Consider the following 56,603-nt stretch of genomic DNA (forward strand, 5'->3'; position numbering starts at 1 on the left):
AAGCACCCTGTTGAGTTCTCAAAGAACAACCACACACCATTCGGTCACCGCTTATCGCGGCGAACCGTCCGGGGCAACTCGCTTAACTTACTAGGGCTGAATTTCGCTGTCAAATTCGCTTTCGCGATCAGCCAGCTCGACTCAAACCATTTCCACGCCGACGCACGCCGTTTCCGGCGGTCGTTGCTGTCGTGGGAATCGGCAGACCGGCTGGCATCCGCTTTCGCGGCGCCCGCCCGGCTCCCTGCCGGCTTCAGCACTCTACCCGGTCAGCTTCGCGTTCGCAACCCCAACCTGCGGGGCCTCTCGCACTGCCCGATCCTCAGCATCGCTCGGCGTCTCCGCCACGATCCTGGTGCTTGCTTTCAGCCGGTTTGTCCGGCCTGCCGCGTGCAGAGAGAAAGTTACGCGGCTGTCCACCGGAAGGCAAATCAATGATCGTCACTTTTCGTGCTCGGCGGTCGTACCATCCGAGCGGCCGGCACCCGGTCGACCGGCTGACCCCCCTCCCGGCGGCAGCCGGCCCGCTGCGGGGCGGTACGACGTGCCGGGCGCGCTGGGATGCGCCGAGTTCGCTGCGGCACCGCGCACCGGAACCGACGACGGGATGGCCGATCCGTGCCAGAGTGGCTGCCATGGATGAGGCGTCCCGATCCCCCACGGTCACCCTCGCCGACGACGCGCTGCTCGGGCTTCTCCTGCCCTTCTGGCAGCTGGTGATCGCGGCGGTCGTTCTCGTCGTCGTCGTACTGTCGGTCGTTCGACTCGCCCAGCGGGGACCGTCCAGGATGGGAACGGCGTTGCTGGTGACGGCCGCCGCGATCATCGGCCTGGCCATCGCCGGGGTACTGCTGAGCTGACCCGACACGCACCCCGCCCCGGACCCGGCGGATCGTGAACCGGCAGCCGCACCGCAGCGAGGCACCGCCGGACCAACAGGGCCAGAACAGGCCGGTGCTCGGCGACCAGGTCGGTCGGCGACCGGTCCAGATGCCAGCAGGCGCAGGGCGGCATCGCCGGGGCGTCGAGGTCGGTCAGAGACGACGGTTCGCCAGGCTGGGCAGCTCGGCCCGGATCGTGCGCAGCCGATCGAGGTCCAGGTCGACGACGGTCAGGCCCGGCCCGTCCGGCACCTGGCCGAGGACCGTGCCCCACGGGTCGATCACCATGCTGCGCCCGAAACAGGTCCGACCCGGCTCGTGGTCGCCGGTCTGCCCGGCCGCGGCCACGAAACACTGGTTCTCGATCGCCCGGGCCCGCAGCAGGACCTCCCAGTGGTCCCGCCCGGTGTGCATCATGAACGCCGCCGGAACGACCAGCAGATGCGCGCCCCCCTCGACGGCGAGCCGCCGGTAGAGCTCCGGGAAACGCAGGTCATAACAGATGGACAGGCCCACCCGCAGCCCTTCCACGTCGACCACCACCGGCTCGTGTCCCGGCGCCACCGTGGCGGATTCCCGGTAGGACACCCGGCCGGGGATCTCCACGTCGTACAGATGGATCTTTCGGTAGCTGGCGGCCAGCCTGCCGGACCGGTCGAAGACCAGCGAGGTGTTCCAGGTGTGCGCCGGGTCCGGCCCGACCTCGTGGAAGGAACCGGCGACCAGCCAGATCCCCAGCCGGCCGGCTACCTCGGCGAAGAAGGTCCCCACCGCGCCGTCGGCCCCCTCCGCCGCCGGCATCCCGTCGGACCGGCCGAGATAGTCGACGTACTCGGGAAGGACCGCCAGGTCGGCACCGGCCGCCGCGGCCCTGACCAGCAGGGCCTCGGCGGCGGCCAGGTTGGCCGCCCGGTCGTCGCGGGCGTTGAGCTGGCAGACGGCGACGCGCATGATGCCAGGGTACGGGCGGACGGCGACCCGGGACAGCGGACAGCCTGCGGCGGACAGCGGACGCGCACGGCAGACCCGGACAGCGGGCCGGCGCTGCGACCCACCACACCGGCGAAGACCGCTCCCGGTCCCCCGTGAACGCCCACAGCACGGCGGTGGGCGGACGGCACACGCCGTGGCTCCCCCGGGCACCACGTGGGGCGTCCCCGGCCGGTGGTGACCGGCTACAGCCCGTCAGCGACGCCGCTCAGCAGTTCGGCGGCTGTTGCCCCGCCGTTGCCCGGCGGGGCAACAGCGGCGACATGCCCGTGCCGGCGACGATAGCCAGCAGGCCGGGGCGGGTGGCGAAAACCGGGGGCAGACCCGGACCCGTCACGCGCAGAAGCACGGCCCGGGACAGCGGCCGTGCTTCCGACGGTGTTCGGGGAGGGGTCGGTCAGGCCGACTTCTCCTCGCGGTCGCGGCGGGCCCGGCGGCCGGTGAACTCGCGCGGGACGATGGTCGGGTTGACGTTCTCCAGGACGGCCTCGCGGGTGATCAGCACCCGGGCGGCGTCGGGGTTGCTCGGCACCTCGTACATCACGGAGAGGAGGACCTCTTCCATGATGGCGCGCAGACCCCGGGCACCGGTGCCCCGGAGCATGGCCTGGTCGGCGATCGCTTCCAACGCCGGCGGCTCGAACTCCAGCTCGACGCCGTCCAGCTCGAAGAGCCGCTGGTATTGCCGCACGAGGGCGTTACGCGGCTCGGTGAGGATGCGCACCAGGGCGGAGCGGTCCAGGCTGCGGACGTTGGTGATCACCGGCAGTCGGCCGATGAACTCGGGGATCAGCCCGAACTTGAGCATGTCCTCCGGCATCACCTGGCTGAAGATGTCGTCGGTGGAGCGCTCCGAGACCGACCGGAGCCGGGCGCCGAAGCCGGTGCCGCCGGAACCGGTGCGGGACTCGATGATCTGGTCGAGGCCGGCGAAGGCACCACCGCAGATGAACAACACGTTGGTGGTGTCGATCTGGATGAACTCCTGGTGGGGGTGCTTGCGTCCGCCCTGCGGCGGCACGTTGGACACCGTGCCCTCAAGCATCTTGAGCAGCGCCTGCTGCACCCCTTCGCCGGAGACGTCCCGGGTGATCGACGGGTTCTCCGACTTACGGGCGATCTTGTCGACCTCGTCGATGTAGATGATGCCGGTCTCGGCGCGCTTGATGTCGTAGTCGGCGGCCTGGATCAGCTTGAGCAGGATGTTCTCCACGTCCTCGCCGACGTAGCCCGCCTCGGTCAGCGCCGTGGCGTCCGCGATCGCGAAGGGGACGTTCAGCATCCGGGCCAGGGTCTGCGCGAGGTGTGTCTTACCGCAGCCGGTGGGGCCGAGCAGCAGGATGTTGGACTTGGCCAGCTCGACCGCGTCGTTGCCGGAGCCCGGCGCGTTGGCCGCCTCGGCCTGGATCCGCTTGTAGTGGTTGTAGACCGCGACCGCGAGCGCCTTCTTGGCCTGGTCCTGGCCGACGACGTAGTTGTCGAGGAACTGGCAGATCTCCATCGGCTTGGGAAGCTCTTCCCACTTCACCTCGCCGGACTCGGCCAGCTCCTCTTCGATGATCTCGTTGCAGAGGTCGATGCACTCGTCGCAGATGTAGACACCTGGCCCCGCGATGAGCTTCTTGACCTGCTTCTGCGACTTGCCGCAGAACGAGCACTTCAGTAGGTCGCCGCCGTCACCGATCCGTGCCACCTACGTTCTCCCTGCACTCGTCGACCGGAACCCGGCCCTGAACCGCGGGCGCCGGGGCACCCGTCCGTGGTGAAATCCGTTCCGCCGGTCCGACCCGGCCACGCCGTACGGACCCGACGTTACCCGCTGGCGGTGGTTTCTCCGACCCCCAAAACGGGTGTGTCAGAGGCCGGTCGGGAACTCCTCGCCCCGACCGACCTCCGATCGGCAGTGCTCAGCGGGCCGCGTTGGAGGCCAGCAGACCCTTCTTGCGGCTGGTCAGGATCGTGTCGACCAGCCCGTACTCCTTGGACTCCTCGGCCGTCATGATCTTGTCACGGTCGATGTCCTTGCGAACCTGCTCGATCGGCCGGTTGCAGTGCCGGGAGAGCATGTCCTCCAGCTGGGTACGCATCCGCAGGATCTCCCGGGCCTGGATCTCGATGTCCGAGCCCTGCCCGTAGCCGCCCTCGGTGGCCGGCTGGTGGATGATGATCCGCGAGTTGGGCAGCGCCATCCGCTTACCGGGGGTGCCCGCCGACAACAGCACCGCCGCCGCGCTGGCCGCCTGACCCAGGCAGACCGTGGAGATGTCCGGCCGGACGTACTGCATGGTGTCGTAGATCGCCGTCATGGCGGTGAACGAACCACCGGGCGAGTTGATGTACATGATGATGTCGCGGTCCGGGTCGGTGCCCTCGAGCGTCAGCAGCTGCGCCATCACGTCGTTGGCCGACGCGTCGTCGACCTGGACGCCGAGGAAGATGATCCGGTCCTCGAAGAGCTTGTTGTACGGGTTGGACTCCTTGACCCCGTACGAGGTGCGCTCGACGAACGACGGCAGGACGTAACGGTTGTGCACGGCCGCGAACTGGGGCGGCAGGCTCAGATCGGTCATCGTCAGCTCCTCAGCTCAGGGTCCCGGCGCCATCCGGAACCTGCGTGGCCCCGATGATCACCTTGTCGATGAAGCCGTAGTCCATGGCCTCCTGGGCGGTGAACCAGCGGTCCCGGTCCGAGTCGGCCTCGATCTGCGCCTGGCTCTGGCCGGTGTGGTGCGCGACCCGCTCCTGGAACATCCGCTTGGTGTAGAGCATCTGCTCGGCCTGGATCGCGATGTCCGACGCGGTGCCGCCGAGGCCACCGGACGGCTGGTGCATCATGATCCGCGCGTGCGGCAGGGCGTACCGCTTGCCCTTGGTGCCCGCGCAGAGCAGCAGCTGACCCATCGAGGCGGCCATACCCATCGCCACGGTCGACACGTCGTTGTCGATGTACTGCATGGTGTCGTAGATCGCCATGCCGGAGTAGACCGAGCCACCCGGCGAGTTGATCCAGAGGAAGATGTCGCGGTCCGGGTCCTCCGCCGCGAGCAGCAGCAGCTGGGCGCAGATGCGGTTGGCGACCTGGTCGTTCACCTCACTGCCGAGGAAGATGATGCGCTCCTTGAGCAACCGGTTGTAGACCGAGTCGTCGAGGTTGCCAATGGTGTCGCCACCTCGGGCTTCGATCGCCCGGAGCGGCTTCGCTGGGATGTGCATGTCGGTCATGGCAGCCCTTCGCTCTCCGTACCGTCGTACCCGACATTAACCGCTCCACCGGGTGATCGACTCCCGGTCGCGGCACTGTTCGCTCTCAGCGCAGCTGGCTCGGGACGTACCCGCAGAAGTGGTTCGGCCGCCGTTCGCCGCAACGGGCGGACGGCGGCCGACCGGGTCGGATCAGTGCTCGTGGTCGTGGTCGTGCGCCTGCTCGCTCTCGGCCCGCAGCGCATCGAGGGTGACCTCGTTGCCGGCGGTGTCCTTGATCTTGATCTTCTCCATCACGGAGGCGAGCGCCTTGCCGCGCCGCACGTCACCGAAGACGGCGGCGGCAGCGCCGGAGCGGACCAGCTGGTCGTAGTACTGCTGCGGGGCCATCCCGGCGCGCTGCGCCCGGTGGACGATCTCGTGGCCGAACTCGTCGTCGGAGACCTGGGTGTCCTCGGCGTCGGCCAGGGTGTCCAGCAGCAGCTGGATCTTGACACCCTCGGTCGCCGCCTCGGCCAGCTCGGCGTCGATCTGCTCCTCGGTCTTCTCCTCGGCGGCGAGGTACTCCTCCATCGAGGCGCCGATCCGCTCCAGCTGGTCGACCATCGCCTGCTTGCGGCTCTCGACCTCCTCGCGGACGATGCCCTCCGGCGCCGGCACCTCGGCGGCGGCGACCAGCTGCTCCAGGGCCTTGTCCCGGGCGGCGTAGATCTGCTCGACCCGCTTGCCCCGGCTGACCTTCTCCCGCAGGTCGGCACGCAGCTCGTCGATGGTGTCGAACTCGCTGGCCATCTGGGCGAAGTCGTCGTCCAGCTCCGGCAGCTCCTTCTCCTTGACCGTACGGACGGTCACCGCCACCTCGGCGTCGCGGCCGGCGAAGTCGCCGCCCACCAGCTGGGTGGTGAAGGTGGTGTCGTCGCCGGCGGCGAGACCGACCAGGGCCTCGTCCAGCCCCGGCAGGAGCTGCTTGCTGCCGACCTCGTGCGAGATGTTGCTCGCCGAACCGCCGGGCACGTCCTCGCCGTCGACCGTCGCGTTCAGGTCGATCTGCACGTAGTCGCCCTCGGCGGCGGCCCGCTCGACGGTCTTGAGCGTGGCGAACCGCTCGCGCAGGTTCTTGACCTGCTCGTCGATCTCGCTCTCGTCGATCTGCAGCTCGTCGACGGTCACCTCGACGGTGGCCGGGTCCGGCAGGGTCAACTCGGGCCGCACGTCGACCTCGGCGGTGAAGTTGAGCGAATCGCCGTCGTTGAACTCGGTGATCTCCACCTCGGGACGACCGAGCGTCTTGAGGTCGTGCTCGCGGACCGCGGCGAGGATGTTCTGCGGGATGGCCTCCTGCACCGCCTCGTTGAGCACGGTGCCCCGGCCCACCCGCTGGTCGATCACGGCGGCGGGGATCTTGCCCCGACGGAAGCCGGGAACCTGGACCTGCTGGCCGATCTCCCGGTACGCCTTCTTGAGGCTCGGCTCGAGCTCGACGAACGGCACCTCGATGGCGAGCCGCACGCGCGTCGGGCTCAGAGTCTCGACGGTGCTCTTCACAGGCGTACTCCTTGACGGATCTCAGTGGTGGGTCTGGGCGTGATTGCGCGCATCGAGTGTAGGCGAGCCGGGACGCTGCTCCGGCAGCGCCCGGCATACCGCACGGAATCGGCGTCGCCCCCGGGAGGTGCCCCGGATGCGCACGCAGTCGGGGTGGCGGGATTTGAACCCACGGCCCCTCGCTCCCAAAGCGAGTGCGCTACCAAGCTGCGCCACACCCCGTGGCAAAAGAAGTGTAAGCCGTCCCGCCCCGCCGGGAATGCCGGGGCGTCCCCACCACCCCCTCCCCCACCCCACCTCCGGCGCACCCCCGAAAGGCCACCCGCCCCGGTGATCAAGAGGTTTGCGCCAAGTTGATCGCCGCAGGTGACGCAAACCTCTTGATCACCGGGGTCGAGGCGGGGAGGGAATGCCGGTGCGCGGGGGGTGGAGGGAGCGGGTAAGGTGTGGGCGCGTCCTGGTGTACGGGGCGCGATGCGGGCGTAGCTCAATGGTAGAGCTTCAGTCTTCCAAACTGACGGTGCGGGTTCGATTCCCGTCGCCCGCTCCACCCAAAGGACCAGGTGAACCGCCTGATCGCGGCACCTGGGTCGGCTACTTCTCCCTAGTAGGTGACTAGCATCGGCTCCCGGGGTCACGAGCCAGTTCGGGCGGGGTCGCCGGGATTGCGGCCGAGACCTCGGTGATCAGGTCGCGGACCTCGTCACCCCGACCGGTCACCTCACGCTACGACTCATCCGCCTGCGGCTCCGTCGTACCGCCATCAAGGTGCCGCGCCAGCGCGGCGCAGGTCCGCCACGCTCGGTGGATCCGGGTTCGACAGTCAGTCGTCCGCGCCGCCATCGTCTTCGTCGCGCAGCAGGCGATCGAGGTCTTCCGGTTTCATCCGCTTGATCTCAGCTTCGAACTTGTGGCTGTAATTGCGGTCATTGGGATCGCTGCAGTTGCTGGCCGCCACCCGGCCGTACGCCCTCATGAACGATCCGAGTTCGCGTCGAATCCGATCCTGTCGATGCCCCATCCGCCTCACGGTACGAGGCCGGGCGCGTCCCCTCACAGCGATTTACCCGCTGACGACCCGGCGCGTCATCCGAGCCGGTCGATCGCGTCCAGCTTCTCACCGACGGCGGTCCTCGCAGGTGACGCCGTCCGGCCCGCCGCACTCTCCGGCCCGCCGCACCCTCCGGTCGGCGCGGTGCGGTGCGGTGAACGTGGACACGTCGACGATGGGGTAGAACAGCGCCGTGGACCTCGAGACCCTCGGCCGTGCCCTCGACGACGTGTTCGACCACGCGCTGGTCTACCACGGGTTCACCGACTACATGCGGGACTACGAGGCCATCGTCCACGTGACCGCGGATCCCCGCACCGAGATCGCGCCGACCTACCTGCGCTACCTGTTCCGGTACTGCGTCGAGGCGCACTGCCGGACCTCGGTCCCGCCGGTCACCTGGCGGGCGTCCCTGGACGATCGCCTGATCGACCACGAGACAGGCGTCGACCTGGACGGGTACGTGTGGGGGGTGAAGTGGCACGCGCTCTATCCGGGGGCCCGGGTCCAGGCGGAGTCGGCCACCGCGCGGAGCTGGGCCGAGGCGACCGGGCTCGACTTCCACGAGGTGCTGATTGAGACCAACGCCCACGTGCTCACCCTGGTCTTCTCCGACCTGCAGGTCAGCGAGGTGCCACCGGGGTACCGCCCGTTCACGGTCGACCGGGACGGCTAGGTTGGACCGCCGTGCGGGTGCCGGTCGGCAGCGCGCCCGCCACCGTGGGCCGGCGTACCGGCGCGCAGCCGAGCCGGCCCGGGGCGGCTACGCCGGGGCGGACCCGGTTGCGACCTGGGCCTCGGCTGCCGCCAGCCAGCGCCGGTACCAGCGGGCGAAGCCGAGCGGCGTGCCGTCGTCGTCGTGCAGGGGCCGGAAACCACCACCCTCGGCGATGTCGTCCGCCCACATCCGACCCCGTGCGGGGCCGCTGACCACGAGCGCCTCCCGCAGCGCGCAGCCGAGATGGCACAGGTACAGCAGGCCCATCGAGTGCTCGGGCGTGAAGACGAGCCTCTCGTACTGCTCCTCGTAGGCGTCCTGCGCGGCGGTGAACGCCTCCTGCGAGTCGTAGTCGTCCTCGTCCGGGTGGGCGGGCAGGCCGTCGGCCGGGTTGAACGCCGCGACGTGGGCGAAGGGACGCCCGAGCGCCTCCGGGGTGGTGAGGTCGGCGCCGTCGCCCTCCCACTGCCACCGGCCGTCGAGCCGTCGCATCGGGAAGAGTCCGTAGGCCGGCCCGGCTCCACCCCGTCCCGCCTCCAGCAGGAACGACCGGTACTCGGCGGGCAGCTCGACCTGGAACTGCGCCTCGGCCTGCGCCAGCTCCTCGGTGGTCAACGGCAGTTCGAGCTGCCACCCGTGGTCGGCGGCACCGAACACCGCGCCGGCACCGGGGGCTGCGGCCAGCAGCGCGAGTCGTCCACGGACGTCTGACCAGTCGGGGCGCGTCACGCCGGGGACGATACAAGCCGACGGGGTCAGAGCCGCCGGCCGGCCGCGTCGCGGGCGACGATGCCGTCGAGACGTACGCCGGGCGTCAGATCGGCCGGGTCGAACCAGAAGATCACCAGGTCCGGGTCCGTGCTCCAGCGGACCAGCCGGGCGTCGACCTGCCGCCCGGCGGCGGTGCCGACGATCCGGGTTGCCGGCCCGACGAAGTAGCCGAAGGTGGGCACCACCGGGCGGACATCCGAGGGGGTCGCGTCGTCGTAGCCGATCTCGTGGAAGCCCGGCCTCCGGTCGCTGCCCCGCACGTCGTTGACGACGATGTCGTCGATCAGCTCGCCGGCCGAAGTGCGGCGACCGGCCATCAACCCGATCGTCACCCCGGGTGCCTCCGGCAGGTCGACCGCGACGACATAGAGCACCCGCTCGCCGGAGCCGTACCGGATGCCGGTGTCCACCACGTCGCCGACGGGCTGCTGGCGTTGCTCCCCCCGGGTCAGGCCCGGGTAGGGCGGCGACGTGACCGGGGGTCCCACGGTGGGGGCGGAGAGGGTGGGGGCAGGGAGGGTGGTGGCGGTCGCGGCGGCGGGTGGGCGGTCCGGTGCCGGCGGCCGGGTCCACCGCACGCCGAGCCCCACACCGCCGGCCACCAGCACGGTGACCAGCGCCGTCGCGCCTGCCCCGGCGAGCCGGCGGCGGCGACGCAACCGCCGGCCGTCGCGCATGATCACGGTCAGGTCGAGGTCCTCGGGGTACGGCCGTTCGGTCGCCCGCATCGCCCGGCGCAACTGCTCAGGCTCGGTCATCGGCCGGTCCCCTGGGTCGCCGGGGTCCCGGTGGCGCGCAGCTTCTGCAACGCCCGGGAACCGGTGCTCTTCACCGTGCCGAGCGATACGCCCAGTTCGCGGGCCACCTGTGCCTCCGGTAGGTCGAAGTAGTAGCGGAGCACGACGATGGCCCGCTCGCGAGGGCTGAGCGCGCCGAGGATGTCGAGCAGCCAACGGCGGGTGGCCACGTCGTCGGCGACGTCGCCGCGCCGCTGCTCGGGCAGGTCGTCGGTGGGGTACTCCCGGATCGGCCGCCGCCACCCGTCGACGAGGTGGTTGACCAGCACCGTGCGGGCGTACCCGTAGGCGTCCTCCTCGCGGATCCGGGACCAGGACGCGTACGTGCGGACCAGGGCGGTCTGCGCGGCGTCCTCGGCCTGGTGGTGGTTGCCGGTCATCAGGAACGCGGCGTGTCTGAGCCGCCCGGAGGCGGACCGGGCGAACTCGACGAACTCGGCGTCACCCCGGGCCATGCCCGCTCTTCCCATCTGCCACGCCGGACAGGACGGGCGGGGGCACCGAAAGGTTGAGTCCCGTCGGGATCAACTGTTCCGGCGGACCGCCCGTCCTTCCCGCTGCCCGACGCTGCCCGGCGGTGGGCGGAGGAGGCAGCATGGCGACGAAGGTTAGCCCCCGCACCGGCACCGGCCCACGCGGACGGTCGGTGACGGCGCTGCTGATGGCGGCCTGGCTGACCGGCTGCGGGATGCCGGCGGCAGAGCGTCCCCCGGCGGGGCCGGCGTCCCCGGCCGTCCCCGCCGGGATGTCCGACCGGCCCGGTGACTCCGGCCGGGCGGGCGGGCCGATCGGGCCGGGTGACTCCGGCCCGGCGGGTGGGACGGACAGACCTGGCGGGGCGGGCGGACCTGGCGGAGCGGCACCCGCACCGGTCAGTTATCCGGCGGACGGGACCAACCGCTGGCAGGTGGCGGCCGGTGAGCCGGCGGCCCCGGCGGGAACCGGGCGGCTGCTGCGGTACCGGGTCGCCGTGGAAGGCGACATCCGAGGGCTGCCGGTGGCGCAGTTCGCGGCCGAGGTCGGCGCGACGTTGACCGCCCCGCAGGGGTGGACCACGGGCGGGACGCTGCGGCTGTGGCGGGTCGGCCCCGGCGGCCCGGCCGACTTCACCGTCCACCTGGCCACCCCGGGCACCCGCGACGAGCTGTGCGGGGACGCGGCGGACGGCTACACCTCGTGCCGCAACGGCAACCGGGTGGTGATCAACGTGGCCCGCTGGATGAAGGGGGTGCCGGGCTACGGCGCGAGCCTGGCCGTCTACCGGCGGTACATGGTCAACCACGAGGTCGGGCACCGGCTGGGCCACGGCCACGAGCGGTGCCCGGGGCGGGGCCGACCTGCGCCGGTGATGCAGCAGCAGACGCTGGGCCTGCACGGGTGCACCGCGAACGCCACGCCGTACCGCGACGGGGTGCGCTACTCGGGGCCGGCCGGCTCCTACGCCGACGCGATCCCGCCCCGCGAACCCGGCCGTCGGGGCTGAGCGGACCCGGTGGTCCGGCCCCGGGGTCACGACGGCAGTGAGCACGGCCGACGGCGGGGCGGCACGGGCTGCGTACCATGCGGGACCGGGCATCCCCTCGCCCGGTGGAGGTAGCGACGGATGGCAGGCCAGCAGGACGGATACGCCCTCGGGATCGACCTGGGCACCTCCAACACGGTGGCCGTGTTGCGCTGGCCGGACGGGCGGACCCGACCGCTGCTCGTCGACGGTCACCCGATCCTCCCCTCCGGGGTGTACGCCGACACCGACGGCCGGCTGCACGTCGGCCGGGACGCCCAACGGCTGGCCCAGGCGGACCCGACGCGCTACGAGCCGAACCCGAAGCGTCGGGTGGACGACCCGACGGTCCTCCTCGGCGACCGGTCGTACGCCCCGGCGGAGCTGCTCGCCGCGACCCTGTGGGCGGTCGCCGAGCAGGCGGTGGCGACGGTGGGGTTCCTGCCGCCGGCGGTACTCACCTACCCCGCCGCCTGGGAGGCCCCCCGACGGCAGGTGCTGCACGACGCGCTGGCCCTGGCCGGTTGGCCGTCGGCCGCCGAGCACACCATGTCCGGTCCGGTGCCGGTCGGCACCCGGCTGCTGCGGGAACCGGTCGCGGCGGCCCGCTACTACACCGAGGTGCTGCGCCGACCGGTGCCGGTGGGCGAGGCGGTCGCCGTGTTCGACTTCGGCGGCGGCACGCTGGACGTGGCGGTGGTCCGCAACGAGGGCGCCGACCCCTGGGGCGACTCGGGTTTCACGGTGATCGCCACCGGCGGGATGGCCGACCTCGGCGGACTGGACCTGGACGCGGCCCTGCTCGGACGGCTCGGTGAGCGGCTCGGCGACGCGCAGGCGGCGCTGTGGGCCCGGCTGACCCGGCCGGAGACGACCGGGCAGTGGCGGGACCGGCAGCAGCTCTGGGACAACGTCCGGGGGGCGAAGGAGATGCTGTCCCGGGTCGCGGTGGCACCGGTCGCGGTGCCCGGCCTGGAAACCGCCGTCCCGCTCACCCGGGCGGAGCTGGAGCAACTCGCCACTCCCCTGCTGATCCGGGCGGTCGCCCGGACCCGGGAGGTGGTCGCCGAGGCGGGCCTCACCCCGGACCGGCTCGCCGGGTTGTTCCTCGTCGGCGGCTCGTCCCGGGTGCCGCTGGTGGCCCGGCTGCTGCACGGCGAGCTGGGGGTCGCGCCGACCGTGCTGGAGCAGCCCGAGCTGCCGGTGGCCGAGGGGGCGCTCACCGACCTGCCGCTGCCCCGGCCGGGCCGACGTCCCGGGCCGGCCGGCGCAGCCGGGCCCGCCCCGGCACCGCCGTCGCCCGCCCCGGTGCAGGCCCCGCCCGCCCCGCCCGCTGCGACGCACGACGCCGCGCCGTGGGCACCCGACGCCGTGTCCGCCCCGGTCGGGTCGGATGACGGCCAACCTGCCGGCACGGCCGCCAACCTGCCGGCAGGCGTAGCGGCGGCCGGCGGCACGAGCCACACCCTCCTGCCAGGGCCAGGCCCCACCCTGCCGGCGGGACCCGGCGCGACGCTGGTGGCCGGGGCGGGTACCCCGCTCGGTGGGACACCAGTGGCCGGATCAGGCGGAACGCCGGTGCCGACCCTGGGCGGGATGCCGCCGCACGGGACCGTACCGGGCAGCGCGCCCGCCCAGGCCGGGTATCCGGCGGGCTGGCCGGGCGTACCACCGGGGGCGGTGCCACCACCGGGGACCGGTGCCGGCCCCCGACGCCGGTGCGGCGCGGGCGTCGCCGGCTGTGGATCGGGCTCGGTGCGGGCCTGGCGCTGCTCGGCGTGCTCGGCGCGGCGGCGCTCTGGTTCACCCGGGACCGCTATCCGGCGCTGGAGTTCCACACCCTCACCCAGGTGGCCCGGCCCGCTGCCGACGGGGACCGGCCGACGGCGATGTTCACCACCGTCCTCGACGACCGCGCCTACCTGGCCTACCAGCTGTCCGACGACCGGCTGACGGTGGTGGCGGTCGACGCCGGCACCGGCAAGCAGGCGTGGCGGAGCACGATCTCGGCGGGCAGCCAGCGGTGGGCCGGTCTGCGGGCGGTGCCGGGCGCGGTGCTGGCCGTCGCCGACGCGGCCGGCGACAGCACCCCCCGCGACGTGGTGGTGCTCGACGCCGGCGACGGCGGGGAACGGTGGCGGCTGCCCGTACACGGGGACGACGCGGTGCACGTCACCCGGGAGACCCTGGTGTGGGTGGACCGCACCGGCAGCCGCCTGGTCGGGCTGCGGCTGCGCGACGGACGGCAGGGCTGGGCACAGGACAACCCGCGCAGCGAGTACGGCGACACCCGCAGCACGGTGCTGCCGGTCGGCACCGAGCAGGCCGAGGTCGGCCCCGCCGGGTTCGACGGCGTCTCCCGCGCCCCCTGGCTCGGTGACACCGACCGGCTGGTGCAGGTGGGTGCCGACCGCTCGGTCCGGGTGCTCGACATGGACAGTGGCGAGGTGCTGCGTCGCCGCGACGGGGTGGCCGACGTCAGCGACCGGATGGTCGCGTACGGCGACCGGTTCTACGTCGTGGAGGAGGACCAGGGATACAAGCTGCTCGGCTACGACCTGGGCAGCTTCGCCGAGCCGACGGTGCTCTACAGCGCGGGTCAGCAGCGGCGGGTCACCGGGCTGGTGGCCTGCGGCGAGCACCGGGCCTGCCTGTTGGAGGTGCCGGAGGGTGACGCCGAGCGGACCGAGGTGGTCGCCGCCACCGAGGGCAAGGGCAGCCGGCGCTGGGCGACGCCGGGCGGCGCGGACCTGGTGCCGGTGGGTGGGCACCTGCTCGTCCGGCGGCAGTCGCCGAAGACCACGGTGAGCCTGTACGACCCGGCCGGGAAGGCGGTGCTGACCGACCGCCAGGGCACGGCGGCCCGGGTCGACGCCGGCAACCTGCTGCTCTTCGCCGAGACGCCGAGCAGTGTCGAGGACGACCGCAGCCTCGCCGGGGTGTCCAAGGCCGGCGACCTGACCGAGATGGGGCAGCTTCAGGGCGTCCGCAGCGAGTCGTGTGCGTGGAACACCTCGGTGATCGTCTGCGGGGCGGAACGGGACTTCGTGCTGTACCGGTTCGCCGGGGACGGCTGAGCCGGCCACACCCCGGCACGGGGACGGCTGAGCCGGCAGCGCCGGGACGGCCGAGCCGGCAGCGCCCCCGCACGTGGGCCCCCGACGGGTCGGACGTGACCGCGCCACCGACGGCCCGGCAGGGCGGTCGGTGGCGCGGTGGTGCGTGGTGCGGGTGGTCCCGGTTGCGGGCCGGCGGGTCAGCCGCCGAGGCTGGCGGCTGCCGAGGCGATCGACGCGGCGAACGTGCTCACCTGGGTGTAGACGCCGGGGGCGTTGGGCCGGGCGCAGCCGTCGCCCCAGCTGACGATGCCCACCTGGATCCAGGCGTTCGCGGCGTCGCGGCGGAACATCGGGCCACCGGAGTCGCCCTGGCAGGTGTCGGTGCCGCCACTGGCGTAGCCGGCGCAGATCTCCTCGGCGGCGACCAGCTCACCGGGGTAGGAGGCGGAGCAGCTGGCGTCGCTGACGAAGGGCACCGTCGCCTTGAGCAGGTAACGCTGCTGCGCACCGCCCTCGCGGGCCGCACCCCAACCGGCGATGGTGAAGGTGCCGCTGTCGTACGCGGTGGTGGTGGCGATCGGCAGGGTGGCCTGTGAGGTGACCGGGGTGGCGAGCCGGATGAGCGCCCAGTCCTTACCGGTGCCGTTGTAGCCGGGGGCCCGGTATACGTAGTTCGACTTGACCTGGATCCGGCTGCTCGACTGGAGGTCGACCGCGCCGAGGGTCGCGGTGATGCTGGTGTTCGTTCCGGTGCGGTTCACGCAGTGGGCGGCGGTGAGCACCAGCCGGGGGCTGTAGAGCGCCCCGCCGCAGCCCATGGAGAGCCGGACCATGAACGGGAACTCGCCCTGCGCCGCCCGGGTGCCGCCGACGACGGACGGGGCCGCGTCGGGGGTCGGCGCGGCGGTGGCCGGGGCGGTCAGGACGAGCGATCCGGCGGTGACCGCCACCAGTGTGGCGGCCATCCGGCCGATGAGACTGCGCCAACGGTTCACTGGGCCTCCAACCCTCGGCGGCGCGCTTGGTGGGGCGCCGGTTCGATGGCGGGAGCCTAGGGCGATAAATTGACACAGCTCAACATCTCGATGAGGTCATACGATCGTGGTCCCGCCGCCGGGGGTCACCCGGCCGGACGGGGATGAAGCCGTCGCGGCGGGGTAAGACAGCCCCCGGCCTGGAGGAGTGTCGACCGGTGTCGCGGGGCGTCCCCGCGACCGGACGCGGGCGGACCGGGTCACACCCGGCCCGCCCGCAGTGCCGTCCGGGCCGGCCCGGGTGGAAGGCGGTGCCGTCCGGCCCGGGTGGGTGGCGGTGCCGTCCGGCCCGGCCAGGCGGCCGACTCAGTTGCCGGTGAGAAAGTTCCAGGCGTCCATCACCCACTGGGTCTGCTGGAGGTAGGCGATGCCGACCCCGGCCAGGAACACCGCGGTCACCAGGTGCGCGCCGCGCGCGCTGCGGCGTACCCGGCCCAGTTGGCGTTCCAGGACCACCCGGCCGAGCAGCCGGGAGAGCGCGAACAGGCCGGCCGCCACCAGCAGGCTGAGCAGGAAGGTGAGCAGCGGGGTGCCCAGTTCGCCCCGACCGGAGATGGCCCAGATCCCCCAGCAGACGAACGCGAACAACGCGCCGGCCGCGCTCCACTCGCCGCCCCGGCGCAACTGCTCCACGTGCCAGCTCATCGGCCGGCGCGGCGTCGCCGGCTCGGACCAGCCGGACGTGTCGTGCTCGACCACCGGGAACGGCTCGGTACGCGGAGCCCGGGACTGCCCCACCGAGGCGACGCCCCGACGGAACGGCTCCCGCTGCGGCGGGACCCCGACACCGGGCTGGGGTGGCACCTCGACGGTCCGCTCCGCCCACGGCTGTGTCTGGTCTGCCATCTCGTTTCCTCCCCATGACCGGTGCCGGCCGTCGACCGGTCCACCACCTCCGAGGGTAGCGAGCGGACAAACTGCCTCGACCGGCCCGGCCCGGGGGCCTGCCGGACGGTACGGTCGGGAGATGGCGGATGCGGAGCGGCGGCGACGCCGGTTACGGCACCAGCCGGAGGCGACGGACGGTGGCGGTGAGCTTCCGACGGCGGCGACGGCACCGGTGCACGACGGGACACCGGCCCCCGGCCCCGGCGCGGTGGCCCGGGGGCGGAGGACAGCGAGCGGGGGCTGCGCGGGCTGGTCGGTTCCGGCTCGTCCCAGGTCGGGGTGGGTTCCGCGCTGCGGGCCCGGGACGCCGCCCGCCCCACCGAGCAGGATCTGGCCGAGGCCGAGGAACGACTGGTGATCATCCGGCGGAACTGGGTGCCCCGGGAGGAGTTGCCCCGCTCGGGCCGGTGACCGGGCCGGCCGGCGGCCGACCCGGTCGAGAGGTCAGGACGAGGCGGGGTCAGGGCAGCTCGGCGGGGGCGGGCAGCTCGGGCAGCTCGTGGGTGCGCTCGTACTCGGCCACCTGGGCGATCCGCCGGGCGTGCCGCTCGTTGCCCGAGAACGGGGTGGTGAGGAACGCCTCGACGATGGCGGCGGCCTCGTCCAGGGTGTGCTGGCGGGCGCCGACGGCCACCACGTTGGCGTCGTTGTGCTGCCGGCCGAGCTGGGCGGTCTCGACGCTCCAGGCCAGCGCCGCCCGGATGCCGGCGACCTTGTTGGCGGCGATCTGCTCGCCGTTGCCGGAGCCGCCGATGACCACACCCAGGCTGCCCGGGTCGGCCACCACCCGGTCGCCGGTGTGCAGGCAGAAGGTCGGGTAGTCGTCGTCGGGGTCGAAGGCGTGCGGGCCGACGTCGACCAGCTCGTAGCCCTGCTTGGCCAGATGATTGGCCAGGTGCACCTTCAACTCGAAACCGGCGTGATCGGATCCCAGGTAGACGCGCATACCGGGCAGTCTGTCAGGGCCGCGCCCCGGCCCGCCGTGGGGGCGGCGTGCCGGGGCGAATTCGTCACAACCGGGAGCGGGGGTACGCCGGGACGGCGACCACCGCCGGGGCCGCGATCAGCAGCGGGCCGGGATCAGCGGGGCAGCTCGGCGACGACCAGGCCGCCGCGTGCCTTCGGGGTGAACCAGGTGCTCTTGCGGGGCATCTTCTCCCGGGCCAGGTTCACCGCGACGAAGTCGTCCACGGTCACCGGGGCGATCAGGACGGCGAGCTCCGCCCGGCCGGCGTCGACCTCGCCGGTGAGCCAGCTCGCCGGGTAGTCGCCGCCGACGTAGGTGATCCGCTTGTCGCCCGGGTCGAGGCCGAGGGCGTCGCGCAGCAGCAGCCGCTCCACCAGGGCGTGGTCGAGGTTCTCCAGCCGGGCGGCGTCCGCGTCGTGCGGCAGGGTCACCGCGTACCCCTGGCCGGCGAGGCGGAGGTGCACGGTGCCGCCGGCCGCCGGGACCTCGACCGGGCCGTCGACCGGGGCGAGCTGCGCCCCGGCGGCGCGGAGCCGGTCGAGCAGCTCGTCGGGGGTGCAGGGCAGCTCGCTGACCAGCCGGTTGTAGGGCTGGATGGCGACCGACGCCGGGGTGGTGACCACCGCGAGGAAGCGCGGGAAGCCGCCGGTCTGCGCGGCCAGGCTGCGGTGGTTGCCGTCGGCGACCACCAGCTCGCCGCCGCCGGCCAGCGCGGTCAGCGCGTCCTGCTCCGGGCCGGGGCCGACCAGCCAGATGGCGTGCGTGCGGCCGGCCTGGTCGGTGTCGGTGGCGGCCGGCACCCCGGCCTGGTCGGTGGCCGCCGCGAGCGCGGCGTGCAGCTCGTCACCGCGCCCGGTCTGGAGTAGGAGTACGGGGGACAGCAGGTGCCCCAGCGCCTCGGCCAGGGCGACCCGCTCCCGCACCTTGGCGATGAACACGTCCTCGTTGCGGATCACCAGGCCGGGCTCGTCGGCGCTGGTGGAGATCTGGTCGGTGTCGACCATGGCGAACAGCCCGTACGCCGACTCCTCCCCCGGCGCGCTGATCCGGTAGAGGACCACCACCTGCTCGGCCGGGGTGTAGCTGCCGTCGTCCTTGGCCTCGGTGAGCCGGGCCACCGCGTCGCCGAGCGCGTCGAGGAAGGACTTCCCCAGGCTCTCCGGCGCCCGGTGGGGCATCTCGATGCCGAGGGCACTGTGCGGGTTCGCCTCGATGATCGCGGTGATCTCCGCGTCGTCGGCGAACTCGTCGTAGTTCTGCGCGCCGGTGCCGCCAGTGGTGATCCAGGCCCGGGCGATCGGATGTACGACCGTCATGGGGGTTGACGCTACCGGCGACGACGGTCCAGGCGACGCCGACCCCGCGCCGGGTCCACCAGATGAACCGTCCCCCGGTCGGGGCCCGGCCCGACCGGACCGGGCCCCGACCGGGGTGGGGATCAGTCGAAGATCGGGCCCAGCTCGCGGGACCGCTTCAGCTCGTAGAAGCCGGGGGTGCCGGCGACCAGCAGTACGCCGTCCCAGAGCCGACCGGCGGCCTCCCCCTTCGGCGACGGGGTGATGACCGGGCCGAAGAAGGCGATCTTCTCGCCGTCCGGGCCGGGGGCGTGCACCACGGGGGTGCCGACATCGGTGCCGACCGGCCGCATCCCGGCCTCGTGGCTGGCCCGCAGCGCCTCGTCGTACTCGGTGGAGTCGGCGGCGTCGGCGAACGACGGGTCCAGCCCGACGTCGGCGAGCGCCGCGGTGATCATCTCCCGGCCGAGCGACTCCTTGCCGAGGTGGATCCGGGTGCCCATCGCGGTGTAGAGCTTCGCCAGCGTCGCGCCGCCGTGCGCCTGCTCCACGGCGATGCAGACCCGCACCGGCCCCCAACCCAGCTTCATCATCTCCTGGTACTGCTCGGGCAGTTCCCGGCCCTCGTTGAGCACGGACAGGCTCATCACGTGGTAGCTGATGTCCACCTCCCGGACCTGCTCGACCTCCAGGAGCCAACGGGAGGTGATCCAGGCCCACGGGCACAGCGGGTCGAACCACATGTCGACGGCGACACGTTCGGTCACGGTGGAGTCCCTTCGTGACATCAGGCACGTCGGCGGACCCGACGCGGCTGATTCGATCCTCACCCCGAACGGCATCGATCGGTAGCGGAATGAGAGCGTGACGTCGACCACCGCAGGGTCGGTGCATGGAAGACTCGGCTCGGGTCGCCGCCACGAGCGGCCGGCAGGGGCTGGCGCAGCCGGAAGGCGGCGAGAGTGGGATGGAGACGAAAGTGCCAGGAGTGCGCAACCTGACCCAGGTCGAGGCCACCGAGCGGGCCCGCCTGCTGGAGGTCACCGGGTACGACATCAACCTCGACCTGTCCACCGCGGTGCAGGCCGAGGGCCGCACCTTCCGGTCGGTGACCGAGGTCAGGTTCCGCTGCGCCGAACCCGGCGCCGGCACCTTCATCGAGACCGCCGCCGAGGCGGTGCACGCGGCCACGCTCAACGGCGAACCGGTGGACCTCGCCGGCTGGTCGGCCGAGAAGGGCCTGGCGCTGACCGGGCTGGCCGCCGAGAACGTGCTCGTGGTGGAGGCCGACTTCGGCTACTCCAACAGCGGGCAGGGCCTGCACCGCACGGTCGACCCGGTCGACGGCGAGACCTACCTCTACAGCCAGTTCGAGACGGCCGACGCGCAGAAGGTCTTCGCCTGCTTCGACCAGCCCGACCTGAAGAGCGTCTACACCTGGCACGCCACCGTCCCGGCGCACTGGCGGGTGGTGTCCAACATGCCCGTCGAGCGGGAGGAACCGGCCGGCGAGGGGCTCAAGACCGTCCACTTCACCACCTCGGCGCGGATGAGCACCTATGTCACCGCGCTCTGCGCCGGGCCGTACCACGAGGTGCGCGACAGCCACGACGGCATCGACCTGGGGGTCTTCTGCCGGGCGTCGATGGCTCCCCACCTGGAGGCCGACGACCTGTTCCTGATCACCAAGCAGGGCTTCGACTTCTTCCACGAGCAGTTCGGGGTGCGCTACCCGCTGCCCAAGTACGACCAGCTCTGGGTGCCCGACTTCAACGCCGGCGCGATGGAGAACTTCGGCTGCGTCACCCACGCCGAGTCGCACTACCTGTTCCGCTCGCAGGTCACCGACTTCGAGTACGAGCAGCGGGCCAACACGATCCTGCACGAGCTGGCCCACATGTGGTTCGGTGACCTGGTCACCATGCGCTGGTGGAACGACCTGTGGCTCAACGAGTCGTTCGCCGAGTGGGCCAGCCACTGGTGCAACACCCACGCCACCCGGTTCTCCGAGGCGTGGACGACCTTCCTGTCGATCCGCAAGAACTGGGGTTACCGGCAGGACCAGCTCTCCTCCACCCACCCGGTCTACTGCGAGATGCCCGACCTGGAGGCCGTCGAGGTCAACTTCGACGGCATCACGTACGCCAAGGGCGCCAGCGTGCTCAAGCAGCTCGTGGCGTACGTCGGTGAGGAGCCGTTCCTGGCCGGGCTGCGGGCCTACTTCGCCAAGCACGCCTGGGGCAACGCCACCTTCGACGACCTGCTGTCGGAGCTGGAGACGGCCTCCGGCCGGGAGCTGCGCAAGTTCGCCGCCCAGTGGCTGGAGACCGCCCAGGTCAACACCCTGCGCCCCGAGGTGACCATCGACGCCGACGGCGGCTACGAGCGGGTGCTGGTCCGGCAGGAGGCACCGGCCGGCCACCCGACGCTGCGTACCCACCGGATCGGGGTGGGCCTGTACGACCTGACCGAGGGCCGACTGGTCCGCCGGGAACGGGTCGAGGTCGACGTCACCGGCGAGGCGACCGACCTGTCGGTGCTGCACGGCCGCCCGGCCGCCGACGTGCTGCTGCTCAACGACGACGACCTGACCTACACCAAGCTGCGCCTCGACGAGCGGTCGATGGCGACGGTGGTGCAGCACATCGCCGGCTTCGACTCGTCGCTGGCCCGGGCGCTGTGCTGGACGGCCGCCTGGGACATGGTCCGCGACGCCGAGCTGTCCGCCCGCGACTACGTGGCGCTGGTGCTGGCCGGGCTGCCCGCCGAGACCGACATCAACCTGGTCACCGCCACCCTGCGGCAGGCCAGCACGGCGCTGATCTTCTACGCCGACCCGGCGTGGGCACCGACCGGCTGGGCCGGGCTGTCCCGGGCCGCGAAGGACGCGCTGGCGGCGGCCGAGCCGGGCAGCGGATTCCAGCTCGCCTGGGCCCGCGCGTACGCCTCGGCGGCCCGCGCCGACGAGGACCTGGCGACGCTGCGCGGCTGGCTGACCGGCACCGACGTGCCCACCGGTCTGACCGTCGACACCGAGCTGCGCTGGACGATCCTGCAGTCGCTGGTGGCCAACGGGGCGGCCGGCACCGCCGAGATCGAGGCGGAACTGGCCGGCGACCGGACGGCCTCCGGTGAGCGGGAGGCCGCGTACGCGCACGCGCTGGTGCCGACCGAGGCGAACAAGGCGACGGTGTGGTCCCTGCTGACCGGCCCGGACGCGCTGCCGAACTGGCGTAACCGGGCGCTGTTGCAGGGGTTGACCCACCCGGCGCAGGTCGCGCTGGTCGCGCCGTACCGGGAGCGGTACTTCGCCACGGTGGCGCAGGTGTGGGCGCAGCGCGACAGCGAGCCGGCGCAGGAGTTCGTGCAGCTGGCGTACCCGGCGTACCTGGTCGAGGAGGAGACGGTGGCGGCCACCGACGCGTGGCTGGCCGGCGACGGCCACCCGGCGTCGCTGCGCCGGTTGGTGGCCGAGGGGCGCGACGGGGTGGTCCGGGCGTTGAAGGCCCGCGCGCGGGACGCCCGCAACGGCTGATTCTGGCGGCCCGGCCCGGGGCCGGCGCGGGTGGCAGCCCACGCCGACCCCGGCCGTTATCGTGTGTCGAGGAGGTGGACGTGATGGCACAGCCGACGTACGAGTGGCGGCCACCCGGGCGGGACTGGCGCGAACAGGACCTGTTCGACCTGCCCGAGGACGGTAACCGCTACGAGATCATCGACGGGAGTCTGCACGTGACCCCTCCGGCCGGGCCGTACCATCACGAACTCGCCGACGACATCCGGATGGCGCTGCGGCAGAGCGCGCCCACCGGCTGGCGGGTGATCCGGGAGATCGGGGTTCGGGTGCCGGCCGGCAACCTCATCCCGGACGTCACCGTGCTCAGGCCGGGCACCCCCCGGGACCGGATGTGGGCCGACCCCGCGGACGTCGCTTTGGTCGTCGAGGTGGAATCGCCCAACAGCCGCCGCCACGACCGGCTGACCAAACCCGCGCTCTATGCGGAGTCCGGCATTCCCGCCTACTGGCGGGTCGAGCGGGGCGACTTCGGTCCGGTCGTCTACCGGTACACCCTGGTCAAGGGGGTGCACTACAACCTGCTCGGCACGGTCGGCCCGGACGAGCCGGTGCCGGTCGACGAGCCGTGGCCGATGCGACTCGATCCCTCAGGCTGGCCCCGCTGAGCGCTGTCCACGCAGCAGGCCGCTGACCGGACCGGATCCGGTCAGCGGAAGCTGGACTACCGGGAGCACCCGGATGTGCCGGAGCCCGGTCCGCGTGCTGCGGGCCGGGCTCCGGACGGGTCAGCGGGTTGCGGGCGGGCTCAGGCCCGACCGGCGTGGCTGGCGAGCTGGTCGAGGCCCTGGATGATGCCGCCGGCCAGGTCACCGCCGCCGAAGGACGCCACCATGGACAGCGCGGCCAGCTTGACGTACGTGTCGGGGATGCGCTTGCGGGCGTACCGGCCGGTGACGACCTCCAGCTGGCGCTGGTTGGGCGACACGGCGATCAGCACCGACTTGTCCGGCTCGGCGAGCTGCCGGTGCAGCCGCTCGGCGTGCTCCCGGACCGGCTCGTCGAGACCTCCGACATAGACCGAGAAGACCAGGCCGCTGCCCTGGTCGGCCAGGCGCAGCGCCTCGTCGATGCGCAGCAGTTGCCGGGTCGAGAACGGCCCGTCCAGCACCTCGGGCGGGGTGCCCGTACCGGCCTGGTCGACCTGCTCACCAACGGTCACTTGCGCCTCCGGTTCCACCGGCCGGCGCCTCGATGCCGGCCTGCTGCTGCTTGTGGCTGGTCAGCGCCGGTGCCTGGGCGCCGGCGGCCAGGGCGGTGCCGGCCGAGTCGGCCAACTGCTCCGGGCGGCCCAGGAACCAGACCGGCGTGAAGTCGAAGCGTCGGCCCGGCCGGTAGCGCTTGGCGCCGCCGGCGCTGCCGTGGTTGGCGGCGAAGACCAGCCCGACGATCACCAGCACCACCGCCGCCGGGATGCCGACGAAGATCAGCAACGTGTCAGTGACAGACAATCCCAACGCCCCCAGGCGGTAAGAGAGACCAGAGCTTCCGGGTCGGGTGGACGATCGTGACAACGGGCTCCCGACTCCGCTGCCATTCACGTTAGCGGAGCCGACGCCCCGCGAGCCTGCGGGGTGCCGATCCCATCTGTCACTCCAGTGTTCCAGCGGCCCCGCGATGGCGACGAGTCGGGTCGAACCGGTCCCATCCTGCCGGTTCGGCACCCGATCGCGCCGGGACGACACGACCGGCACGGGTGTGGCGTGCGCCCCATATTCCGTCTGACATGACCCGGCCGGGATTGCCGGTCTCGGTGCCGGGACCCGGAGGATGGCCCGTACCGATCGGACGTTTTCGATCGATTCCGGTCCACCCACCCGCAGGGAGCCCCCGTGCAACCCGTGCCCGCCCTCCACGCCCACCCCGCCCGGCCCCGGTCCCGGTCCCGCCGGCCCTGGCCCCGACTGGTCACCCGCCCGCTGCTCGCGCTCGCCCTGGTCGGCGGCAGCGCGGTCGCCGCACCCGCCGCGACCGCCGCACCCGTCGACAGCCGGACGGTCGCAGCGGTCGCCGCCAATCCCTACGAGCGGGGCCCCGCCCCGACGACGGCCAGCATCGAGGCCACCCGGGGCCCGTTCGCCATCGCCCAGAGCACCGTCGCGGCGTCCGCCGTGAGCGGGTTCCGGGGTGGCACGATCTACTACCCGACCAGCACCGCCGAGGGCACCTTCGGCGCGGTGGCGATCTCCCCCGGTTATACCGCCAGCCAGTCCAGCGTCGCCTGGCTCGGCCCCCGGCTGGCCTCGCAGGGCTTCGTGGTGATCACCATCGACACCCTCTCCGTGTACGACCAGCCGGCCTCCCGGGGCACCCAGCTGCTCGCCGCGTTGGACTACCTGACCGGCAGCAGCGCGGTGCGGACCCGGATCGACCGCACCCGACTCGCGGTGATGGGGCACTCGATGGGCGGCGGCGGCAGCCTGTCGGCGGCGAACACCCGGCCCGCGTTGCAGGCCGCCATCCCGCTCACCGGCTGGCACACGGTCAAGAACTGGTCGTCGGTACGGGTGCCGACGCTGGTGATCGGCGCGGAGAACGACTCGACCGCCCCGGTGGCCTCGCACTCGGAGCCGTTCTACACCAGCCTGCCGGCGAGCCTGGACAAGGCGTACCTGGAGTTGAACGCGGCCGGTCACTCCGCGCCGACCTCGCCCAACGTCACCGTGGCGAAGTACAGCATCTCCTGGCTGAAGCGGTTCGTCGACGACGACACCCGCTACGAGCAGTTCCTCTGCCCGGCGCCCCGGGGCAGCGCGATCCAGGAGTACCGGGACACCTGCCCGCACTCCTGACCGCACACCGGCCGGTCCCGTCGCCCCGCCCGGCGGCGGGGCCGGCCCGTGGACCGGACGCGGTGCCGTGGCCCGCCGCGAGCGCGGGCCGCCGGGGTCACATCGCGGTGCGGGCCGACCACAGTTCGGGGAAGACCACCCGGGACATGCTGCGCTGCAACCAGGCCAGCCCGGCCGACCCGCCGCTGCCCACCTTGGCGCCCATGGTGCGCTGCACGGCCTTGACGTGGTTCCAGCGCCAGTCGCCGAACTGCTCGGCCACGTCGGCCAGCGCGTCGCCGAGCTGCCGCAGGTGGTTGTCCGGGCCGTCGTCGTCGTAGACCGCCACCCAGGCCGCCTCGACCCGGGGATGCGGCAGGTGCTCGTCGGCGACGTCCCGGTCGAGCAGCTCGGCGGGCAGGTCGTGACCGTGCCGGCCGAGCAGGGCGACCACCTCGTCCCAGAGGCTCGGCTCGGCCAGCGCGGCGTGCAGTTCGTCGTAGACCTGGGTCTGCCGGCGGAAGGGGCGGATCAGCGCCGGTTCGCGCAGCCCGAGCAGGAACTCCAGCTGGCGGTACATCGCGGACTGGAAACCGGAGCCCTCACCGAGCAGGTTGCGGAACCGGTTGAAGTCGGCCGGGGTCATCCAGCGCAGTCCGCGCCAGGCGGCGTTGAGCCCTTCCAGGTGCAGGGCGGCGCGGCGCAGCGGGGCGAGCGCCGGCCAGACCCGGTCGGCCCGCAGGTCGTCCCGGGCCTGGCGCAGCTCGTGGCAGGTCAGCCCGAAGTACAGCTCCATGATCTGGCTGACCATCAGGAAGGACATCTCCCCCGGGTCGCTGCTCAGCGGCTGCTGGAGGGTGTGCAGGGTGCTGGCGTGCACGTACGCGTCGTAGGGCACCCGGTCGGCGAACTCCAGGGTGGGTTCGCCGCCGTTGCGGGCGGCCCGGGCGCTGCGCTGCTGCGGGGTGACCGGGCGCACCGCCGGGGTGGTGGCGCGCGCCCGCAGGTCCGTCTGTTCCACCGTCTCGCCTCCTCCGGATGCCTTGTCCGACATGATCTCCCGACGGGCCGGGGTGGTGGAATGCCGCTTCGACGGAGCTGAGCGACTCTTACTTCACGAACGAAAGGCACTTCGGCGGATCAGCCTGCCGAAGATAAGGTCGGTGCGTGGACGAGATGGACTGGGCCCTGCTGCGCGAGTTGCAGGCCGACGCGCGGCTGTCGTACAGCGAGTTGTCCCGGCGGGTGCACCTGTCCCCACCTGCGGTCGCCGAGCGGGTCCGGCGACTGGAGGAGTCCGGGGTGATCACCGGCTACCACGCCCACGTCGACCTGGCCCGCGCCGGCCGACCGGTGGTGGCGCTGATCCGGATGTCCTGTTACGGCTCGCGCTGCATCCTGCACGACCCGCAGGTCGTCGACTGGCCGGAGATCCAGGAGATCCACCGGATCACCGGGGACGCGTGCAGCGTGCTCAAGGTCGCCGCCGGTTCGATCGGGCAGTTCGAGGCGGTCATCGACCGACTCGCCCCGTACGGGCAGCCCTCCAGCACGATGGTGCTGTCCAGCCCGTTGCAGTGGCATCCGGTCACCCCGCTGCCGCCCACCCCCGCCCCCGGGCGGGCCTGAGTCCGGGTTTGCCCCCGGGCCAGCGGGAATGCAGGTCCGCACACCCGTCGCAGGATTCCGGCGAATCGTCGCCGGGAGGGGGGAATCATGCGGGGGCTCACTCTGCACCGTCGTGCCATCCACGCCGTACTCACGATGTTCGCCCTGGTCGGGGCATTCGTCCTGATGGCGGCCCCAGCGGCGCGGGCCGGCGAGAACACCTTCGTCGAGGTCACGCCGAACAGCGCGCAGGCCGGCACCCGGGTCACCGTCCGGGCCAACTGCGACAACGCCAACAACCAGCAGGCCACCGTGCACTCGGACGCCTTCGGGCGGGTGGTGCTGCGCCCCGGCAACGGCTTCCTCACCGGTGCGGTCACCATCCCGGGCAACAAGCAGGCCGGCGACTACCCGGTCGACCTGCGGTGCGCCAACGGCAACACCGCCTCCACCATGCTGACCGTGCTGAACATGGCGCAGCCGAGCAAGGGTCCGGCGACCGGCGGCGGTGGCATGGCGGGCGACCGGGGTGCCGGTTCGCTGCTGCTGGTCGGCGGGCTGGCCGTGGTCGCCGTGGTCGCCGGGCTCGGCGTCTTCGGCGGCAACCGTCGGCGGACCCGGCCGGGTTCCTGACCGCCCGCCGCCATGGCCCGTACCCGTCACCGTCGGCCCCGGCCGAGCGGCAACCGGATGCGGGCGGCGGCCCGGCGGACCGGGCGGGCCGCCACCCGCTGCCGCCGGGCCGCCGGCCGGGCCGCCGCCCGCGCCTGCCGGACCGCACGCCGCCTCCGCCGGGTGGCCGTCCGCTTCCGCCGGGTGGCCGGGCAGGCGTTCTCCGCCAGCGTGACCACCGCCGACCCGGTCACCCAGGCCCGTCCGGTACGCCCGGTGCCCCGGCAACCGGCGTTCGGCGGCCGGTTCGCCGGCACCGGGCCGGGCCTTCCGGTGCTGGCGATCGCCGCCGTGATGCTGCTGATCGTGACGATGCTCGGGGTGGAACGGGTCACCGGACTGAGTGTCCTGCCGGACCGGTTCATCGCCGGCCTGCGTCCACCACCGAAGAAGTTCCCCGTGCTGTCGGGGAGCCCTCCGACGCAGATCGCCATCTCCCGGCTCGACCTGCGCGCCCCCGTACACCAGGTCGGCATCGCCGCGGACGGCAGCATCGCCGTCCCGGACGCCACCCGCGCCCAAGAGGCCGGCTGGTACGACCAGGGCCCCACCCCCGGCCAGTACGGCCCGGCGGTGATCGTCGGGCACGTGGACACCACCACCGGGCCGGCGGTCTTCCACGGGTTGAAGGAACTACGCGACGGTGACGAGATCGAGGTGACCCGCGCCGACCGTCAGGTGGCCGTCTTCACGGTCGACGAGGTGCAGCGGTACGGCAAGGAGCGGTTGCCGACCGACCAGATATTCGGCGACTTCAGCCGCCCCAACCTGCGGTTGATCACCTGCGGTGGCCGCTGGGTCGGCGGCGCGACGGGCTACGCCGACAACGTCGTGGTCTATGCCACCCTGGTCCGGGCCCACTGACCGGTCGGGCAACCCCGGTCAGGCGGCCTCGGCCTCGCGCAGCGGGTCGCGCAGGTCCAGCCAGTCCGCCCAGCGGGGGTCCGGCGCGCGGTGGCCGAGCACCCGCCAGGCGTTGCCCTTCGGTGCCGCCGGCAGGCTGTGCAGCCGCCAGCCCAGCTCGGCGGGGGTCTTGTCGCCCTTGGTGTGGTTGCACCGGGCGCACGCGGCGACCACGTTCTCCCACGCGTGCCGACCACCCCGGCTACGCGGGAAGACGTGGTCGATGGTCTCGGCCGGCCCTCGGCAGTAGGCACACCGGCCACCGTCGCGGGCGAAGATGGCCCGGCGGGACAGCCCCACGTGGGTGCGGTAGGGCACCCGGACGAAACGGGTCAGCCGCACCACCGAGGGGACCGGTAACGCGTCGTGGGCGCTGTGCAGGATGCCGTCGCCGTCGGCGACACAGACAGCCTTGGCGGTGAGCACCAGGATCGCGGCCCGACGCACGGACACGACGCACAGCGGCTCGTAGGTGGCGTTGAGAACCAGCGCGCCGGAGCCCACCGTGGGTCGTATGTCAGGCATCGTGCTCACCCTCCCGGTCCAGCCGCTCCCACCGCTGGCTGCGCCGGTCGACCCCCGGGCAGCCGAGGGCCACGACCGACTCCGGCGGGATCACCGTCGTCCGTTGACGCCAATCGTCCCTGATCGGACCCCGTAATGCACGCACTAATCCGGGGTACCCGCGGAACCCTCCGCACGGTGTAGGAAGATGTCCGGTTCGACGTCGTACGATCATGGGCCGGGACTCCCCGGTGGGCCGGCCGTCGGCCGCCGCACCCGCTGCGGTACTAAGACAGGGTGAGCGCCCTCAGCCTGTCGACCGTCGTCCCGTCCGCCGCACCGAGCCCGGCGCCGAGTGGCAGCCCGGGGGCCGGGAGCGGCTCGGGTGCCGACTGTCTGGGCAGCACCTCCTGCGAATACCTGTACCGGCTGACCGGGTCGGCCTGGTTCGCCGAGGGCAGCTACTGGATCCTGCTCAAGCCGCTGCGGGTGGTGCTGATCCTGCTGCTGGCGTTCGTGGCCCGCTGGGCGCTGCACCGGACGATCGACCGGCTGGTCCGTACCACCGCGCACGGGTCGGTGCCCACGTTGCTGCGTCCCCTGCGGGAGCGGGTGCCGACGGCCGCGCTCGATCCGACCGAGTTCGTCCCCGAACGGCGTCGCCAACGGGCCGAGGCGATCGGTTCGGTGCTGCGCAGCATGGTCACCGCCTTCGTCTTCGGCATCGCCCTACTGATGATCCTGCGCGAGTTCAGCTTCGACCTGGCCCCACTGCTGGCCAGCGCCGGCATCGCCGGGGTGGCCCTCGGCTTCGGCGCGCAGAGTTTGGTGAAGGACCTGATCGCCGGGCTGTTCATGCTCATCGAGGACCAGTACGGCGTCGGTGACACGGTCGACCTGGGCGAGGCGACCGGGGTGGTCGAGTCGGTGGGGCTGCGGGTCACCACGGTCCGCGACGGGCGCGGGGTGCTCTGGTACATCCGCAACGGCGAGATCATCCGGGTGGGCAACAAGAGTCAGGGCTGGGCGCTGGTCGTGATCGACCTGCCGATCGGGTTCGCCGGCACCGAGGAGGCCAACGCGGTCCTGCGCACGGCCGCCGCCTCGGTCGCGATGGACCCGGACCTGGCCCCGGAGATCGTCGAGCCGCCCGAGGTGCTCGGGGTGGAACAGGTCACGGTCGACGGTGCGGTGCTCCGTACGGTGGTCAAGACCACTGCGGAGGGGCAGTTCGCGGTGGGCCGGGAGTTGCGCCGCCGACTCGCCGAGGCGCTGGAGAACTCGGGCATCACCGCGCGGATCGCCGCCGCCCGGCTCTATCCGGGACTGCCCCCGATGGGCACGACCACCTTCCCGGCGACCCCCGCCGGCTCCGGGCCGGCCGGCACCGGCCCGGCAGCACCCACCACCACCGGCCCGGCAGCACCCACCACCACCGGTCCGGCCGGGTCCGGCGGCACCGGGTCCGGCGACCGGACCTGACGACCACCGGGAAGCCGTCCGGCGGGCCCGGACCGGACTAGGGTCGGGGTCGGGGTCGGGGTCGGGGTCCACAGTGCCGGTCGACCGGTCGGGCAGGTCTCGCGGCATCTGCCCGACGGGGCGGATCGTGGGCTCCGCCCCTGGTGGACACACCTCCACCCGGTTGGCACCACCGTGCACACCGGCCCGAAAGTCGGGGCTCGCCTACCGGCCGGCCCCTCGGGTATCGTCCGTTCGTTCAGTCGGGGATGCGACGATCAATCCGTTCGCCCTAGTCAGTTGTCAGACGATCGGGCAGAATCCGGTGCACGCGTTCCCGGGAGCGTGATCACGTCATCGCTGATCCGCGAATCTGACGACGGGGCCCCGCCGGGCCATCACAAGTGGCCGGTGCCGGGGCCCGATGGAGGCGACGGTGTCCGACGATCGACCGGCCCCGGACCAACCGGCCACCTTCCGTGAGGTGTTCGGGCGGGCCGAGTTCCGAGCGGTCTTCACCGCCAGCATCCTGTCCTGGGTCGGCGACTACGTCGCCAAGGCCGCGGTCACCGTGCTGGTCTACCAGGAGAGCCGGTCAGTCGCCCTCTCCGCCGCCGCGTTCGCGGTCAGCTACCTGCCCTGGCTGGTCGGTGGTCCGCTGCTCGCCGCCCTCGCCGAACGCTACCGGCACCGGCAGGTGATGGTGACCTGCGACGTGATCCGGATGGTGCTGACCGCCCTGATCGTGCTGCCCGGTCTGCCGGTCTGGGCGATCCTGGCCCTGCTCTTCGCCGCCACCCTGGCCAACCCACCCGGCCAGGCGGCCCGGTCGGCGCTGCTGCCGGCGATCCTCACCGGCGACCGCCTGGTGCTCGGGCTGTCGCTCAACGCCAGCGCCGGCCAGGCCGCGCAGGTGGTCGGTTATCTGGCCGGCGCGGCGGTCGCCGCGGTCAGTCCGACAGCGGCGCTGCTGCTCAACGCGGCCACGTTCGGCCTGTCGGCCCTGATCGTCCAGTTCGGCGTACGGGACCGTGAGCCCGCACTGAGCGCGGCCCACCGGACCCATCTGCTGCGGGAGACCGGTGAGGGCTTCCGGATCGTGTTCGGCACCCCCGTCCTGCGGGCGATCAGCCTGCTGGTGTTCAGCGCGATGCTCTTCTCGATCGTGCCGGAGGGACTGGCCGCGGCCTGGGCCGGGGAGCGCTCCGGCAACGGCCTGAACTCCGGTGCCGCCCAGGCCGTCATCATGGCGGCCAACCCGGTCGGCTACATCGTCGGCGGGTTGCTGGTGGGACGGTTGGTGTCACCCGGCGGCCGGCTCGCCCTGATGCGCCCGCTGGCGGTGCTCGCCCCGTTGGCGCTGGTGCCGGCGCTGCTGAATCCTCCGCCGGTGGTGGTCGCGCTGCTCGCGGCGGCCTGCGGCTTCGCGGTCGCCGGGTTGATCCCGACCGCGAACGGCCTGTTCGTGCGGGCCCTGCCCAACGGCTACCGGGCCCGCGCGTTCGGCGTGATGGCGACCGGGATCCAGGTGATCCAGGGCGGTGCGGTGCTCGCCACCGGCCTGCTCGCCGACCGTTTCTCGGTCCCGGTGGTGGTCGGGGTGTGGAGCGCCGCCGGGGTGGTGCTGATGCTGTTCACCGCGTTGCACTGGCCGGACCGCACGACGGTCGACGCCGCCGTGAACGCCGCCGACCGGGCCAACGCCGGCACCGGCAGGCCCGCCGAGGACCGGCCCGACAGCACGGCGACACGGCCCGGGGAGCGGGCCCCCCAACGGCACGCTGTGACGTGATCGGCCGGCGGGCGGCGGCCGTGGCACCGGCACACCTGGCAGGATGAGAGGGTGACCTCCGCAGGCGAATCCCGGCCCGTTCCGCAGGCGACCCTCTTCGATGCGGTCGGTGGTGAGCCCACCTTCCGCAGGCTGGTCGACAGGTTCTATGCCGGTATCGCCACCGACCCGCTGCTGCGTCCCATGTACCCGGAGGGCGACCTCGGGCCGGCTGCCGAGCGGATGACCCTGTTCCTGATGCAGTACTGGGGCGGCCCGAACACCTACTCCGCCCAGCGGGGGCATCCCCGGCTGCGGATGCGGCACGCACCGTTCCGGATCGGGGCGGCCGAGCGGGACGCGTGGCTGAGCCACATGCGCCGGGCGGTGGACGAGTTGGCGCTGCCACCGGAGCTCGCCGCCACGCTCTGGGACTACCTGGAGCGGTCGGCCTACTTCATGGTCAACGTGATGGAGGACCCGGCCGCCCGGTGAACCGGCGGGGGCGGGTCCTCCGGTCGCCCGTCAGAGCAGGGCACCCTCGTCGTGCAGCCAGTCGACGAAGGTGGTGGCCACGGCCGCCCCGCAGTCCAGCATCTCCACCAGCAGCGCGTCGTGCGCCCCGGCGCCGAGCGGCACCTGCAACTCGGCGTAGATGGGCAACTGGCCGCGCTCGGTCGGGTCACCGATGTAGGCCTTGCAGAACCGGCGGGTGTGGTTCCACTCGTTGACCACCCGGTAGGCCCGGTCGGCCCAGTCCGGCGGGACGGTCGCGTGCGGACGGGCCCGCATGACCAGGATCTCGTCCTCCGGGCCTTCGAGGGTGACCAGCACCGCGTGCCGCTCCCACATGGCCAGCAGGTTGCCGTCGCCGTCGGCGAGGTAACGCACGTCGAGCAGGTCGAGTGCGTCGCACACCCGGGCCAGGGTGACCGGTGCCACGGAGACGGGTCGGTCGGTCACCACGGGCCGCTCGGTGTTGGGGCAGTCCTCCGCCGGTTGGCGGGGAGCCGGTGGCCCCACCCGGGGGCTGTCCACCGAGATCCCGCTTCGAGTTTCCGTGTCGCCGCCAGCGGCGGGACCAGGGCGCCATGACCACCACGGCATCGCTCGCGCACCTCACTCCCCAGCGGATCCAATCGCCTACGGTGCGTTGGATCCGAGGATGGACGGTACCCGGACAGCCGGGTTGAGACACCCCCCAACGGCAGCACCAACCCGGAAGAATGAGCCGGGGTCATACTTTCGGCTGATCCCGCGCCGGACGAATTGCGAGATCCGAAACTTTCCGCGACCAGGCGGCTCCATATGGTCCCACCAGGCCGACCCACCGGCCCGCCACCCGCACCTGGACCTCCTGCGCCCCGGTCACCTCGGCCGGGCCGAGGAAGCCCATCCGGACCACACCCTGCACCAACCGCTGGGTCACCTCCACCGGCTCGGTGGGGTCGGCGTCCGGCGTGACGGTCACCGCGACATGGTCGAGCAACGCGTCGCGCAGCACCCGCTGCCCCACCGCTCGGCCGCGTACCCCCTCGGCGGCGGCCGTGCGCAGGGTGCCGGCCGCGGCTTCGGCGATCCGCCGCAACCCGGCCGCGGGCAACACCTCGACCGGTCGACTCGCCCCCGGCGGCAACGGCCAGCGCCACCGGTCGTCGCGGCCGGGAGGCAACGCGGCGTCGGCCGCCGCCAACCGGGCCAGCAACTCGGCCGCCACCACGGTCACGTCGGCGGGGGCCAGGCCGGCCACCGTCCGGACCACCAGCACGTCCCACGGCAACCGGGCCCAGAGGGCGGTACGGCCGACGTCGGGCAGCGGGCGTAACCGGACCACCGTGGCCGGGTCGAGGCGCACCAGCCGGGCCAGGAAGGCTCCCGCGTCGGCGGCACCGGCCAGCCCGTGCCCGGGCCGGACGGTGGACCCGCCGTTCACGCCGCCCCGTCGGTCAGCGCCCACGACTCCAGGAAGGCCCGTTCGTCGTCGCTGATCCGCCGGGGTCGCTTCTCGACCAGGTCGAACGGGACCAGCACCGAGCGGGCGGTGCTGGCCAGCACCTCACCGTCGTACAGCTCGTAGGCGACGGTGAACGAGGCGGCCCGGATGCGCTCCACCCACAGTTCGATCCGGACGGTCGGCGCGGCCTGGGCGGTGGCCCGACCGAGCGCGTAGTCGACCGGGCGCAGGTAGTCGACCTCGTGCCGGCGGATGACGACCCCGTCGGCGAACGAGCCGACCCCCCACGCCTTGCCGCCGGCGAACATCAACGCCACCCGCGCCTCCTCGTACAGGGTGAGGAAGCGCGAGTTGTTGACGTGGCCGTACGCGTCCAGGTCGGACCAGCGCAGGGTGCAGTGGTAGACGAAACGGTCCGCCATGCTCAGTCGCGGGTCAGCTTGCGGTAGGTCACCCGGTGCGGGCGGGCCGCCTCGGCGCCGAGCCGGTCGATCTTGTTCTTCTCGTACGCGTCGAAGTTGCCCTCGAACCAGAACCACTTCGACGGGTTCTCGTCGTCGCCCTCCCAGGCCAGGATATGGGTGGCGACCCGGTCGAGGAACATCCGGTCGTGGGAGATGACCACGGCGCACCCGGGGAACTCCAGCAGCGCGTTCTCCAGGCTGGACAGCGTCTCGACGTCCAGGTCGTTGGTCGGCTCGTCGAGCAGGATGACGTTGCCGCCGATCTTGAGGGTGAGCGCCAGGTTGAGCCGGTTGCGCTCGCCACCGGAGAGCACCTTGGTCGGCTTCTGCTGGTCGGGCCCCTTGAACCCGAAGGCGGCGATGTACGCCCGGGACGGCATCTCGACCTTGCCCACCATCAGGTAGTCGAGCCCGTCGGAGACGACCTCCCAGACCGTCTTGTCGCCGTCGAGGCCCTGCCGGTTCTGGTCGACGTACGACAGGGAGACGGTGGGGCCCACCCGGACCTCGCCGTCGGTCGGCTGCTCCAGCCCGACGATCGTCTTGAACAGGGTGGTCTTGCCGACGCCGTTCGGGCCGATGATGCCGACGATGCCGTTGCGCGGCAGCGAGAAGGACAGGTCGTCGATCAGCAGCCGGTCGCCGAAGCCCTTGCTGAGGTGGTTGGCCTCGATCACCGTGCTGCCCAGGCGCGGGCCCGGCGGGATCTGGATCTCCTCGAAGTCCAGCTTGCGGGTCTTCTCCGCCTCGCTGGCCATCTCGTCGTAGCGGTCCAGCCGGGCCTTGGACTTGGTCTGCCGGGCCTTGGCGTTGGAGCGGACCCACTCCAGTTCCTCGGTGAGCCGCTTCTTCATCTTGGCGTCGCGGCGACCCTCGACGGCCAGCCGGGCGGCCTTCTTCTCCAGGTAGGTGGAGTAGTTGCCCTCGTACGGGTAGGTCCGGCCGCGGTCGAGCTCCAGGATCCAGTTGGCCACGTTGTCGAGGAAGTACCGGTCGTGGGTGATCGCCATGACGGTGCCCGCGTACTTGGCCAGGTGCTGTTCCAACCAGGAGACGCTCTCCGCGTCGAGGTGGTTGGTGGGCTCGTCGAGCAGCAGCAGGTCGGGGGCCTCCAGCAGCAGCTTGCACAGGGCGACCCGGCGACGCTCCCCACCGGAGAGCTGGGTGACGTCGGCGTCCGGCGGCGGGCAGCGCAGCGCGTCCATGGCCAGTTCGAGCTTGGAGTCGACGTCCCAGGCGTCGAGGTGGTCCAGCTCCTCCTGGAGCCGGCCCATCTCCTCCATCAGCTCGTCGGAGTAGTCGGTGGCCATCTGCTCGGCGATGGCGTTGAACCGGTCCAGCTTGGCCTTGGTCTCGGCGACCGCCTCCTCGACGTTGCCGAGCACGGTCTTGCTGTCGTTGAGCGGGGGCTCCTGGGCGAGCATGCCGACGGTGTAGCCGGGCATCAGCCGGGCCTCGCCGTTACTCGGCTTGTCGAGCCCTGCCATGATCTTCAGCAGGCTGGACTTACCGGCGCCGTTCGGGCCGACCACACCGATCTTGGCCCCCGGCAGGAAGTTCAGCGTCACGTTGTCGAGCACGACCTTGTCGCCGTGCGCCTTGCGCGCCTTTTCCAGGACGTAGATGAACTGGGCCACGGTGCGGGCTACCTCCGTCGATTGCTGTCGCCTTGGACGGCGGCGCGGCGCGGGCTGCGACTTCGCCCGCCGCCGCCGGCCGGGGGCCGGCCACGCGCACGCCACCGTCAATCCTGACAGGTACGGCCCGCCGCGCCCACATCACCCCGCCAGGTCGGGTCCACGTCACTTTCGCTACCGCTGAGCTGGTGATGTTGACAAGATCACGGTACGGGTTCAGCGGGCGTGGGAAGGGTAGGTAACTCCGGCACGGGGTCCCAGATGCCGCAGCTACGCTCAGTACGCTCATCGCGGTGGACCCGTCAGCACCCGGAGGTGGCCGATCGTGACCGTCCGTAGCTCCTTTGTCGTTGTGGCCAACCGACTGCCGGTCGACGAGGTGAGCACACCCGAGGGGCGGCAGTGGCGACGCAGCCCGGGTGGGCTGGTGACCGCGCTGCACCCCGTCCTGGCCGAGCACCGGGGCACCTGGGTGGGCTGGGCCGGTGGCACCGGCGCCGCCCCGGAGCCGTTCGACCTGGAGGGCATCCGCCTGCATCCGGTGCCGTTGAGCGCCGAGGAGTTGGAACGCTACTACGAGGGCCAGTCCAACGCGACCATCTGGCCGCTCTATCACGACGCGGTCGAGACCCCCGCCTACAAGCGTCGCTGGCGGGAGGCGTACCGGCTGGTGAACGCCCGGTTCGCGGAGGCGGCGGCGGACGTCGCGGCCGAGGGCGCGACGGTCTGGGTGCAGGACTACCAGCTCCAGCTGGTCCCGGCGATGCTGCGCGAGCTGCGGCCGGATCTCAAGATCGGCTTCTTCCTGCACATCCCGTTCCCGCCGATCGAGCTGTTCATGCAGATGCCGTTCCGCACCGAGATCCTGCGCGGTCTGCTCGGCAGCGACCTGGTCGGTTTCCAGCAGCGGTTGGCGGCACAGAACTTCGTCCGGCTGGCCCGGCACCTGCTCGGGCTGCGCTACGAGGGCCAGATGATCCAGGTCGACGGGCGGCAGGTGAAGGCGGGCGCCTTCCCGATCTCCATCGAGACCAAGGAGATGGAGCGGCTGGCCGAGGACCCGGCGATCCAGGCCCGCGCCAAGCAGATCCGCGAGGAGTTGGGCAACCCGAAGACGATCATCCTGGGCGTCGACCGGCTCGACTACACCAAGGGCATCGAACTCCGTCTCAAGGCCTTCCGGGAACTCCTCTCTGACGGAAAGTTGACAGTTCCGGACGCGGTTATGGTGCAGGTCGCCACGCCCAGCCGCGAGCGCGTGGAGCACTACCAGGCACTTCGGGTCAAGGTGGAACGCGAGGTTGGTCGGATTAATGGCGAATTCGGCAGGGTCGGCGTGCCTGCGGTGCATTACCTGCATCAGTCGTACAGTCGCTCCGAACTGGCCGCGATGTACGTCGCGGCCGACGTGATGATGGTGACCCCGCTGCGAGACGGAATGAACCTGGTGGCCAAGGAGTACGTCGCATCGCGCGCCGACCAGGGCGGTGCGCTCGTGCTCAGCGAATTCGCCGGCGCGGCCACCGAGCTGCGTCAGGCGTTCCTGTGCAACCCGCACGACCCCGACGCCGTCAAGGACGCCCTCCTGCGGGCTGTACACGTAGAGAAGCCGGAGGCCCGCAGACGCATGCGGATCATGCAACGTCATCTGCGCACCCACGATGTGGGGCACTGGGCGAAGTCCTTTCTGACCGAGTTGGGCGCACCGGGAACGGAGGCCGAGTGAACGCCCCCACCGCCGAGATCATCACCCCCGCCGCCGGGACGATGGACCCGGAGCTGCTCGCCGCGATCGGACGCATCGCCCGCGTACCACAGCTCCTGGTCGCCTGCGACTACGACGGCACGCTCGCGCCGATCGTCGAGGACCCGAGCAAGGCGGTGCCGCTGCCCGAGTCGGTCGCCGCCGTCCGGGCGCTGGCCGCGCTGCCGCAGACCACCGTCGCGGTGGTCTCCGGGCGCGCGCTGCGCGACCTGGCCGCGCTGTCCCGGCTGCCCAACGAGATCCACCTCGTCGGCAGCCACGGCTCCGAGTTCGACATCGGCTTCGTCGAGCGGCTCTCCCCCGAGCTGGTCGCGGTCCGCACCCGGCTGCGCGACGCGCTGCGTGAGATCGCCCAGGCCCACCCGGGGGTGCGGCTGGAACGCAAGCCGGCCAGCGTCGCGGTGCACACCCGCGGGGTCGACCCGCAGGTCGCCGCCGCCGCCGTCGAGGCCGTCCGCAACGGGCCCGCGAAGTGGGACGACGTCACCGTCACCCAGGGCAAGGAGGTCATCGAGCTGTCGGTGGTCGCCACCCACAAGGGCACCGCGGTCGACCAGCTACGCACCCAGCTCTCGGCCAGCGCGGTGCTCTTCATCGGCGACGACGTCACCGACGAGAACGCCTTCGGCACCCTGCGTGGCCCCGACCTCGGCATCAAGATCGGCCCCGGGGACACCCAGGCGCACTACCGGGTGGCCGAACCGATCGAGGCGGCCCGGGCGCTCGGCCTGCTGCTGGAGACCCGACGGCACTGGCTCTTCGGCGAGCGGGCGGTGCCGATCGAACGGCACTCGATGCTGGCCAACGGGCGTACCGTCGCGCTGCTCACCCCCGAGGCCAAGGTCAGCTGGCTCTGCCACCCCAAGCCCGACTCGGCGGCGATCTTCGCCGACCTGGTCGGCGGCAGCCCCGCCGGGCACTTCACCGTCGGGCCGGAGCGCGGCGGCATCCCGCTGGGCCAGCGCTACCGCAACGGCACGATGACCGTGGAGACCCGCTGGTCGGGGCTCACCGTCACCGACTGGCTGGACCTGCCGGCCCGGGAGACCACCCCGGACGGCCCGGCCGTCATCACCGGCGACTCCACCCTCGTCCGGGTGCTCACCGGCTCCGGCCGGGCCCGCATCGAGTTCGCCCCCCGCCCGGAGTTCGGTCAGGTCGCCACCCAGCTCCAGCCGTCGGACGACGGCCTGCTGGTGCTCGGCTCCAACGAACCCGTCGCGCTCTACTCCCCCGGGGTGACCTGGCAGGTCCGCAACGACGGCGGCTACGAGACCGCGCACGCCGTGGTCGACCTCTCCGCCACCGGCGGCCAGGTGGTGCTGGAGCTGCGCTTCGGCACGCACAGCCTGGAGGACCACGCGGTCGCCGTCCACGACCGGCAGGCCAAGGCCGAGCAGCCCTGGAAGGACTGGGTGGCCTCGCTGCGGCTGCCCGCCACCGCCCGGGACCTGGTCGCCCGCAGCGCGCTCACCCTGCGCGGGCTCTGCCACGAGGCGACCGGCTCGATCCTGGCGGCGGCGACCACCTCGCTGCCGGAGGAGCTGGGCGGCGTCCGCAACTGGGACTACCGGTACTGCTGGCTGCGCGACGCGGCGATGACCGCGCGGGCCCTGGTCGACCTCGGCTCGATCGAGGAGGCCGAGGCGCTGCTGCGCTGGGTCGACGGCTGCATCGAGCGCACCGGCGGCCACCCCGAGCGGCTGCACCCGCTCTACACGGTGGACGGCTACGAGCTGGGTGCCGAGGCGGTCATCGACACCCTGCCCGGGTACGCCGGCTCCCGGCCGGTCCGGGTCGGCAACCTCGCCAACCACCAGCTCCAACTGGACGTCTTCGGCCCGATCGCCGACCTGATCGCGGCCGTCGCCGACGCCCGCGGTTCGGTCCGCGACGACGAGTGGCGGGTGCTGGACAACATGGTCGAGGCGGTCCGCCGCCGCTGGCACGAGCCCGACCACGGCATCTGGGAGGCCCGCCTCCCACCCCGGCACCACATCTTCTCCAAGGTGATGTGCTGGATGACCGTCGACCGGGCCCTGCACGTGGTGCGTCAGCACGACGGTGAGGACCGGCCGGAGTGGGTGGAGCTGCGCGACCGGATCGGCGCCAACGTGCTGGAGAACGGCTGGCACGAGGAGGTCGAGGCGTACAGCGTCGCGTACGGCGACGAGGACATGGATGCCTCCTCGCTCTGGATCGGGCTGTCCGGCCTGCTCCCGGGCGACGACCCGCGCTTCCTCTCCACCGTGCTCAAGATCGAGGCGGATCTGCGTAGCGGCCCGGTCGTCTACCGCTACCACTGGGACGACGGTCTGCCGGGCCGCGAGGGCGGCTTCCACATCTGCACGGCGTGGCTGATCGAGGCGTACCTGCGCACCGGTCGGCGTACCGACGCCGAGGAGCTGTTCGCCCAGATGGTCGACACCGCCGGCCCGACCGGGCTGCTCCCCGAGCAGTACGACCCGCTGGCCGAGCGGGGGCTGGGCAACCACCCGCAGGCGTACAGCCACCTCGGGCTGATCCGCTGTGCCCTGCTGCTGGACAACATGCTCAAGCAGTAGATCGACTGGTTCGATCGACTCGTCTGGTCGAAGGTAGCGGTGTCCCCGGGCGGGGACACCGCTACCTTCGCGAACGGGAGTCGATCACCCCCCGTGGCCCGGCGGGCGGGGTCAGGTGGCGAGGGCGTCGACCACGTCGCCGATCACCACGATGGCCGGGGGCCGCAGCCCCGCCCCGACCACGTCGGCCGCCACCGCGCCAAGGGTCGACCGCAGGCTGCGCTGACCACCCGTGGTGCCCTCCTGGATCACCGCGACCGGGGTGGCCGCGTCCCGGCCGTGCCGGGTCAGGGTGTCGGCGATGGCGGCCAGGTTCTTGAGCCCCATCAGCACCACCAGGGTGCCCCGCAGGCCGGCGAGGGCCTCCCAGCGCACCAGGGAGACCGGCGAGTCCGGAGCGACGTGGCCGGAGACCACCGTGAACTCGTGCGCCACCGCCCGGTGGGTGACCGGGACACCGACCGACGCCGGCACGGCCACGGCGCTGGTCACCCCGGGCACCACGGTCACCGGTACGCCGGCTTCCGCGCAGGCCAGCAACTCCTCCCCGCCACGCCCGAAGACGTACGGGTCGCCACCCTTGAGGCGTACCACGACCTTGCCGGCGAGCGCCCGGTCGACCAGGATCCGGTTGATCTCCTCCTGGGCGCGGGACGGCCCGTAGGGGATCTTCGCGGCGTCGACCAGCTCGACGTCGGGGCGCAACTCGTCCAGGAGCAACCCGGGCACCAGCCGGTCGGCGACCACCACCTCAGCCTCGGTGAGCAGCCGCCACCCCTTCACCGTGATCAGCTCCGGGTCGCCCGGTCCCGCGCCGACCAGTGACACCCGACCGACCGGGCCACCCGGACGGGTCGCGGCGTCGCCGGACCCGGCCGGCGTCGGCTCCGGCGGGCCCGCGAGGGCGCGTCCGCCACCGGTTCCCCCGGGTCGACCTCCCCCGGGTCGACGAGCGGGCCCGTCCGGGCGGCGAGCAACTCCCGGACGGCGTCCCGGACCCCCATCGCCCGGTGCGGGTCCCCGCCGCCCAGCACGGCCACCGTCACCGGCCCGTGCCGGGTGACCGCCGGGGTCCACGCGGTGGCCGCCGTGCGGTCGTCGGCGCGGACGCAGAAGATCCGCCGTTCGGCGGCGACGGCGCTGACCGAGGCGGCGGCGAGCGGATCGTCCACCGCGACCTGCACCAGCCACGCCCCGTCGAGGTCGTCGGGGGCGAACCGGCGCGGCCGCCAGTGCAACCGTCCGGCGTCGACGTGCGCTTGCAGGGCCGGGGTCACCTCGGGGGCGACCAGCAGGACGTCCGCGCCGGCATCCAGCAGGGCGGGCACCCGGCGGCTGGCCACGGCGCCGCCGCCCACCACGACCACCCGGCGTCCGGCGAGCCGCAGGCCGAGGGGGTACGGGTTGGTGCTCACTTCTCGGAAACCCCCGCCGCGTCGAATGTCGCCACCTCGTGCAGTACCCGGACCGCTCCGGTGACCATCGGCAGGGTCAGCAGCGCGCCGGTGCCCTCGCCGAGGCGCAGCCCGAGGTCGACCAGCGGGTCGAGACCGAGGTGCCGCAGCGCCACGGTGGCGCCCGGCTCGGCGGAGCGGTGCCCGGCGACCATCGCGCCGACCGCGTCGGGGGCGAGGGCGGCGGCGGCGAGCGCGGCACTGACCGCGATCACCCCGTCGAGCAGCACCGGCACCCGCCGGGCCGCCGCGCCGAGGATCAGCCCGGTCAGCGCCGCGTGCTCCAGGCCACCGACGGCGGCCAGCACCCCCAGCGGGTCGGCCGGGTCGGGCCGGTGCCGGTGCAGCGCCGCGCGCACCACGCCGACCTTGCGTCGGTACGTCTCGTCGTCCACCCCGGTGCCCCGGCCGGTCGCCTCGGCCGGGTCCGCCCCGGTGAACGCGGCGATCAGCGCGGCGGCCGGCGTGGTGTTGGCGATCCCCATGTCGCCGGTGAGCAGCACCCCCGCCCCGGCGTCGAGCAGCTCACCGGCGACCCGGATGCCGACCTCCACCGCCGCCCGCGCCTCGTCCCGGGTGAGCGCGGCGGTGACCGTCATGTCCCGGGTGCCCCGCCGTACGTTCGCGTCGAGCAGACGCGGCGGTGCCAGGGTGGTGCCGGTCGGGGCGGGCGCGGCGGCGGGCGCGGCGTCGGCGGGCGAGAACGGCAGCGGCGCGGCCACGCCGACGTCGACCACGGTGACCGAGGCGCCGGCCTGTCGGGCGAACGCGTTGACCACCGCCCCGCCGGCCAGGAAGTTCCCGATCATCTGGGCGGTGACCTCCTGCGGCCACGGGGTGACCCGCTGGGCGTGCACACCGTGGTCACCGGCGAAGATCGCCACCGCCGCCGGTTCGGGCAGCGGCGGTGGGCAGGCCCCGGCCAGGCCGGCCAGGCGTACGGACAGCTCCTCCAGGGCGCCGAGTGAGCCGGCCGGCTTGGTCAGCCGGGCCTGGAGGTCCCGGGCTGCGGTCATCGCCGACCCGTCCAGCGGACCGATCGCCGCGATCGTCGTCTCCAGCATCATGCCTCCAGGATCTCCCTCAGTACCTCGATGAACGCGTCGGTGGTCGCCGGGTCGCGGACGGCGATCCGCAGCCAGTCCGGCCCCAGCCCGGGGAAGGTGTCACCGCGTCGGACGGCCCACCCGCGCTCGCGCAGCACCTGGCGCAACCGGTCGGCCCCGGGGCGGTGGATCAGGACGAAGGCGCTGGCCGGTCGGCCCACGACACGTACCCCGGGCAGGGCCGACAGGCGGCGCACCAGGTGGTCGCGGTCGACGGCGAGCCGGGCGGCGATGGCGCGCTCGGCGGCGGCCCCGGTCGGGGACGCGACGGCGGTGGCGGCGGCCAGCGCCGGGGTGGAGACGGCCCAGAGCGGTTGGACGGCGGCCAGCCGCGTCAGCAGCGCGGCCTCACCCAGCAGGTAGCCGATCCGCAGGCCGGCCAGACCCCAGGTCTTGGTCAGGCTGCGCACCACCACCAGGCCGGGCAGGTCGCGGCGGGTGGCGAGCGACTCCGGCTCACCTTCGACGCCGGGTACGCCCGTGGTGTCGGCGAACGCCTCGTCGACGACGAGCACCCGGCCGGGCCGGGCCAGGGCGGCCAGGTCGGCGGCGGGGTGCAGCACCGAGGTCGGGTTGGTCGGGTTGCCGATCATGACCAGGTCGGCGTCGGCCGGCACCCGGGCCGGGTCGAGCCGGAAGTCGTCGTCCGGGTCGAGCAGCACCCGCTCGACCCGGTGCCCGGCGGCCCGCAGCGCGGCCTCCGGCTCGGTGAACTGCGGGTGCACCACCACCGGCCGGCGTACCCCGCCCAGGGCGCGGGCGAGCAGCACGAAGCCCTCGGCGGCACCGGCGGTGAGCAGCACCTCCGCCGGTGGGCGGCCGTGCCGGGCGGCGACGGCGGCCCGGGCCTCCCGGGGGTCGGGGTAGCCGGCCAGGTCGGCGAGGGCGGCGGTGAGCGGGCCGGCCAGCCAGTCCGGCATCGGGTCGCGGCGCACGTTGACGGCCAGGTCGACCAGGCCGGGGGTGGCCTCGGCGTCCCCGTGGTGCGCGAGATCCGGCTCGGTCCCCGCGGACGGCCCGGTGCCGGCGGACGGCCCGGTGCCGGCGGACGGCCCGGTGCCGGCGGACGGCCCGGTGCCGGCGGACGGCCCGGTGCCGGCAGGCCCGGGGCCGGTCGGCGGGCCGGGAACGACGGGCCCGGGCCGGTCGGCGGCTCGGTGCCGGTCGATTGCCCACGCATGACCGCGATCCTGCCGGGAAGCCGGCGCGGGGGACAGCCGATCCCGGCGTGGGCCACATCACGGCATGGGGCCGTACCTCGGAGGCGTTCACGAGTTCTTCTCATGGATGAATCGGAAATGTCATAACTTGACCAGGTGAGCAATCGACCCCTTTCCGCCGCAGGCCGTTCCGTTCCCCTCCTCCGCGCCGGGCTGATCGCCGGCGTCGTGCTCGCCGCCGTGGCGTACCCGTTGGCCGCCGTGACCGGCCTGGGCGCCAAGGCCACCGCGCACGCCGTGGAGCACAAGACGAACATCCTGCGCACCGCCCTGCCCGCCGAGACGTCCTACCTCTACGCGCCGGACGGCAAGACGATCCTGACGATGTTCTACGAGGAGTACCGGCAGTACACCAAGTTGTCGGACATGTCGCCGAACATTCAGCAGGCCATCGTCGCCGCCGAGGACAACCGCTTCTACCAGCACTCGGGCGTCGACCCGAAGGGCGTGGCCCGTGCCTTCGTGGCCAACGCCCGCTCCAGCGGCGTCTCCCAGGGCGCCTCCACCCTGACCATGCAGTACGTCCGGATGGCGCTACGGGACAGCGCACAGACGCCGCAGGAGGTCCAGGAGGCCACCCAGCAGACCAGCCTGCGCAAGGTCAAGGAGATGCGGATGGCGCTGGACATCGAGAAGGAGCTGACCAAGGAGCAGATCCTGGAGCGCTACCTCAACTCGGCGTACTTCGGCCACCGGGCGTACGGCATCTACGCGGCGGCGCAGATCTTCTTCTCCAAGACCCCGGCCACCCTCACCCCCGTCGAGGCGGCCACCCTCGCCGGGCTGGTCAAGTCCCCCTCCGAGTACGACCCGCTCAGCTCGGACCAGAAGGAGGCCACCGGCCGGCGCAACTACGTCCTCGACAAGATGACCCAGCTCGGCTACCTGTCCCCCGACGCCGCCGCGGTGGCCAAGAACGAACCGATCCGGACCCGGCCCACCACCCCGGCCAACGACTGCGCCGCGATCTCCAGCGCCTACAACGCCTGGGGCTTCGCCTGCGACTACGTGAAGAACTGGTGGAGCGCGCAGCCCGCGTTCGGGGAGAACCGGCTGGAACGGATGGACAAGCTGCGCCGGGGCGGCTACCGGATCGTGCTGAGCCTCGACCCCAAGGTCCAGTCCGCCGCCGAGAAGAACGTCCGCGCCAAGGAGGGCGTCGGCAGCCCCTTCGCCAACGGGATCGTGGTCGCCGAACCGGGCACCGGACGGATCAAGGCGATGGCCGTGAACCGGACCTACTCCCTGGACATCGGCGGCAACGGGCCCAGCTCGAACCCCGAGGCCGATCCGAAGACGAAGGCGAACTACCCGAACACGGTCGCCCCGCTGCTCGGCGGCGGCACCCTCCCGGGCTACCAGGCCGGCTCGACGTTCAAGATGTTCCCGATGCTGGCCGCCCTGGACGCCGGGATGCCGCTGTCCACCGCGTTCGACTCGCCGTACCGCTACCGGTCGTCCGTCTACGACGGGTGGGCACCGTCCAACGCCAGTGGGGCGATGACCGGCCGGCAGACCATGTGGTCCGGGTTCGGCAAGTCGGTCAACACCTACTTCGTGCAGCTGGAGGAGAAGATCGGCGCGGATCGGGGGGTGCATCTCGCCGAGCAGTTGGGTCTGCGCTGGCGTACCGACGTCGACAAGGAACAGGCGTCACCGGCGAAGGCGAAGAAGTGGGGCGCGTTCACCCTGGGCGTCTCCGACGCCACCCCGCTGGAGATGGCCAACGCGTACGCCGCGATCGCCGCCGACGGCCGGTACTGCGAGGCGATGCCGGTCAACTCGATCACCAACCGGGACGGCACCCCGGCCACCTACAAGACCGCCGGTGGCATCGAACGGGAGGTCGCCAAGCCCCGCTGCCGGCAGGTGGTGAACGCCGACGCGGCGCGGGCCGCCACCGACGCGGCGCGCTGCCCCACCGGCGATACCCCGGCCAAGGGCACCTGCGGTGGCTGGTCGACGGCGGACAGCGTCCGTCGCACGGTGGGCCGCCCGGTCGCCGGCAAGACCGGCACCACGGACAGCACCCGGTCGGCCTGGTTCGTCGGCTACACCCCGGAGCTGGCGGCGGCGAGCTTCATCGCCGACCCGGACAACCCGTTCAACGCCGTCGGCGACGGGCAGTCCCAGGTGCCGGTCAACGCGGTCGCCCAGACCCTGCGCGACGGTCTCAAGGGCACCCCGACCCGCCAGTTCACCCCACCGTCGGACGCCATCGTCGGCTGAAACCCGGGCCGACGGGTGCCGTCAGGCCGGGGCGGCGACGCCCTCGACCGGCGACGGCAGCGCCGCCGCCGTCACCAACCGGGTCGCGATCTCGGGGTACGCCACCCAGTGCAGGCCGAGCTGGGAGGCGTGCACCCCCCGCCAGACGAAACCCTCGGGCGTGCCACCCTCCCAGCTCCAGGCCGCCCGTGGCCCGGACCGGGGGGTGAGCACCGCGCCGTGCTGCTTGTAGCCCACCACCGTCGCACCCGCCCGGGCGACCACGCTGTCGGACTGGGCGGTCGCCTCCCGGTAGCCCACCACCAGACCGTCCCGGCTCGCGCCGATGGCGTCCAGCACCCCGCACATCGGCAACCCGTCCAGTTCCCGGGCCAGCCACAGCAGGCCGGTGCCCTCGGCGAGCACCGGGCGGCCGGTACGGGCCAGCTCGGCCACCGCGATGCAGAGCCGCCGGTTGGCCGACAGGTCCCGCGCGTACGACTCGGGTAGCGCACCCCCGACGACAAGCGCGCGGGTCCCGGCGGGCAGCGCCTCGTCGCGCAGCGGGTCGACGGTGACCACCTGCGCCCCGACGGCCCGCAGCAGCTCGGCGGTCTCCGGGTGGCCGTAGCTGCCGCCGGGCCCCCCGGCCAGCGCCACCACCGGCGCGTCCGCCACCGGGGTCCCGGTGGCCGGCGACCAGGCCGCGACGGACAGCGCCGGAGCAGAGCGGGCCAGCGCGAGCAGGCGCTCCAGATCGACCGTGCCGGCGACCGCCTCACCGAGCCGGCGGACCGCCCGGGTCGCCTCCGCGTCGCGGGCGAGGACCGGCACCACGCCGTGCCGGCGCGCAGGCAGCACCGGGGGCAGCTCGTGGCGGCGCAACGCCCCGTAGACCGGCACCCCGACATCGTCGAGCGCCTCCCGCAGCATGGACTCGTGCCGGCCGGAGGCGACCTGGGTGAGGATCACCCCACCCAACCAGAGCTGCTCGTCGTACGAGCGGAAACCGTGCACCAGGGCCGCCACCGACTGCCCCATCGCCGCCACGTCGACCACCAGCACGACGGGGCTGCGCAGGGCGGTCGCGACCGCGGCGGTGGACTCCGCCTCGGGGCGGCCGGCGACCGAGTCGTACAGCCCCATGGTGCCCTGGACCAGGGCCAGCGCGGCACCCTGCGCGCCGTGGGCGAAGAGCGGCCCGAGGCGGTCGGCCCCGATCAGCCGGGGATCGAGGTTGCGACCGGGACGGCCGGCCGCCAGGCCGAGGTACGCGGCGTCCACGTGGTCCGGGCCGACCTTGAAACCGGCGACGTCGAGCCCCGGTCGGCCAGCGCCGCCAGCAGGCCGACGGAGAGCGCATTGGTGCCGTGACCGGAGGACGGCGCGCTGAACACGAGGCGCGGCACGGCAGTCATCATCGACTCCTCGGTGGTGACGGACGGTGACCCGGACGGCCGCCAGGAACACCGGCGGCGATCCGCTCGCGTGACCATACCCGCCCGCATCAACAGGTGGGACCGCCGATCCGGTGCCACCCGGGCCGGTCCCGGGCCGTCGCGGAGGGTGGCCCCGGTCATACGGGTAGCCTCGTGCTGTGTACCGGTTCCTGCTGACCCCACGCTGGCTGGGCATCCTCGCGCTGACCCTGGTCGCCGCCGCCGTCATGGTGCTGCTCGGCAACTGGCAGCTGGACCGCTACCGGGAGCGCACCGCCGTCAACGAACGCATCGACGCCGGCACCGCGGGCACCCCCGCACCGCTACGGTCGACGCTGCCCGCCCCGACCGGCGGCGCGGGCACGGTCGGCCCAGCCCCCGCCGAGCAGGACGAATGGAGCCGGGTCACCGTCAGCGGCCGGTACGACGCCGCGAACGTCGTCCTGGTCCGGGGCCGCACGGTGGAGAGCAGGGTCGGCTTCGAGGTGCTCGCCCCGCTGGTGCTCGACGACGGCACGGCGGTGCTGGTCGACCGGGGTTGGGTCCCCCCGGCACCCGGCGGCGCGCTGGCGATGCCCGAGGTGCCGGCACTGCCGACCGGCACGGTGACCGTCGTCGGCCGGGTGCACCCCACCGAGAGCGGCGGCAACGGGGTGGACCGGCGCGACGGCCGGTTGGAGACCCGCCGGGTGACCGTGGACAAGCTGGCCCGGGAGTTGCCGTACCCGCTGCACGGGGCGTACCTGCTGCTCGACGAGCAGACCCCGGCGAACGACCCGACGTTCCGGGCGGTGCCGATCGGGCACACCAACAACTGGCAGAACTTCGGCTACGTCGTCCAGTGGTGGTTGTTCGCCGCGATGACGCTCTTCGGCTACGGCTGGGTGGCCCGGCGGGAGGCCCGCCGCGCCGCCGGCCTGGACGCCCCGAAGCCGCCCGTCGACCGAGCCGCCGAACCCGTCACCCCCGCCTGACCGCCCGACCGGCACTTTCGCCCGACCGGCACTTTCGCCCGACCGGCACCCCCGCCTGGCCGCGATCCCCGCTGAACGGTCCCCTCCCGCAGCGCCAGGCACTCCACTGCCGACCAGGCTTGGCCGACCGGGTCGGTTCCACCGGACGGACGGTGCGGGTCCCAGCCGACTCGCGCCGCCCCACCGCCGGCGGAGCTGGCACCAGCCGGGGGCGGCGCATCATAGGTGCGCGTCCTTTCGAGCTGATGACGTCACAGCATCAACCGGTCGACCGCCGGGACCGTGCGACTCGGCCCATCACGCCCCGGTAGGCCTGACTCGTTCTCGTCATCACCTCGAAAGGACGCACGACAGGCATCTACCCGGCCGGGCCGACAGGCCGGCACCACGCCGGGACACGAGGCAACGCCGGAACACCGGGCGACGCCGAAACGCGGCACCACGCCGGAACACGGCACCACACCGGAACACGGCACCACACCGGAACGCGGGGCGACGCCGGACGCTGTATGGTCCGCAGGATGTTCAACGCGCGTGAGGTGTCGCGGTGACCTCCGACCCCGCCCCGTCGTACCCGTCCGATCCGCCCACGCCGGCGAACCCCGCCTACGATCCCTGGGCGCCGTCGCCGGACGTGCCCCGGCCCCGGCGCAGCAGACACCTCCCACGGCCCCGTTCCCGACCGCACCTCCCCCGGCGGCGCCGGTCGACCTCTCCACCCCGTCGATGGGCGGCGGACCGTACTCGGCCCCGCCCGCACGGTTCTCCGCATCGCCAGACCAGTTCTCGGCCCCACCGGCCCAGTTCGCCACGTCACCGGCGCCGTTCCCGGCGCCGGCCGGGGTCGACCCGTACGCCGCGTCGATGGGCCAGCCGGGGCCGTACCCGCCGCGCTTCACCCCGCCGCCGGGGGCGATGGGTGGTCAGCAGCCGGTGGCGGTGCAGATCGGCGAGATCATGGTCACCCCGCCGGTGATCCGCACCCCGACCGGCGTGCTGCCCCTGGCCGGCGCCACCTGGTACGTGGCCGACTACTGGCAGCGGGAGGAGAAGATCGCCAGTTGGGCGATCGTCTGCGCCATCCTCGGCTTCTTCTGCCTGACCATCTTCAGCCTGCTCTTCCTGCTGATCAAGGAGACGCGGCACCACGGCACCGTGCAGGTGACGGTGACCAACGGCGGACACCAGTACGTGGCCCGCATCCCGGTCGTCGACCAGGCGCAGGTCCAGCAGATCAACAACCAGGTCAACTACGCCCGGTCGCTGTCCACGCTCTGACCGGCGTCCCACCGGGTGCGGCTCAGCCGGTGAGCCGTCCGGCGTGCAGTGCCCGGACCGTGTCGATGGTGTCGGCCTCGGCAGCCGACTTGTCGTCGCGGTAACGCAGCACCCGGGCGAACCGCAGCGCCACCCCGCCCGGGTAGCGGGTGCTGGCGAGCACCCCGTCGAAGGCGATCTCGACCACCTGCTCGGGGCGGACCCGCACCACCCAGTCGCCGCGCTCCACGGCCAGCCCGAGGAAGCGTTCGGTCTGCCAGCGCAGCAACTCGTCGGTGAGCCCCTTGAAGGTCTTGCCGAGCATGACGAACTCACCGGTGCGCGGATCCCTCGCCCCGAGATGGAGGTTGGACAGCCAACCCTCCCGCCGGCCGCTGCCCCACTCCACCGCCAGCACGACCAGGTCGAGGGTGTGCCGGGGCTTGACCTTGACCCAGGCCGTGCCCCGGCGACCGGCGTCGTAGGGGGCGTCCGGAGACTTGACCACCACCCCCTCCTGACCGGCGTCGAGCGCGGCGGCGAACGCCGCGCCGGCCTGCTCGGGATCGTCGACCGCGACCCGACCGACCAGCAGCGACCCGTCGACCACGTCGGCGAGCCGGGCCCACCGCTGCCGGCCGGGCAGGTCGATCAGGTCGTCGCCGTCGAGGTGCAGCAGATCGAAGAAGTACGGCGTGAGCGCGGTCGCCTCGGCCAGCGGGGCCACGTCGGCCGCAGCGCTGGCGGCGGGGGCACCGTCGGCGGAGGTCGCACCGTCGGCGGAGGTCGCAGCGTCGGCGGAAGTCGCAGCGTCGGCGGAGGTCGCAGCGGTCGCGACGGCGGTGGCCCGGCGGGCCGCCCGGCTGGAGGTCTGCGGGAACGGCAACGGGCGGCCGGCGGTGTCCAACCCGATCGCCTCGCCGTCGAGCACCAGCTCCCGGGCCGGCAACGCACGCACGGCGGCCACCACGCCGGGCACCCGGTCGGTGATCTCGTCGAGGCTGCGGGTGAAGACCGCGACGTCGTCGCCGTTGCGGTGCACCTGGATGCGGATGCCGTCGAGTTTCACGTCGACCACCGCCGGGACCCCGGTGGCCTGGAGCGCGGCATCGACCGAGGGTGCGCTCTGGGCCAACATCGGCGCGAGCGGCCGGCCCACCTGGAGCCCGAACCCGGCCAGTGCGGCGGCCCCGCCGGTGCGGGCGGCCAGCGCGACGGCCCGCAGGTCACCGGCGAGCAGCAGGGCGCGGCGGACCGCCGTCACCGGCACCTCGGCGGCCCGGGCGATGGCGTCGGCGAGCAGGCCCGCCTGGGCGCCCTGGCGCAGCTCGCCACGGAACAGGTCGACCAACAGCCGCTGCTCGTCGGCGGTGGCGGCACCCAGGAGGGCGGCGAGCAGGTGCCGGCGGCGGGCCTGGGAACCGGGGCCGTGCACGGCCGCGATCTCGTCGATCGCCGCGTCGACAGCGGTCACGGTCAGGGTCGGCCCGGCGGCCGGTGGCGGCAGTTCGCGCAGGCTGGCCCAGCCCACGCCGGTCTGCCGCTGGCGCAGCTCACCGGCGAGATAGCCGGAGCCGACCGACACCTCGGACGGGTCGAGCGCCCGCAGCGCGCCAGCCAGCAACTCCACCTTGGCGCGTCGGCCGGAGGTGGCCGCGACGGCCGCGGAGGTGGCTGCCAGGTCGAGGAACCGCACGCACCTCATCCTGCCAGCCACCCCCGACATCACCCGGGTATTGCCGTACCCGGGCCGTCCCGATCGGGCCGTCCTCCCCAACGGCACCGGGTGTGACCACCCGGACCACGGCTCAGGCCGAGACGGGCTCCTCGATGCGCAGACCCCGGGCGCGGACGCCGTCGGCGACCCGGGACAACACCCCGTCCAGGGCGACCAACACCGCCGAAAGCTCGCCGAGCTGTTCCTTGAGCGTGTCCTCGGGCCACGCGGAGACGTCGACGTCTCCCAGAGCGCTCACGGCGGCTTCCAGCCGCGTCATCACGTCGTTCGTACGCATGTTCGAAAGGCTATACCAGCCTGCCGTCCGACACGCCGCAAACTCCGACAACGACCCCGAAATTTGTGGTTCCGCGGCCTAACCGGCCTGCCGCCCCTGCTCGGCCACCCCGGCCAGCAACAGCGCCTCGGCCAGGCAGACCCGGGCGAACTCACCGAGGTGCAGGCTCTCGTTCGGGCCGTGCGCCCGCGCGTGCGGGTCCTCCACCCCGGTGACCAGGATCGCCGCCTGCGGGAACATCTCCTGGAAGGTGGCGATGAACGGGATCGAACCGCCGACGCCGATGTCCACCGGCTCGGTGCCGTCCCAGGCGGCCCGGAACGCCGCGCGGGCCGCGTCGAACATCGGCCCCGACGCGTCGATGACACACGGGTCACCGTCGTGCTCCAGGGTCACCGCCACCCGGGCACCCCACGGGGCGTGCTGCTCCAGATGGGCACACACCGCGTCGTACGCCCGCTTGGGGTCGTCACCCGGCGCCAGCCGTACGCTCAGCTTGGCCTTCGCCGCCGGGACCAGCGCGTTCGGTGCCTCACCGGTGGCCGGGGCGTCGATGCCGAGCACGGCCAACGCCGGCCTCGTCCAGAGCCGGTCGGTGATCCGGCCGCTGCCGATCAGCGACACCCCCTCGACCAGCCCGGCCTCGGCCCGGAACCGGTCCTGCGGATAGTCGACGGCGGCACCGGTCCGGCTGGTCAGGCCCGCGACGGCCACGTCTCCGGCATCGTCGTGCAGGGTCGCCAGCAGACGCACCAGCGCGGTCAGCGCATCCGGCACGGCACCGCCGAACATGCCGCTGTGCACCGCGTGGTCCAGGGTGCGCAGCTCGACGAACAGGTTGACCACGCCGCGCAGCGAGGTGGTCAGGGCCGGTACGCCCACGTCCCAGTTGGTGGAGTCGGCGATCACGATGACGTCCGAGGCGATCTCCTCCCGGTGCTCGGCGAGCAGCCGCTCCAGCGAGTCGGAGCCGTACTCCTCCTCACCCTCGATGAACAGCACCACGCCGACCGGGAGTCGGTCACCGAAGGCGCGCAGGGCGGCGACGTGCGCCATGATGCCGGCCTTGTCGTCGGCCGCGCCGCGCCCGTAGAGGCGGCCGTCCCGCTCGACCGGCTCGAACGGCTCGGACTCCCACAGCGACAGGTCGCCGACGGGCTGCACGTCGTGGTGGGCGTACATCAGCACGGTGGGTGCGCCGGGCGGGGCGGCCCTCGTCCCGATCACGGCGGGTTGGCCGCCCGACCGCACGATCCGCACGTCGAGGTCGCAGCCGCGCAGCAACTCGGCGACCGCCTCGGCGGAGCGCTCGACGTGCGAGTGGTCGAAGCCCTCGAACGCGATGCCGGGGATGCGGACGAGGCGTTCGAGGTCGGCACGGACACCGGGCAGCTCCCGCGCGACGGCGGCCCGTACCTCGGACTCGGACATGATCGGTGAGGTCATGACCGGCATCGTATGCCGGCCTTACCGGGAGGTACCCGGCGAGCCGGAACCGGCAGCGACCGTCCCCTGCACGGGCGTCAGACCGGGGTCAGCGGAGCCAGGCCGGGTCGACCGGGGCGGCGGACGGCGGGCGGCGGACGTAGTAGTGGTCCCGGTCGTGCGGCAGCGTCGGTGCCCCGTCGACCACCAGGTCCACGGCGGCGGCCGTCCGGTCGGCGGCGAAGTGGGTCTCCTCCCCGGCGTGCCAGCGCCGCAGCTCCGGCAGGAGCTGCACCCCGTCCCGGTCCAGCGCGCGGCGCAGCCGCAGCCCGGCCGGGGCGGTGACCTGCACCGACAGGGTCAGCTCCGGCCGGATCGCCGCCCGCGCCGCGCTCACCCCCTCCAGCAGCAGCACCGGCGCGACCGGCACCGGCACCGCGCGGGGCAGGAACGACCGCCGCACCCAGCTGTACCGCTGGTAGGACCCCGGTCGGCCGGCCCGCAGCGGGGCGAGCACCCGTCGTTCCAGCCGGGTCCAGAAGGTGAACTGGTCGTCCCAGCCGTCGAGCAGGTCGTCGGTGTGCACCACCGGTGGCCGCCCGCCGTCGGGCAGGGCGGCCAGGGCGTCCGCGAGGCGCGCGGTGAACACGCTCTTGCCCGCGCCGCTGGGCCCGTCGACGGCCACCAGTCGGGTACGCCCCAACCGGGCGGGTCCGCCGAGCACCCGGCGGGCCAGCGTCGCGTACGCCTCCACCAGGGCCACCGTCACACCGGTGACGCTAGCGGGTGTCCCCCGTGAGCCTGGTTCCGCCGTGGGGAGTGCTGTTCGTCAGGCGGGGGTGCGGGGGCCGGGGCATGATCTGGACGTGCTCAATGACGTGATGAGTCCCGGTGTGGACGCCCTGCTGGAACAGGCCCGAGCCGGGCTGCGGCGGCTGAGTCCTCAACAGACGGTCGAGGCGGTACGGGCGGGTGCGCTGCTGGTCGACACGCGTACCGAGGGTCAACGCCACGAGCAGGGGGAACTGCCCGGTGCGATCGTCATCGACCGGACGGTGCTGGAGTGGCGGCTGGACCCGGCCAGCGACTGGCGCATCCCCGAGTCGACCGGCTACGACCGGGAGATCGTGGTGGTGTGCCGGCACGGCTACAGCTCCAGCCTGGCGGCGGCCAGCCTCCAGGCGTTGGGCCTGCGCAACGCCACCGACATGACGGGCGGTGTGCAGGCGTGGCGGGAGGCGGGGCTGCCCCTGTCCGACCGCCCCGCCGACGTCCGGCTCTGAGCGGGCCGGTGACGGCGAGGCCCGCCTCTGAAAGATGCCCGGCGGGGGCCGCCGACATCCGGCTCTGACGACCCGCCGGTGGCCGGGCCACGGGCGGCACGATCGCCGCGACCGGCCGGTGCGGGCGGGACGGTCAGTTCGTCGGTGGTGCGCCGGGCGGGATGAACGGGAGGCCGGCGGGGGCGCCGGTCTCGACGAGCCGCCACAGCGCGGCCGTGTCCAGGTGCTCCTCGACCAGGTCACCGAGCAGGTCGAGGGAGCGTTCGCGGGCGGCGGCGAAGCTGGTGTCGGGTGCGACCGTGAAGCCGTGCCGCCCGGCTGACCGGGCCACCTCGGTGAGGAACCGGCGGCGGAACCCGTCGGACTCGAACGCACCGTGCCAGTGGGTGCCGTGCACCGCGCCGAGCCGGGCGCCTTCGGGACGGCCGTCGGCGTGGTGCAGCAGCGGGGGCAGCGCCGGATCGGCGGCGGAGACGAACCCGTGGTGGATCTCGTAGCCGCGCACCGGGACGTCGGCGGCGGTGCCGACGGCGGGCCGGACGGTCTTGCCCGGATCGAAGGTGATCTCGATGGGCAGCAGGCCCAGGCCGGGGACGCTGCCCTGCCGGCTCTCCACCGGGTCGTGGATGGCCGTGGCCAGCATCTGGAACCCGCCGCAGATGCCGAGCAGCGGCCGGCCGGCGGCGGCGTGCGCGGTGACCGCCTCGGCGAGCCCGGTCTCCCGCAGCCAGGCCAGGTCGGCGACGGTGGACTTGGAGCCGGGCAGGACGACCAGGTCGGCGGCGGCCAGCTCGGCGGGTTCGACGGTGAGCCGGACCCGGACCCCCGGCTCGGTGGCGAGGGCCTCCACGTCGGTGGCGTTGCTGATCCGGGGCAGCCGGACCACCGCGACGTCGAGCCATTCGGTGCCGTACGGGGCGGCGGGCCGGCCGAGCACCCGCCCGTAGGCCAGCGAGTCCTCGGCGTCGAGCCACAGGTCGAGCTGCCAGGGCAGCACCCCGTAGGTGGGCCGGCCGGTCACCCGGTGCAGCATGTCGAGCCCGGGGCGGAGCAGACCCAGATCGCCCCGGAACTTGTTGATCACGAAGCCGGCGATCAGCGCCTGGTCGGCGGGGTCGAGCAGGGCGACCGTGCCGAACATCGAGGCGAACACGCCGCCCCGGTCGATGTCGCCGACCACGATGGTGGGCAGACCGGCGTGCCGGGCGAGCCCCATGTTGACGTAGTCGCCGGCCCGCAGGTTGATCTCGGCGGGGCTGCCGGCCCCCTCACAGATCACCACGTCGTACGTTGCCCGCAGTTCGGCCAGAGCCGCGTACGCCGTCTCGGCGAGCCTGGGTCGCATGGTACGGAAGTTGCCGGCGGTGACCGTGTCGACGGCCTCCCCGAGCAGCACCACCTGACTGGCCAGGTCGCTGCCCGGTTTGAGCAGCACCGGGTTGAACCGCAGGTCGGGGGTGAGGCCACAGGCGGCGGCCTGCATCGCCTGGGCCCGACCGATCTCACCGCCACGCCCGTCGGGGCCGACCACCACGGCGGAGTTGTTCGACATGTTCTGCGCCTTGAACGGCGCGACGGCGACCCCCTGCCGGTGCAACCAGCGGCAGATGCCGGCGGTCAGCACGCTCTTGCCCGCGTCGGAGGTGGTGCCCGCGACGAGCAGCCCTCCGCTCACCGTCCGCTCACCCGGCCGGCGGTGCCGAGACGGGCGACGATCTGCCGGGCCGGTCGGCGCAGCAGGGTGCGGCCGGCGGCGGTGGCCAGCGGGCGGCCGGTCAACGGCCAGGCGGCAGCCAGCGCGAGGGCGGCCAGGCCGACCGTCCCGGACAGCCGGCCGGCCCGTTTCAGGTGCCGGGCCTCGGGGCGTGGGCCGTCA

General features: G+C 73.0%; 51 protein-coding genes, 2 tRNA genes and 3 pseudogenes (1 of these 56 only partly in view). 22 read left to right on the forward strand and 34 right to left on the reverse strand.

The features are described from left to right. The first annotated feature begins 635 nt into the window (after nt 1-635). A complete protein-coding gene (locus J7462_RS13130; RefSeq protein ID WP_208570477.1) occupies nt 636-860 on the forward strand; it encodes a hypothetical protein in 225 nt (74 codons plus the stop codon). 174 nt (nt 861-1,034) lie between these two features. Here J7462_RS13130 and J7462_RS13135 read toward each other — a convergent pair whose 3' ends face one another. From J7462_RS13135 to J7462_RS13160, 6 genes are all read right to left on the reverse strand, one after another. Next, complete coding sequence (locus tag J7462_RS13135) at nt 1,035-1,832, reverse strand: carbon-nitrogen hydrolase family protein (protein WP_208570476.1); 798 nt, start codon at nt 1,830-1,832, stop codon at nt 1,035-1,037. A gap of 436 nt (nt 1,833-2,268) precedes the next feature. Next, nucleotides 2,269-3,564: an ATP-dependent Clp protease ATP-binding subunit ClpX gene (gene clpX, locus J7462_RS13140; protein WP_067310644.1), complete on the reverse strand. Its 1,296-nt coding sequence runs from the start codon at nt 3,562-3,564 to the stop codon at nt 2,269-2,271. A 214-nt stretch (nt 3,565-3,778) separates the two neighbouring features. Next, nucleotides 3,779-4,441, reverse strand: coding sequence for an ATP-dependent Clp protease proteolytic subunit (locus J7462_RS13145; RefSeq protein WP_091250718.1), 663 nt, complete (start codon nt 4,439-4,441; stop codon nt 3,779-3,781). Nucleotides 4,442-4,451: 10 nt separating this feature from the next. After that, a complete protein-coding gene (locus J7462_RS13150; RefSeq protein ID WP_067310650.1) occupies nt 4,452-5,093 on the reverse strand; it encodes an ATP-dependent Clp protease proteolytic subunit in 642 nt (213 codons plus the stop codon). A gap of 171 nt (nt 5,094-5,264) precedes the next feature. Continuing rightward, entirely contained in the window at nt 5,265-6,617 is a 1,353-nt protein-coding gene (gene tig / locus J7462_RS13155; protein WP_208570475.1) for a trigger factor, read from the reverse strand. Nucleotides 6,618-6,765: 148 nt separating this feature from the next. Then, nucleotides 6,766-6,839 (reverse strand) — tRNA-Pro (locus tag J7462_RS13160). A gap of 254 nt (nt 6,840-7,093) precedes the next feature. On the opposite strand from J7462_RS13160, the gene J7462_RS13165 reads away from it, so the two are divergent. Next, nucleotides 7,094-7,167, forward strand: a tRNA-Gly gene (locus J7462_RS13165). Nucleotides 7,168-7,440: 273 nt separating this feature from the next. On the opposite strand, the gene J7462_RS13170 is transcribed toward J7462_RS13165, so the two are convergent. Beyond that, the gene (locus tag J7462_RS13170) at nt 7,441-7,638 is read right to left on the reverse strand and encodes a hypothetical protein (protein WP_219464330.1); all 198 of its coding nucleotides are present in this window, start codon (nt 7,636-7,638) and stop codon (nt 7,441-7,443) included. A gap of 223 nt (nt 7,639-7,861) precedes the next feature. On the opposite strand from J7462_RS13170, the gene J7462_RS13175 reads away from it, so the two are divergent. Then, nucleotides 7,862-8,344, forward strand: a complete 483-nt coding sequence (locus J7462_RS13175; RefSeq protein WP_219464332.1) for a hypothetical protein — start codon at nt 7,862-7,864, stop codon at nt 8,342-8,344. A gap of 87 nt (nt 8,345-8,431) precedes the next feature. Here the strand turns inward: J7462_RS13175 and J7462_RS13180 are convergent, their stop codons facing one another. The 3 genes from J7462_RS13180 to J7462_RS13190 are packed head-to-tail and all read right to left on the reverse strand — an operon-like array spanning nt 8,432 to nt 10,409. Next, nucleotides 8,432-9,115 (reverse strand): SMI1/KNR4 family protein, encoded by a 684-nt coding sequence (locus J7462_RS13180; protein WP_219464333.1) that lies wholly within the window; start codon nt 9,113-9,115, stop codon nt 8,432-8,434. A 26-nt stretch (nt 9,116-9,141) separates the two neighbouring features. Beyond that, nucleotides 9,142-9,915, reverse strand: a complete 774-nt coding sequence (locus J7462_RS13185) for a hypothetical protein (protein ID WP_219464335.1) — start codon at nt 9,913-9,915, stop codon at nt 9,142-9,144. After that, nucleotides 9,912-10,409, reverse strand: a complete 498-nt coding sequence (locus J7462_RS13190) for a SigE family RNA polymerase sigma factor (protein WP_219464336.1) — start codon at nt 10,407-10,409, stop codon at nt 9,912-9,914. The genes J7462_RS13185 and J7462_RS13190 overlap by 4 nt, the downstream gene beginning before the upstream one ends. Nucleotides 10,410-10,549: 140 nt before the next feature. On the opposite strand from J7462_RS13190, the gene J7462_RS13195 reads away from it, so the two are divergent. The 3 genes from J7462_RS13195 to J7462_RS32210 all read left to right on the forward strand — a co-directional run bounded on the left by J7462_RS13195 (nt 10,550) and on the right by J7462_RS32210 (nt 14,532). Then, nucleotides 10,550-11,437, forward strand: coding sequence for a DUF3152 domain-containing protein (locus J7462_RS13195; protein ID WP_255597704.1), 888 nt, complete (start codon nt 10,550-10,552; stop codon nt 11,435-11,437). Between the two features lie 120 nt (nt 11,438-11,557). Continuing rightward, complete coding sequence (locus tag J7462_RS32205; RefSeq protein ID WP_255597705.1) at nt 11,558-13,408, forward strand: Hsp70 family protein; 1,851 nt, start codon at nt 11,558-11,560, stop codon at nt 13,406-13,408. Beyond that, nucleotides 13,306-14,532 (forward strand): PQQ-binding-like beta-propeller repeat protein, encoded by a 1,227-nt coding sequence (locus J7462_RS32210; protein WP_308290887.1) that lies wholly within the window; start codon nt 13,306-13,308, stop codon nt 14,530-14,532. Before J7462_RS32205 ends, J7462_RS32210 begins: the two co-directional genes overlap by 103 nt. Before the next feature lie 179 nt (nt 14,533-14,711). On the opposite strand, the gene J7462_RS13205 is transcribed toward J7462_RS32210, so the two are convergent. Further along, nucleotides 14,712-15,509 (reverse strand): trypsin-like serine protease, encoded by a 798-nt coding sequence (locus J7462_RS13205; protein ID WP_219464337.1) that lies wholly within the window; start codon nt 15,507-15,509, stop codon nt 14,712-14,714. A 345-nt stretch (nt 15,510-15,854) separates the two neighbouring features. Next, nucleotides 15,855-16,394, reverse strand: a complete 540-nt coding sequence (locus tag J7462_RS13210; RefSeq protein WP_219464338.1) for a hypothetical protein — start codon at nt 16,392-16,394, stop codon at nt 15,855-15,857. 121 nt (nt 16,395-16,515) lie between these two features. Between J7462_RS13210 and J7462_RS33285 the strand changes: the two are divergent. Continuing rightward, nucleotides 16,516-16,847, forward strand: a pseudogene (locus J7462_RS33285) (hypothetical protein). Between the two features lie 49 nt (nt 16,848-16,896). Here J7462_RS33285 and J7462_RS13220 read toward each other — a convergent pair. The 3 genes from J7462_RS13220 to J7462_RS13230 form a co-directional block, all read right to left on the reverse strand. After that, entirely contained in the window at nt 16,897-17,382 is a 486-nt protein-coding gene (locus J7462_RS13220) for a ribose-5-phosphate isomerase (protein ID WP_208570464.1), read from the reverse strand. Nucleotides 17,383-17,516: 134 nt separating this feature from the next. Next, nucleotides 17,517-18,719: a DUF1015 family protein gene (locus J7462_RS13225; protein WP_219464339.1), complete on the reverse strand. Its 1,203-nt coding sequence runs from the start codon at nt 18,717-18,719 to the stop codon at nt 17,517-17,519. A gap of 122 nt (nt 18,720-18,841) precedes the next feature. Then, nucleotides 18,842-19,465, reverse strand: coding sequence for a DsbA family protein (locus J7462_RS13230; protein ID WP_208570462.1), 624 nt, complete (start codon nt 19,463-19,465; stop codon nt 18,842-18,844). Between the two features lie 221 nt (nt 19,466-19,686). On the opposite strand from J7462_RS13230, the gene pepN reads away from it, so the two are divergent. Together pepN and J7462_RS13240 are read left to right on the forward strand one after the other, a co-directional pair. Then, complete coding sequence (pepN, locus tag J7462_RS13235; RefSeq protein ID WP_219470299.1) at nt 19,687-22,233, forward strand: aminopeptidase N; 2,547 nt, start codon at nt 19,687-19,689, stop codon at nt 22,231-22,233. An 83-nt stretch (nt 22,234-22,316) separates the two neighbouring features. Then, nucleotides 22,317-22,880, forward strand: coding sequence for a Uma2 family endonuclease (locus J7462_RS13240; RefSeq protein WP_219464340.1), 564 nt, complete (start codon nt 22,317-22,319; stop codon nt 22,878-22,880). A 140-nt stretch (nt 22,881-23,020) separates the two neighbouring features. On the opposite strand, the gene J7462_RS13245 is transcribed toward J7462_RS13240, so the two are convergent. Then, the gene (locus J7462_RS13245) at nt 23,021-23,434 is read right to left on the reverse strand and encodes a DUF5130 family protein (RefSeq protein WP_219464342.1); all 414 of its coding nucleotides are present in this window, start codon (nt 23,432-23,434) and stop codon (nt 23,021-23,023) included. Continuing rightward, nucleotides 23,421-23,705, reverse strand: a complete 285-nt coding sequence (locus tag J7462_RS13250) for a hypothetical protein (protein ID WP_208570488.1) — start codon at nt 23,703-23,705, stop codon at nt 23,421-23,423. The genes J7462_RS13245 and J7462_RS13250 overlap by 14 nt, the downstream gene beginning before the upstream one ends. Nucleotides 23,706-24,176: 471 nt before the next feature. Here J7462_RS13250 and J7462_RS13255 point away from each other — a divergent pair, with 471 nt between their 5' ends. Then, nucleotides 24,177-25,064: an alpha/beta hydrolase gene (locus tag J7462_RS13255; RefSeq protein WP_374197578.1), complete on the forward strand. Its 888-nt coding sequence runs from the start codon at nt 24,177-24,179 to the stop codon at nt 25,062-25,064. Nucleotides 25,065-25,161: 97 nt separating this feature from the next. Here the strand turns inward: J7462_RS13255 and J7462_RS13260 are convergent, their stop codons facing one another. Then, entirely contained in the window at nt 25,162-26,064 is a 903-nt protein-coding gene (locus J7462_RS13260) for a tryptophan 2,3-dioxygenase (protein ID WP_219464344.1), read from the reverse strand. Between the two features lie 146 nt (nt 26,065-26,210). Here J7462_RS13260 and J7462_RS13265 point away from each other — a divergent pair, with 146 nt between their 5' ends. The 3 genes from J7462_RS13265 (at nt 26,211) to J7462_RS13275 (ending at nt 28,187) form a co-directional block, all read left to right on the forward strand. Then, entirely contained in the window at nt 26,211-26,672 is a 462-nt protein-coding gene (locus tag J7462_RS13265; protein ID WP_208570459.1) for an Lrp/AsnC family transcriptional regulator, read from the forward strand. A gap of 87 nt (nt 26,673-26,759) precedes the next feature. Next, a complete protein-coding gene (locus tag J7462_RS13270) occupies nt 26,760-27,284 on the forward strand; it encodes a hypothetical protein (protein WP_255597709.1) in 525 nt (174 codons plus the stop codon). Between the two features lie 57 nt (nt 27,285-27,341). Beyond that, nucleotides 27,342-28,187, forward strand: coding sequence for a class F sortase (locus J7462_RS13275; RefSeq protein WP_219470301.1), 846 nt, complete (start codon nt 27,342-27,344; stop codon nt 28,185-28,187). An 18-nt stretch (nt 28,188-28,205) separates the two neighbouring features. Here J7462_RS13275 and J7462_RS13280 read toward each other — a convergent pair whose 3' ends face one another. Beyond that, complete coding sequence (locus J7462_RS13280) at nt 28,206-28,751, reverse strand: HNH endonuclease (protein WP_208570457.1); 546 nt, start codon at nt 28,749-28,751, stop codon at nt 28,206-28,208. Between the two features lie 276 nt (nt 28,752-29,027). Between J7462_RS13280 and J7462_RS13285 the strand changes: the two are divergent. The 3 genes and pseudogenes from J7462_RS13285 to J7462_RS13295 all read left to right on the forward strand — a co-directional run. After that, a pseudogene (locus J7462_RS13285) lies at nt 29,028-30,095 on the forward strand (mechanosensitive ion channel family protein); the annotation flags it as partial. A 520-nt stretch (nt 30,096-30,615) separates the two neighbouring features. Further along, nucleotides 30,616-31,983 (forward strand): MFS transporter, encoded by a 1,368-nt coding sequence (locus J7462_RS13290; RefSeq protein ID WP_208570456.1) that lies wholly within the window; start codon nt 30,616-30,618, stop codon nt 31,981-31,983. Nucleotides 31,984-32,034: 51 nt separating this feature from the next. Next, on the forward strand, nt 32,035-32,457 hold the full coding sequence (locus J7462_RS13295) for a globin (protein ID WP_219464345.1): 423 nt from the start codon (nt 32,035-32,037) through the stop codon (nt 32,455-32,457). A gap of 30 nt (nt 32,458-32,487) precedes the next feature. Here the strand turns inward: J7462_RS13295 and J7462_RS13300 are convergent, their stop codons facing one another. From J7462_RS13300 to ettA, 4 genes are all read right to left on the reverse strand, one after another. Further along, complete coding sequence (locus tag J7462_RS13300) at nt 32,488-33,069, reverse strand: YbjN domain-containing protein (protein WP_208570454.1); 582 nt, start codon at nt 33,067-33,069, stop codon at nt 32,488-32,490. Between the two features lie 130 nt (nt 33,070-33,199). Beyond that, nucleotides 33,200-33,919, reverse strand: a complete 720-nt coding sequence (locus J7462_RS13305; protein ID WP_219464346.1) for a hypothetical protein — start codon at nt 33,917-33,919, stop codon at nt 33,200-33,202. Beyond that, the gene (locus tag J7462_RS13310) at nt 33,892-34,338 is read right to left on the reverse strand and encodes a thioesterase family protein (protein WP_208570452.1); all 447 of its coding nucleotides are present in this window, start codon (nt 34,336-34,338) and stop codon (nt 33,892-33,894) included. The genes J7462_RS13305 and J7462_RS13310 overlap by 28 nt, the downstream gene beginning before the upstream one ends. A gap of 2 nt (nt 34,339-34,340) precedes the next feature. Next, complete coding sequence (gene ettA, locus J7462_RS13315; RefSeq protein ID WP_219464347.1) at nt 34,341-36,017, reverse strand: energy-dependent translational throttle protein EttA; 1,677 nt, start codon at nt 36,015-36,017, stop codon at nt 34,341-34,343. Between the two features lie 325 nt (nt 36,018-36,342). Between ettA and J7462_RS13320 the strand changes: the two genes are divergently transcribed. Continuing rightward, complete coding sequence (locus J7462_RS13320) at nt 36,343-37,743, forward strand: trehalose-6-phosphate synthase (RefSeq protein ID WP_208570450.1); 1,401 nt, start codon at nt 36,343-36,345, stop codon at nt 37,741-37,743. A 41-nt stretch (nt 37,744-37,784) separates the two neighbouring features. Beyond that, entirely contained in the window at nt 37,785-40,346 is a 2,562-nt protein-coding gene (otsB, locus tag J7462_RS13325; RefSeq protein ID WP_208570485.1) for a trehalose-phosphatase, read from the forward strand. A 111-nt stretch (nt 40,347-40,457) separates the two neighbouring features. Here otsB and cobA read toward each other — a convergent pair. The 3 genes and pseudogenes from cobA to cobC all read right to left on the reverse strand — a co-directional run bounded on the left by cobA (nt 40,458) and on the right by cobC (nt 44,075). After that, nucleotides 40,458-41,761: pseudogene (cobA, locus tag J7462_RS13330) on the reverse strand (uroporphyrinogen-III C-methyltransferase). Continuing rightward, complete coding sequence (gene cobT / locus J7462_RS13335) at nt 41,758-42,864, reverse strand: nicotinate-nucleotide--dimethylbenzimidazole phosphoribosyltransferase (RefSeq protein ID WP_219470303.1); 1,107 nt, start codon at nt 42,862-42,864, stop codon at nt 41,758-41,760. The pseudogene cobA and the gene cobT overlap by 4 nt, the downstream one beginning before the upstream one ends. After that, nucleotides 42,864-44,075: an Rv2231c family pyridoxal phosphate-dependent protein CobC gene (gene cobC, locus J7462_RS13340; RefSeq protein ID WP_219470306.1), complete on the reverse strand. Its 1,212-nt coding sequence runs from the start codon at nt 44,073-44,075 to the stop codon at nt 42,864-42,866. Before cobC ends, cobT begins: the two co-directional genes overlap by 1 nt. 147 nt (nt 44,076-44,222) lie before the next feature. Here cobC and J7462_RS13345 point away from each other — a divergent pair, with 147 nt between their 5' ends. Continuing rightward, a complete protein-coding gene (locus J7462_RS13345) occupies nt 44,223-46,355 on the forward strand; it encodes a transglycosylase domain-containing protein (RefSeq protein ID WP_219464348.1) in 2,133 nt (710 codons plus the stop codon). Nucleotides 46,356-46,376: 21 nt separating this feature from the next. Here J7462_RS13345 and J7462_RS13350 read toward each other — a convergent pair whose 3' ends face one another. Both J7462_RS13350 and J7462_RS33620 read right to left on the reverse strand, forming a co-directional pair. Further along, nucleotides 46,377-47,618: a cobyrinate a,c-diamide synthase gene (locus J7462_RS13350; protein ID WP_374197519.1), complete on the reverse strand. Its 1,242-nt coding sequence runs from the start codon at nt 47,616-47,618 to the stop codon at nt 46,377-46,379. Then, complete coding sequence (locus J7462_RS33620) at nt 47,555-47,752, reverse strand: hypothetical protein (protein WP_374197520.1); 198 nt, start codon at nt 47,750-47,752, stop codon at nt 47,555-47,557. Before J7462_RS33620 ends, J7462_RS13350 begins: the two co-directional genes overlap by 64 nt. 179 nt (nt 47,753-47,931) lie before the next feature. Between J7462_RS33620 and J7462_RS13355 the strand changes: the two genes are divergently transcribed. Further along, on the forward strand, nt 47,932-48,747 hold the full coding sequence (locus J7462_RS13355) for an SURF1 family protein (protein WP_219464349.1): 816 nt from the start codon (nt 47,932-47,934) through the stop codon (nt 48,745-48,747). Nucleotides 48,748-49,473: 726 nt separating this feature from the next. Next, nucleotides 49,474-50,025, forward strand: a complete 552-nt coding sequence (locus tag J7462_RS13360; RefSeq protein ID WP_255597710.1) for a hypothetical protein — start codon at nt 49,474-49,476, stop codon at nt 50,023-50,025. Between the two features lie 22 nt (nt 50,026-50,047). On the opposite strand, the gene J7462_RS13365 is transcribed toward J7462_RS13360, so the two are convergent. The 4 genes from J7462_RS13365 to J7462_RS13380 form a co-directional block, all read right to left on the reverse strand. Continuing rightward, complete coding sequence (locus J7462_RS13365; protein ID WP_255597711.1) at nt 50,048-51,709, reverse strand: ATP-dependent DNA ligase; 1,662 nt, start codon at nt 51,707-51,709, stop codon at nt 50,048-50,050. Between the two features lie 103 nt (nt 51,710-51,812). After that, a complete protein-coding gene (locus tag J7462_RS13370; RefSeq protein WP_208570443.1) occupies nt 51,813-52,019 on the reverse strand; it encodes a hypothetical protein in 207 nt (68 codons plus the stop codon). A gap of 78 nt (nt 52,020-52,097) precedes the next feature. Next, the gene (locus J7462_RS13375; protein ID WP_208570482.1) at nt 52,098-53,450 is read right to left on the reverse strand and encodes a dipeptidase; all 1,353 of its coding nucleotides are present in this window, start codon (nt 53,448-53,450) and stop codon (nt 52,098-52,100) included. Between the two features lie 103 nt (nt 53,451-53,553). Beyond that, complete coding sequence (locus tag J7462_RS13380; protein WP_219464351.1) at nt 53,554-54,213, reverse strand: uridine kinase; 660 nt, start codon at nt 54,211-54,213, stop codon at nt 53,554-53,556. Between the two features lie 112 nt (nt 54,214-54,325). On the opposite strand from J7462_RS13380, the gene J7462_RS13385 reads away from it, so the two are divergent. Then, entirely contained in the window at nt 54,326-54,727 is a 402-nt protein-coding gene (locus J7462_RS13385) for a rhodanese-like domain-containing protein (protein ID WP_219470309.1), read from the forward strand. A gap of 133 nt (nt 54,728-54,860) precedes the next feature. Here J7462_RS13385 and J7462_RS13390 read toward each other — a convergent pair whose 3' ends face one another. Continuing rightward, entirely contained in the window at nt 54,861-56,402 is a 1,542-nt protein-coding gene (locus tag J7462_RS13390) for a cobyric acid synthase (protein ID WP_219464352.1), read from the reverse strand. Next, nucleotides 56,399-56,603, reverse strand: partial view of a cobalamin biosynthesis protein gene (locus J7462_RS13395; protein WP_219464353.1) — the 3' end only. 833 nt of this gene lie beyond the right edge of the window; the window shows 205 of its 1,038 coding nt (coding positions 834-1,038); its start codon lies off the right edge, out of view; the stop codon is at nt 56,399-56,401. The genes J7462_RS13390 and J7462_RS13395 overlap by 4 nt, the downstream gene beginning before the upstream one ends.

This window comes from Micromonospora sp. RL09-050-HVF-A (genome assembly GCF_019374995.1).
Taxonomy (GTDB): domain Bacteria; phylum Actinomycetota; class Actinomycetes; order Mycobacteriales; family Micromonosporaceae; genus Micromonospora; species Micromonospora antibiotica.

Excerpts from the sequence above, each read along its gene's own strand:
- J7462_RS13270 (WP_255597709.1), top strand. The coding sequence starts at position 26,760 with ATGCGGGGGCTCACTCTGCACCGTCGTGCCATCCACGCCGTACTCACG.
- J7462_RS13360 (WP_255597710.1), top strand. The coding sequence starts at position 49,474 with ATGGGCGGCGGACCGTACTCGGCCCCGCCCGCACGGTTCTCCGCATCG.
- J7462_RS13375 (WP_208570482.1), bottom strand. The coding sequence starts at position 53,450 with ATGTCCGAGTCCGAGGTACGGGCCGCCGTCGCGCGGGAGCTGCCCGGT.
- J7462_RS13370 (WP_208570443.1), bottom strand. The coding sequence starts at position 52,019 with ATGCGTACGAACGACGTGATGACGCGGCTGGAAGCCGCCGTGAGCGCT.
- J7462_RS13210 (WP_219464338.1), bottom strand. The coding sequence starts at position 16,394 with ATGGCAGACCAGACACAGCCGTGGGCGGAGCGGACCGTCGAGGTGCCA.
- J7462_RS13240 (WP_219464340.1), top strand. The coding sequence starts at position 22,317 with ATGGCACAGCCGACGTACGAGTGGCGGCCACCCGGGCGGGACTGGCGC.
- J7462_RS32205 (WP_255597705.1), top strand. The coding sequence starts at position 11,558 with ATGGCAGGCCAGCAGGACGGATACGCCCTCGGGATCGACCTGGGCACC.
- J7462_RS13220 (WP_208570464.1), bottom strand. The coding sequence starts at position 17,382 with ATGCGCGTCTACCTGGGATCCGATCACGCCGGTTTCGAGTTGAAGGTG.
- J7462_RS13290 (WP_208570456.1), top strand. The coding sequence starts at position 30,616 with ATGGAGGCGACGGTGTCCGACGATCGACCGGCCCCGGACCAACCGGCC.
- J7462_RS13275 (WP_219470301.1), top strand. The coding sequence starts at position 27,342 with ATGCGGGCGGCGGCCCGGCGGACCGGGCGGGCCGCCACCCGCTGCCGC.
- J7462_RS13150 (WP_067310650.1), bottom strand. The coding sequence starts at position 5,093 with ATGACCGACATGCACATCCCAGCGAAGCCGCTCCGGGCGATCGAAGCC.
- J7462_RS13145 (WP_091250718.1), bottom strand. The coding sequence starts at position 4,441 with ATGACCGATCTGAGCCTGCCGCCCCAGTTCGCGGCCGTGCACAACCGT.
- J7462_RS13365 (WP_255597711.1), bottom strand. The coding sequence starts at position 51,709 with ATGAGGTGCGTGCGGTTCCTCGACCTGGCAGCCACCTCCGCGGCCGTC.
- J7462_RS13225 (WP_219464339.1), bottom strand. The coding sequence starts at position 18,719 with ATGACGGTCGTACATCCGATCGCCCGGGCCTGGATCACCACTGGCGGC.
- J7462_RS13130 (WP_208570477.1), top strand. The coding sequence starts at position 636 with ATGGATGAGGCGTCCCGATCCCCCACGGTCACCCTCGCCGACGACGCG.
- J7462_RS13135 (WP_208570476.1), bottom strand. The coding sequence starts at position 1,832 with ATGCGCGTCGCCGTCTGCCAGCTCAACGCCCGCGACGACCGGGCGGCC.
- J7462_RS13195 (WP_255597704.1), top strand. The coding sequence starts at position 10,550 with ATGGCGACGAAGGTTAGCCCCCGCACCGGCACCGGCCCACGCGGACGG.
- J7462_RS13310 (WP_208570452.1), bottom strand. The coding sequence starts at position 34,338 with ATGGCGGACCGTTTCGTCTACCACTGCACCCTGCGCTGGTCCGACCTG.
- J7462_RS13280 (WP_208570457.1), bottom strand. The coding sequence starts at position 28,751 with ATGCCTGACATACGACCCACGGTGGGCTCCGGCGCGCTGGTTCTCAAC.
- J7462_RS13190 (WP_219464336.1), bottom strand. The coding sequence starts at position 10,409 with ATGGCCCGGGGTGACGCCGAGTTCGTCGAGTTCGCCCGGTCCGCCTCC.
- otsB (WP_208570485.1), top strand. The coding sequence starts at position 37,785 with ATGGACCCGGAGCTGCTCGCCGCGATCGGACGCATCGCCCGCGTACCA.
- J7462_RS13300 (WP_208570454.1), bottom strand. The coding sequence starts at position 33,069 with ATGCCGTGGTGGTCATGGCGCCCTGGTCCCGCCGCTGGCGGCGACACG.
- J7462_RS13185 (WP_219464335.1), bottom strand. The coding sequence starts at position 9,915 with ATGACCGAGCCTGAGCAGTTGCGCCGGGCGATGCGGGCGACCGAACGG.
- J7462_RS13170 (WP_219464330.1), bottom strand. The coding sequence starts at position 7,638 with ATGGGGCATCGACAGGATCGGATTCGACGCGAACTCGGATCGTTCATG.
- J7462_RS13385 (WP_219470309.1), top strand. The coding sequence starts at position 54,326 with ATGAGTCCCGGTGTGGACGCCCTGCTGGAACAGGCCCGAGCCGGGCTG.
- J7462_RS33620 (WP_374197520.1), bottom strand. The coding sequence starts at position 47,752 with ATGACTGCCGTGCCGCGCCTCGTGTTCAGCGCGCCGTCCTCCGGTCAC.
- cobT (WP_219470303.1), bottom strand. The coding sequence starts at position 42,864 with ATGCTGGAGACGACGATCGCGGCGATCGGTCCGCTGGACGGGTCGGCG.